The 57,671-nt window shown below is 61.5% G+C and carries 47 protein-coding genes, 2 tRNA genes, 2 rRNA genes and 3 pseudogenes (2 of these 54 cut by a window edge); 32 read left to right on the top strand and 22 right to left on the bottom strand.

Annotated features, from left to right (window positions below):
• The 4 genes from B6S01_RS09280 to B6S01_RS09295 all read left to right on the top strand — a co-directional run.
• Positions 1-909 (top strand): 23S ribosomal RNA (locus B6S01_RS09280) (it extends 1,885 nt beyond the left edge of the window).
• A 127-nt stretch (positions 910-1,036) separates the two neighbouring features.
• Positions 1,037-1,151, top strand: a 5S ribosomal RNA gene (gene rrf, locus B6S01_RS09285).
• Positions 1,152-1,280: 129 nt separating this feature from the next.
• Positions 1,281-1,357 (top strand) — tRNA-Met (locus B6S01_RS09290).
• Positions 1,358-1,852: 495 nt separating this feature from the next.
• Entirely contained in the window at positions 1,853-4,117 is a 2,265-nt protein-coding gene (locus B6S01_RS09295; protein ID WP_081570352.1) for a TonB-dependent receptor family protein, read from the top strand.
• A 96-nt stretch (positions 4,118-4,213) separates the two neighbouring features.
• On the opposite strand, the gene B6S01_RS09300 is transcribed toward B6S01_RS09295, so the two are convergent.
• Positions 4,214-4,876: a DedA family protein gene (locus tag B6S01_RS09300; RefSeq protein WP_037462983.1), complete on the bottom strand. Its 663-nt coding sequence runs from the start codon at positions 4,874-4,876 to the stop codon at positions 4,214-4,216.
• A gap of 422 nt (positions 4,877-5,298) precedes the next feature.
• Here B6S01_RS09300 and B6S01_RS09310 point away from each other — a divergent pair, with 422 nt between their 5' ends.
• From B6S01_RS09310 to B6S01_RS09325, 4 genes and pseudogenes are all read left to right on the top strand, one after another.
• Entirely contained in the window at positions 5,299-6,330 is a 1,032-nt protein-coding gene (locus B6S01_RS09310) for an AI-2E family transporter (protein ID WP_231567926.1), read from the top strand.
• A 107-nt stretch (positions 6,331-6,437) separates the two neighbouring features.
• Positions 6,438-7,231, top strand: a pseudogene (locus B6S01_RS09315) (undecaprenyl-diphosphate phosphatase).
• Positions 7,232-7,505: 274 nt separating this feature from the next.
• Positions 7,506-10,358 (top strand): TonB-dependent receptor, encoded by a 2,853-nt coding sequence (locus B6S01_RS09320; RefSeq protein ID WP_051908038.1) that lies wholly within the window; start codon positions 7,506-7,508, stop codon positions 10,356-10,358.
• A 10-nt stretch (positions 10,359-10,368) separates the two neighbouring features.
• Positions 10,369-11,778, top strand: coding sequence for a purple acid phosphatase family protein (locus B6S01_RS09325; RefSeq protein ID WP_051908036.1), 1,410 nt, complete (start codon positions 10,369-10,371; stop codon positions 11,776-11,778).
• 225 nt (positions 11,779-12,003) lie between these two features.
• Here the strand turns inward: B6S01_RS09325 and B6S01_RS09330 are convergent, their stop codons facing one another.
• The 3 genes from B6S01_RS09330 to B6S01_RS09340 all read right to left on the bottom strand — a co-directional run bounded on the left by B6S01_RS09330 (position 12,004) and on the right by B6S01_RS09340 (position 17,694).
• A complete protein-coding gene (locus tag B6S01_RS09330) occupies positions 12,004-13,269 on the bottom strand; it encodes a DUF445 domain-containing protein (RefSeq protein ID WP_037462979.1) in 1,266 nt (421 codons plus the stop codon).
• A gap of 72 nt (positions 13,270-13,341) precedes the next feature.
• Positions 13,342-16,500 (bottom strand): efflux RND transporter permease subunit, encoded by a 3,159-nt coding sequence (locus tag B6S01_RS09335; RefSeq protein ID WP_037462978.1) that lies wholly within the window; start codon positions 16,498-16,500, stop codon positions 13,342-13,344.
• 24 nt (positions 16,501-16,524) lie between these two features.
• Positions 16,525-17,694, bottom strand: a complete 1,170-nt coding sequence (locus tag B6S01_RS09340) for an efflux RND transporter periplasmic adaptor subunit (RefSeq protein ID WP_037462977.1) — start codon at positions 17,692-17,694, stop codon at positions 16,525-16,527.
• A gap of 176 nt (positions 17,695-17,870) precedes the next feature.
• Here B6S01_RS09340 and B6S01_RS09345 point away from each other — a divergent pair, with 176 nt between their 5' ends.
• Entirely contained in the window at positions 17,871-18,119 is a 249-nt protein-coding gene (locus B6S01_RS09345; protein ID WP_037462975.1) for a GlsB/YeaQ/YmgE family stress response membrane protein, read from the top strand.
• 69 nt (positions 18,120-18,188) lie between these two features.
• Here the strand turns inward: B6S01_RS09345 and B6S01_RS09350 are convergent, their stop codons facing one another.
• The 3 genes from B6S01_RS09350 to B6S01_RS09360 form a co-directional block, all read right to left on the bottom strand.
• Positions 18,189-18,443: a GlsB/YeaQ/YmgE family stress response membrane protein gene (locus B6S01_RS09350; protein WP_037462974.1), complete on the bottom strand. Its 255-nt coding sequence runs from the start codon at positions 18,441-18,443 to the stop codon at positions 18,189-18,191.
• A 198-nt stretch (positions 18,444-18,641) separates the two neighbouring features.
• On the bottom strand, positions 18,642-18,941 hold the full coding sequence (gene sciP, locus B6S01_RS09355; protein ID WP_037463004.1) for a CtrA inhibitor SciP: 300 nt from the start codon (positions 18,939-18,941) through the stop codon (positions 18,642-18,644).
• Between the two features lie 109 nt (positions 18,942-19,050).
• Positions 19,051-19,344: a hypothetical protein gene (locus B6S01_RS09360; protein ID WP_037462973.1), complete on the bottom strand. Its 294-nt coding sequence runs from the start codon at positions 19,342-19,344 to the stop codon at positions 19,051-19,053.
• 124 nt (positions 19,345-19,468) lie between these two features.
• Here B6S01_RS09360 and mnmA point away from each other — a divergent pair, with 124 nt between their 5' ends.
• From mnmA to B6S01_RS09440, 16 genes and pseudogenes are all read left to right on the top strand, one after another.
• Entirely contained in the window at positions 19,469-20,575 is a 1,107-nt protein-coding gene (mnmA, locus tag B6S01_RS09365) for a tRNA 2-thiouridine(34) synthase MnmA (RefSeq protein ID WP_037463003.1), read from the top strand.
• A 70-nt stretch (positions 20,576-20,645) separates the two neighbouring features.
• Positions 20,646-21,308, top strand: coding sequence for an ATP phosphoribosyltransferase (hisG, locus tag B6S01_RS09370; protein WP_037462972.1), 663 nt, complete (start codon positions 20,646-20,648; stop codon positions 21,306-21,308).
• A pseudogene (hisD, locus tag B6S01_RS09375) lies at positions 21,298-22,586 on the top strand (histidinol dehydrogenase). The gene hisG and the pseudogene hisD overlap by 11 nt, the downstream one beginning before the upstream one ends.
• Positions 22,587-22,671: 85 nt before the next feature.
• Positions 22,672-23,118 (top strand): transcription antitermination factor NusB, encoded by a 447-nt coding sequence (nusB, locus tag B6S01_RS09380; protein WP_037462969.1) that lies wholly within the window; start codon positions 22,672-22,674, stop codon positions 23,116-23,118.
• A 56-nt stretch (positions 23,119-23,174) separates the two neighbouring features.
• Positions 23,175-24,089 carry a thiamine-phosphate kinase gene (gene thiL / locus B6S01_RS09385; RefSeq protein WP_037462968.1) on the top strand — a complete coding sequence of 305 codons (915 nt, stop codon included), beginning with the start codon at positions 23,175-23,177 and terminating at the stop codon, positions 24,087-24,089.
• A 252-nt stretch (positions 24,090-24,341) separates the two neighbouring features.
• Complete coding sequence (locus B6S01_RS09390) at positions 24,342-26,465, top strand: sodium-translocating pyrophosphatase (RefSeq protein WP_037462967.1); 2,124 nt, start codon at positions 24,342-24,344, stop codon at positions 26,463-26,465.
• A gap of 137 nt (positions 26,466-26,602) precedes the next feature.
• On the top strand, positions 26,603-27,727 hold the full coding sequence (locus B6S01_RS09395) for an 8-amino-7-oxononanoate synthase (RefSeq protein ID WP_037462965.1): 1,125 nt from the start codon (positions 26,603-26,605) through the stop codon (positions 27,725-27,727).
• The gene (gene bioD / locus B6S01_RS09400) at positions 27,724-28,338 is read left to right on the top strand and encodes a dethiobiotin synthase (RefSeq protein WP_037462964.1); all 615 of its coding nucleotides are present in this window, start codon (positions 27,724-27,726) and stop codon (positions 28,336-28,338) included. Before B6S01_RS09395 ends, bioD begins: the two co-directional genes overlap by 4 nt.
• Before the next feature lie 52 nt (positions 28,339-28,390).
• The gene (locus B6S01_RS09405; protein WP_037462963.1) at positions 28,391-30,412 is read left to right on the top strand and encodes a M13 family metallopeptidase; all 2,022 of its coding nucleotides are present in this window, start codon (positions 28,391-28,393) and stop codon (positions 30,410-30,412) included.
• A 166-nt stretch (positions 30,413-30,578) separates the two neighbouring features.
• Complete coding sequence (locus B6S01_RS09410; RefSeq protein WP_094182610.1) at positions 30,579-31,007, top strand: DUF4168 domain-containing protein; 429 nt, start codon at positions 30,579-30,581, stop codon at positions 31,005-31,007.
• A 62-nt stretch (positions 31,008-31,069) separates the two neighbouring features.
• Positions 31,070-32,358 (top strand): annotated as a pseudogene (locus tag B6S01_RS09415) (adenosylmethionine--8-amino-7-oxononanoate transaminase).
• A 59-nt stretch (positions 32,359-32,417) separates the two neighbouring features.
• Positions 32,418-32,636, top strand: coding sequence for a translation initiation factor IF-1 (gene infA, locus B6S01_RS09420; protein ID WP_003049127.1), 219 nt, complete (start codon positions 32,418-32,420; stop codon positions 32,634-32,636).
• 14 nt (positions 32,637-32,650) lie between these two features.
• Complete coding sequence (locus B6S01_RS09425; RefSeq protein ID WP_037462960.1) at positions 32,651-33,223, top strand: Maf family protein; 573 nt, start codon at positions 32,651-32,653, stop codon at positions 33,221-33,223.
• A 2-nt stretch (positions 33,224-33,225) separates the two neighbouring features.
• Complete coding sequence (locus B6S01_RS09430) at positions 33,226-34,215, top strand: ribonuclease (protein ID WP_037462958.1); 990 nt, start codon at positions 33,226-33,228, stop codon at positions 34,213-34,215.
• Positions 34,205-34,399: a DNA gyrase inhibitor YacG gene (locus tag B6S01_RS09435; protein WP_081570353.1), complete on the top strand. Its 195-nt coding sequence runs from the start codon at positions 34,205-34,207 to the stop codon at positions 34,397-34,399. Before B6S01_RS09430 ends, B6S01_RS09435 begins: the two co-directional genes overlap by 11 nt.
• 51 nt (positions 34,400-34,450) lie before the next feature.
• Positions 34,451-34,526, top strand: a tRNA-Phe gene (locus B6S01_RS09440).
• A gap of 80 nt (positions 34,527-34,606) precedes the next feature.
• On the opposite strand, the gene B6S01_RS09445 is transcribed toward B6S01_RS09440, so the two are convergent.
• The 6 genes from B6S01_RS09445 to B6S01_RS09475 all read right to left on the bottom strand — a co-directional run bounded on the left by B6S01_RS09445 (position 34,607) and on the right by B6S01_RS09475 (position 42,279).
• On the bottom strand, positions 34,607-35,749 hold the full coding sequence (locus B6S01_RS09445; protein WP_037462957.1) for a tyrosine-type recombinase/integrase: 1,143 nt from the start codon (positions 35,747-35,749) through the stop codon (positions 34,607-34,609).
• Between the two features lie 964 nt (positions 35,750-36,713).
• A complete protein-coding gene (locus tag B6S01_RS09455) occupies positions 36,714-37,010 on the bottom strand; it encodes a hypothetical protein (RefSeq protein WP_037462954.1) in 297 nt (98 codons plus the stop codon).
• A gap of 71 nt (positions 37,011-37,081) precedes the next feature.
• Positions 37,082-37,984 carry an NAD(P)-binding domain-containing protein gene (locus B6S01_RS09460; protein ID WP_051908034.1) on the bottom strand — a complete coding sequence of 301 codons (903 nt, stop codon included), beginning with the start codon at positions 37,982-37,984 and terminating at the stop codon, positions 37,082-37,084.
• Positions 37,984-38,763: an SDR family NAD(P)-dependent oxidoreductase gene (locus tag B6S01_RS09465; RefSeq protein WP_037462952.1), complete on the bottom strand. Its 780-nt coding sequence runs from the start codon at positions 38,761-38,763 to the stop codon at positions 37,984-37,986. Before B6S01_RS09465 ends, B6S01_RS09460 begins: the two co-directional genes overlap by 1 nt.
• Before the next feature lie 217 nt (positions 38,764-38,980).
• On the bottom strand, positions 38,981-40,165 hold the full coding sequence (locus B6S01_RS09470; protein ID WP_037462951.1) for a PepSY-associated TM helix domain-containing protein: 1,185 nt from the start codon (positions 40,163-40,165) through the stop codon (positions 38,981-38,983).
• A gap of 2 nt (positions 40,166-40,167) precedes the next feature.
• On the bottom strand, positions 40,168-42,279 hold the full coding sequence (locus tag B6S01_RS09475; RefSeq protein ID WP_037462950.1) for a TonB-dependent siderophore receptor: 2,112 nt from the start codon (positions 42,277-42,279) through the stop codon (positions 40,168-40,170).
• Positions 42,280-42,576: 297 nt separating this feature from the next.
• On the opposite strand from B6S01_RS09475, the gene B6S01_RS09480 reads away from it, so the two are divergent.
• From B6S01_RS09480 to B6S01_RS09495, 4 genes are all read left to right on the top strand, one after another.
• Entirely contained in the window at positions 42,577-42,897 is a 321-nt protein-coding gene (locus B6S01_RS09480; RefSeq protein WP_037462949.1) for a DUF485 domain-containing protein, read from the top strand.
• A complete protein-coding gene (locus B6S01_RS09485; protein WP_037462947.1) occupies positions 42,894-44,597 on the top strand; it encodes a cation acetate symporter in 1,704 nt (567 codons plus the stop codon). Before B6S01_RS09480 ends, B6S01_RS09485 begins: the two co-directional genes overlap by 4 nt.
• Before the next feature lie 208 nt (positions 44,598-44,805).
• A complete protein-coding gene (locus B6S01_RS09490; RefSeq protein WP_407695228.1) occupies positions 44,806-46,071 on the top strand; it encodes a cation:proton antiporter in 1,266 nt (421 codons plus the stop codon).
• Positions 46,072-46,161: 90 nt separating this feature from the next.
• Positions 46,162-46,644 carry a pyridoxamine 5'-phosphate oxidase family protein gene (locus tag B6S01_RS09495; RefSeq protein ID WP_037462944.1) on the top strand — a complete coding sequence of 161 codons (483 nt, stop codon included), beginning with the start codon at positions 46,162-46,164 and terminating at the stop codon, positions 46,642-46,644.
• 192 nt (positions 46,645-46,836) lie between these two features.
• Here the strand turns inward: B6S01_RS09495 and B6S01_RS09500 are convergent, their stop codons facing one another.
• A complete protein-coding gene (locus B6S01_RS09500) occupies positions 46,837-47,337 on the bottom strand; it encodes a glycine cleavage system transcriptional repressor (RefSeq protein ID WP_231567925.1) in 501 nt (166 codons plus the stop codon).
• A 64-nt stretch (positions 47,338-47,401) separates the two neighbouring features.
• On the opposite strand from B6S01_RS09500, the gene B6S01_RS21335 reads away from it, so the two are divergent.
• The gene (locus tag B6S01_RS21335) at positions 47,402-47,626 is read left to right on the top strand and encodes a hypothetical protein (RefSeq protein WP_156103318.1); all 225 of its coding nucleotides are present in this window, start codon (positions 47,402-47,404) and stop codon (positions 47,624-47,626) included.
• Positions 47,627-47,637: 11 nt separating this feature from the next.
• Positions 47,638-48,408, top strand: coding sequence for a 3-keto-disaccharide hydrolase (locus B6S01_RS09505; protein WP_037462941.1), 771 nt, complete (start codon positions 47,638-47,640; stop codon positions 48,406-48,408).
• Between the two features lie 135 nt (positions 48,409-48,543).
• On the opposite strand, the gene B6S01_RS09510 is transcribed toward B6S01_RS09505, so the two are convergent.
• The 4 genes from B6S01_RS09510 to B6S01_RS09530 all read right to left on the bottom strand — a co-directional run bounded on the left by B6S01_RS09510 (position 48,544) and on the right by B6S01_RS09530 (position 50,254).
• Complete coding sequence (locus B6S01_RS09510; RefSeq protein WP_037462940.1) at positions 48,544-48,852, bottom strand: alkylphosphonate utilization protein; 309 nt, start codon at positions 48,850-48,852, stop codon at positions 48,544-48,546.
• A gap of 109 nt (positions 48,853-48,961) precedes the next feature.
• Complete coding sequence (locus tag B6S01_RS09515; protein WP_037462939.1) at positions 48,962-49,258, bottom strand: DUF1971 domain-containing protein; 297 nt, start codon at positions 49,256-49,258, stop codon at positions 48,962-48,964.
• Positions 49,259-49,563: 305 nt separating this feature from the next.
• Complete coding sequence (locus tag B6S01_RS09525; RefSeq protein WP_037462936.1) at positions 49,564-49,755, bottom strand: hypothetical protein; 192 nt, start codon at positions 49,753-49,755, stop codon at positions 49,564-49,566.
• 130 nt (positions 49,756-49,885) lie between these two features.
• Entirely contained in the window at positions 49,886-50,254 is a 369-nt protein-coding gene (locus B6S01_RS09530) for a DUF6481 family protein (protein ID WP_037462934.1), read from the bottom strand.
• A 311-nt stretch (positions 50,255-50,565) separates the two neighbouring features.
• On the opposite strand from B6S01_RS09530, the gene B6S01_RS09535 reads away from it, so the two are divergent.
• Complete coding sequence (locus B6S01_RS09535) at positions 50,566-51,609, top strand: LacI family DNA-binding transcriptional regulator (protein WP_051908032.1); 1,044 nt, start codon at positions 50,566-50,568, stop codon at positions 51,607-51,609.
• Between the two features lie 164 nt (positions 51,610-51,773).
• Here B6S01_RS09535 and B6S01_RS09540 read toward each other — a convergent pair whose 3' ends face one another.
• The 4 genes from B6S01_RS09540 to B6S01_RS09555 form a co-directional block, all read right to left on the bottom strand.
• Positions 51,774-54,140 (bottom strand): glycoside hydrolase family 3 N-terminal domain-containing protein, encoded by a 2,367-nt coding sequence (locus B6S01_RS09540; protein WP_037462933.1) that lies wholly within the window; start codon positions 54,138-54,140, stop codon positions 51,774-51,776.
• A gap of 388 nt (positions 54,141-54,528) precedes the next feature.
• Positions 54,529-55,440: a formylglycine-generating enzyme family protein gene (locus B6S01_RS09545; RefSeq protein WP_037462998.1), complete on the bottom strand. Its 912-nt coding sequence runs from the start codon at positions 55,438-55,440 to the stop codon at positions 54,529-54,531.
• Between the two features lie 168 nt (positions 55,441-55,608).
• Positions 55,609-57,393 carry a sulfatase family protein gene (locus tag B6S01_RS09550; RefSeq protein WP_081570358.1) on the bottom strand — a complete coding sequence of 595 codons (1,785 nt, stop codon included), beginning with the start codon at positions 57,391-57,393 and terminating at the stop codon, positions 55,609-55,611.
• Between the two features lie 267 nt (positions 57,394-57,660).
• On the bottom strand, positions 57,661-57,671 hold the 3' portion of the coding sequence (locus B6S01_RS09555; protein WP_051908030.1) for a GGDEF domain-containing protein. The gene runs 1,225 nt beyond the window's last position; 11 of the gene's 1,236 nt are visible here — the last part of the coding sequence; the start codon falls outside the window, past its right edge; it ends in the stop codon at positions 57,661-57,663.

Here is a 57,671-nt window from a genome sequence, read left to right on the forward strand (position 1 = left end):
GTAACGACTTCCCCACTGTCTCCAGGATATGCTCAGCGAAATTGAATTCTCCGTGAAGATGCGGAGTACCCGCGGTTAGACGGAAAGACCCCGTGCACCTTTACTGCAGCTTCAGAGTGGCATTAGGAAAGAACTGTGTAGCATAGGTGGGAGGCTTTGAAGCGATGACGCCAGTTGTCGTGGAGCCATAGGTGAAATACCACCCTGTTGTTTTCTGATGTCTAACCTCGCACCGTTATCCGGTGCAGGGACCCTCTGTGGCGGGTAGTTTGACTGGGGCGGTCGCCTCCTAAAGAGTAACGGAGGCGCGCGATGGTGGGCTCAGGACGGTTGGAAACCGTCTGTTAGAGTGCAATGGCATAAGCCCGCCTGACTGCGAGACTGACAAGTCGAGCAGAGACGAAAGTCGGTCATAGTGATCCGGTGGTCCCTCGTGGAAGGGCCATCGCTCAACGGATAAAAGGTACGCCGGGGATAACAGGCTGATGATTCCCAAGAGCTCATATCGACGGAATCGTTTGGCACCTCGATGTCGGCTCATCACATCCTGGGGCTGGAGCAGGTCCCAAGGGTTTGGCTGTTCGCCAATTAAAGTGGTACGTGAGCTGGGTTCAGAACGTCGCGAGACAGTTTGGTCCCTATCTGCCGTGGGCGTCGAAATTTGAGAGGAGTTGACCCTAGTACGAGAGGACCGGGTTGAACATACCTCTGGTGTACCTGTCGTCCTGCCAAGGGCGCAGCAGGGTAGCTATGTATGGACGGGATAACCGCTGAAAGCATCTAAGCGGGAAGCCTCCCTCAAGATAAGATTTCTTCGAGCGGTCGTAGACCACGACCTTGATAGGCCGGATGTAGAAGTGTGGTAACATATGGAGCTAACCGGTCCTAATTGCTCTGATCGCGCCTGAGAGTCCCACCATCAATGACAATGCTGGATACAGCGTCAGTCATCGAACGTGGTGATCACCTCAAGCCAGATACATAACAAACATGCGTGCACGGCATCGATTAACAACCCAAAGCGCAAGCTTCATTGCTTGGTGACCATAGCGTCTGTGACCCACCCGATCCCATCCCGAACTCGGCCGTGAAACCAGTCTGCGCCGATGGTACTGTGGCTCAAGCCCCGGAAGAGTAGGGCGTCGCCAGGCATTGAAGCTTGCGCTTTGAAACAACAAAACCCATCCACATCTCAAAAAAAGGGCGGCCCATAAAGCCGCCCTTTTGCGCTTCAAGGGAAAACCGGTCACAACCGATCCCTCAAAGCATAATATCGGTGACGCGGGATGGAGCAGCCCGGTAGCTCGTCAGGCTCATAACCTGAAGGTCGCAGGTTCAAATCCTGCTCCCGCAACCAATATCAAATGAAAATCACCCCCATCAAATCAACGATTTGATGGGGTTTTTGTTATCATGGCTTTCATGCCGAAATTACTCCCCAAAACATATTGGAAGCATTTAGGCCGGAAATAGCGCGTCGAATAGCGCATTTGCGGGGACGGACGCGCGCGTAAGCCCGCGTGGTCAATTGGCGCAGCCTGGCGCTCGGCAGCGGCCAACGTGGCTCTTTGGCCAATCATCATGGCTGCGCAGTTGGGTAGCTGGCGCGCTTTCAGGAAGATCTCGCTCGTGCAAGACGAGCGCAGGCTCGACGGATCGAACAGCTATTTATACGATGCCCGCCCTCTGGGCTATTCACCAGATGATTTTCAACATGTTCTTACCCCGAACCGGCGCTGGGCCTCGCCAGCGCGTGATGAGCCTGCGGCAGGATATGATGGCAGAATATCGCTATTGCAAATCGTTCTAATTTTCATTACTTGCGCGCAATCAATGTCGGAAGGGGGTTTCTGTGATTGTGAGGGGCATGGGTGCGAGTTGGCGTGCATTGGTGGTTGGCGCCACTCTTTGGGCCTATCCGGCCTTGGCTGAAACAGCGGAAGAAGCAGCACCCGATTCGGGTCGGGTCATCGACGGCATTGTCGTCACGGCGACCAAGGCCGACACCCTCGACATCGGCGGCTCGATCCAGCGCCTCGATACCGCTGACCTCGAACGCTTTTCATATAATGACGTCAACCGGATCCTCAGGCAGGTGCCGGGCGTCTACCTTCAGGAGGAGGACGGCTTTGGCCTCCGCCCCAATATCGGCATCCGCGGGTCCGGTACTGACCGGAACTCACGTATTGCCGTTATGGAAGACGGCATCCTGATCGCGCCCGCGCCCTATTCGGCGCCGGCCGCCTATTATTTCCCGCGTGTCGCGCGCATCGCTGGCGTCGAAGTTGCGAAAGGTCCGGCGGCGATCAAATATGGCCCGATGACCGTCGGGGGTGCGCTCAATCTCTTCTCTACGCCGATCCCGGATGTCGATGCTGGAACGCTCGCCGGCAAGGCCGAACTCCTTGCGGGTAATCATGACGGCCGGCGTGCGCATGGCTGGGCCGGGGGCTGGACGCCACTGGGCGGCGGGCTTGAAATCGGTGCGCTTGCCGAAGGGCTGTATGAACATTCGGGCGGTTTCAAGAAGCTCGACGTTGGCGGTGACACCGGCTTCGAGATTACGGACTGGACAGTGAAACTGGGGCTGCGCTCGACCGATGGCCGGCACGCGCTCGAATTCAAGTACCAAAATTATGACGAAACCAGCAACGAGACCTATCTTGGCCTGACGCTCGCCGATTTCGCGGCTTCGCCGAACCGGCGCTACAATGGTAGCCAGCTCGATGTGATGAATGCGAAGCACAAGACCTATCAGCTTAGCCATCGCTTCGACATATCGCCCAATGTGAACCTGACGACCGTCGCCTACCGCACCGATACCGCGCGCGCCTGGTACAAGCTCAACGATGTGCGCGACACCGCCAACACCGGCTGGACCCCCATCAACAGCGTGCTGGACAATCCGGCTGCCAACCCCCTGCAGATGGCCGACCTGGTCGGCGCGGACGGGTTCACCGGACGCGCGGGCGCGCTGCGCGTGCGTAACAACAACCGCGTCTATCTGGCGACGGGCGTGCAGAGCGTGCTGACCGCTGGCTTCAGAACCGGCGGGATCGGCCACACACTCGAACTTTCCGCACGCTATCATGAGGATGACGAAGACCGGTTCCAGCAGGACGACCGTTATCAGATGGTCGATGGCCGCATGGTCCTGACATCGGCGGGCGCGCCGGGCAGCCAGGACAATCGTATTGGCGATGCCAAGGCCTGGGCCTTCTTCATTCGCGACACGATCGAGGCCGGCAATCTCACGCTCGTGCCCGGCCTGCGCTACGAGACGATTGATCTGCGGCAAACGCGCTGGGCGACAACTGATCCCGACAGGTCGGGGCTAACCACCGTCGCGAAGTCAAACATCGACATATTCATTCCAGGCATTTCGGCGACCTGGCGCGTCGCCGACGCGGTTCGCATCGTGGCGGGCGTTCACCGGGGCTTCGCCAGCCCGGGCCCTGGGTCGACCGTCGATCCTGAAACCTCATGGAACTATGAAGCGGGATTGAAGCTCGGCAGCAATGGCTGGCGCGCCGAGATCATCGGCTTCTTCAACGATTATGCGAAGCTGGTCGGTACTTGCACGGCTTCCACCGGCGGCAACTGCAACATCGGCGATCAGTTCGAAGGCGGCAAGGTGGACATCAAGGGTGTCGAAATGTCGGCTGGCCGCACGCTCGGCAGCATCGCGAACGACGGCTTCGAGGTTCCGGTGTCGTTTGCCTACACCTTTACCGACGCCCGGTTCAAAACCAGCTTTGCCAGCGGCTATGAGCCCTGGGGCAACGTAGCGGTGGGTGATCGGCTGCCCTATCTGCCGCGCCATCAAATGACGGTGAATGCGGGGTTGGCGCTGAAATCCGCGCGACTGAACGCAACGCTCAATTGGGTCGACAAGGCGCGCGCCACGGCAGGTCAGGGGCCGATCATCCTCTCCGACCGGATCGATGATCGTGTGCTTGTCGACCTGTCGGCTGAAATTGATCTGCTTCCCAATGTGTCGCTGTTCGGGTCGGTGCAGAATCTCTTCGACGTCACCTACAATGCGGCCTTCTCTCCGGCGGGCGCGCGTCCCGGCGCACCGCGCCTTGCGCTTGGAGGCGTTCGCGCCCGGTTCTGATCGGGCTGAGCGGAAATCTGGGGTGGAACCGAGGCCCCCTTGCAAAAGGGGGCCAGGGAACGGAAGCGCATGGCAGTCCGGGGTTGCCAGTGATCGTCAGTCCAGGCTTGCAGGGCTGAGGCGCCCGGCGCCCCGCTTGCGATCGACCCGTCCCAGCAGTCGCGCAGCAATCGCCGTAGCTGCGATCGTGAGGACGGCGACGATGGCGCCGATGCCCAGCAGGTGCGCTTCGGTAATGTGTTCGACCGATCCCATGCTCTTCACCGCGAAATATCCCGGCGCGAATATCACCGGCACCCAGAGAAGCGCCGAAGTGACATTGGCCAGCTGGAAGCGACGCTGGTCCATTTCCATGACGCCCGCGACCAGCGGGATCGTGGCCCTGATCGGTCCGAGAAAACGGCCGAGGAAGATCGAGACGAAGCCATAGCGACGGAAGAATAGCCGCGCGCGGGCGACCATCGACCGATGGCGATTGAGCGGCCAGCGGCGGTATATGGACGGCCCGATCCTGCGCCCGATCCTGTACGAAACCCAGTCTCCCAATATCGCGCCGAATGCAGCGCAGGCGAGTACCGGCACGGGATCGATCGACCCCGCGCCGAGCAGCCCGCCCACCGCGATCATCAAGGCGGTCGCCGGAATGAAAAGGCCGATGACCGCGAGCGACTCACCGAACGCAAGGATGCCAACGATGGGACCTGCCCAGGCGCCGTGCTCCGAAATGATTTCGGTGGCGCGTGCGATCAGTTCTTCCATTGGTCCTCCCAAAGCGGTGCGTCATCGCCCGCCTAGATTACCGGGCGATGGCCAGGGACGCATCATGGCGCGTTGCGGATCATCCTGCCTTGGGCACGGCTCACGCCGCCGACCGTCGGCAGGTTCAGGCTATCAGTTCCTAAACCGGCGAAGAAGCCGCCGCCTTCGCTCCAGCTTTTCATATCGCTCTCCTCGGGCATGCCGGCAAACGTCAGCAGACACTTTCGCGGCGCGCTCCAGAAAGACTTTGCATCGCTGACCGCGCCGGCGGCGGCGTGCCCATGCAATGCATTTCACAAGCGAGCTGATACGCCGGCAGAGGTTGCGCGGCAGTCCATCCGCGATACAAGCGCTGTATGAGCGATAATAATTTTGGCGAAGCATCCGCAGCAGAACGACGGCGCGAGATAACTCCGCAGCCTATGCAATTTGATCAGGGACGGATAGCCATCGCCACCTTGATCGTCGTGGCTATCGTGGGCATGGCGTGGCTTGCGATCGAGCTGACCCGCTTCCTGATGCTCGTTTTTGCAGCAGTCGTGATCGCGGCAGTCTTCGACGCGATCGCCTCCTGGCTTTGCCGCATGACCAGGATGAAGCGTCCGGTTGCCCTTGCGCTATCGGTGATTGGCATGCTTGCGCTCTTCATCGGCGCATTCGCGCTGTTTGGCTCGCAGCTCGCACGCGAATTCGACACGATTCGCGAGACGGTTCCGCGCGCCGTTCAATCGGTCGAAGGCTTCCTCGACCGTTACGGAATGGGCGAACGGGTGCGGAAGTTGGCCGAAATCGGCGGTGACGACATCTCCCGTCTCGCGTCGCAGGCGGGTGGCTATGCAATGGCCGCCGGTAGTGGCCTGGCCGACTTCGTCCTTGTGCTTGTCGCTGCGATCTTCCTTGCAGGCGACCCTGCGACCTATCGCAGGGGACTGCTTCTCCTTATCCCTGCCAGAGCGGAAAAAATTGCCGCCCTGGCGCTCGATGATGCTTCGGTCGGGCTACGCGGGTGGATGGTTGGTCAGGCAGTCTCGTCACTGGTCGTCGCCGGGCTGACCTGGGCAGGGCTTGCGCTGCTCGGCGTGCCCGCGGCGGGCGGGCTTGGCGTTATCGCTGGCCTGCTGGATATCATTCCGATGGTCGGTCCGGTTATTGCGGGCGTTCCCGCCGTCCTCCTTGCCTTCACCGTATCGCCAATGACGGCGCTATGGACGCTGCTCCTGTTCCTCGTCATCCAGCAGCTGCAGGGTAATTTCCTGCAACCGATGATTCAGAAGCACGCGGTGGATGTCCCGCCAGCTGTGCTGCTGTTCGCGGTATTTGCCGCCGGCCTGCTGTTCGGTTTCATCGGAGTGCTGCTCGCGGCGCCGTTGACGATAGTCGTCTATGTCCTGATCCAGCGTGTGTACGTGCGATCCATCCTGGGGAAGCCGATCAAGGTAGCAGGAGAGGATTGAGCCAGCGCAGCGGGCCTCCGCGCGACTTTGGACAATGGCGCACACGCCCCGTCGCTTGATACAGCCAGACATTTTAAATTCGATACAACAGGGATCCTGATCGACCCATGACCTTCTTCCAGCAACTGCTCATCGCCATCGTTCAGGGCATCACCGAGTTTCTCCCGATCTCCTCATCCGGGCACCTGATCCTTATCCCGCATTTCACCGACTTCCCGGATCAGGGTCCATTGATCGACGTCGCGGTCCATGTCGGCTCGCTGCTTGCCATCATCATTTATTTCTTCCGCGATGTGCGAGGTCTGGCGCAAGGTGGGTTGGCCACCGTCGGAGTGGGGCGCGCCGACGAGCAAAGGCGCCTATTCATCTGGATTGTCATCGGCACGATCCCGGCGGTCCTGCTCGGCCTGTTTCTCAAGACCGGCGGCTTTCTCGACCAGTTCCGTTCGACCGATCTCGTGGCCTTCAACCTGATCTTCTACGGGCTTTTGCTCGGCGCAGCGGATCGGTGGGGGGGCAGGAACGCCGCTACGAGGACATGCGCCTGAAGGACGCCATCATCGTCGGGCTCGCCCAAGCGCTGGCTCTCATTCCGGGTACGAGCCGTTCCGGCGTGACCATGACGGCGGCGCGGGTGCTGGGCTTCCACCGCGCCGAAGCGGCGCGCTTCTCCTTTCTATTGTCGATCCCGGCGGTTGCGGGAGCAGGACTTCTCGCAGGTCTCGACCTCGCCGAGGCGACGCGCGAGATGCAATGGGATGCTTTCGTCGCTGGCGTAATGACCTTCGTCGCCGCCTTCATCACGATGGCCGGCCTGATGCGGTTTCTGCGGACAAAGTCGATGATCGTCTTCGTACTGTATCGGGTCGGACTGGGCGCCGTCCTGCTCGCCTTTTTCTAGGGCGTGAACTCATAAATGGCACGCCGGGTCTGTATGCCAGACCAATGGACATCACCCCTGGCGACGCAGAGGAATAGCTGACCATCGCCCTCAATTGCCTACAGAAAATGTCGATCAAGCGCGTAGCGTGAGATACAGAGTTCCGAACACTGCAACTGGACAGTCATTTTAATGTCGCGCCGTTGCAATGGAAACATCCTCAAAATGCAAAGCATTGCTGCCAGTGCCCCTGCCAACTCGCATTTAAGGCGAGAATCTCATCAGGGGGCTAATCATGCGTTTGAGACGGGGCATTCGTCATAATCTTTCAGTCGTTTCCGCTCTGCTGGCGGCGACAATGCTTTCGAGCCATGCTTTCGCGGGCACGGTGCGCGGCGTGGTGACCGACGGCACCGGCACGCGGGCGCTTGAAGGCGCCGAGGTCACCATTGTCGAACTTGGCCGCAAGGTCGAAGCCCAGGGCGACGGCAGCTATCGCTTCACCGACGTCCCGGCAGGCACCTACACATTGCGCGCGCATTATAGCGGGGTGCCCGACTATCGCGAGACGATCACGGTGTCCCAGACAGGAGACATCAACAAAGTCATCCTGCTCGGCAGCGACGGCGGCACCATCCTGGTGATCGGTCAACAGGCCAGTCTGGCCAGTTCGCTGTCGCGCCAGCGCGCTGCCGACGGCGTGGAAAATGTGCTCACCCGCGACGCGGTCGGCCAGTTTCCCGACCAGAATGTCGCCGAGGCGCTGCGCCGCGCACCGGGCGTCAACGTCCTCAACGACCAGGGCGAAGGCCGCTTCATCGCCGTGCGCGGCCTCGATCCCTCGCTCAACGCTGCTTCGCTCAACGGCGTGCGCGTCCCGGCTCCCGAAGCGGACACACGCTCGGTGGCGCTTGACGTAGTCGCTTCTGAATTGATCGAATCGATCGAGATCAAGAAATCGCTGACGCCCGACATGGACGGCGACACGATCGGCGCCTCGGTCGAAATCAACACGACCAGCGCCTTTGATCGGCGCAAGGATCTTCTCGCCGCGTCGATCGAAGGCTCGTACAACCATTATGCCGACGCGGTCACACCAAAGGGCAGCTTCGACTTCTCAACGCGCCTCACCGACAATTTCGGCATTGCCGGGGGCGCTTCCTACTACAAGCGTCGGTTCGAGACCGACAATATCGAAGCGGAAGACTATACCGACGAGGGCTATGCCGAGAGCCTCGAATATCGCGACTATGACGTGCGCCGCCTGCGCACCGGCGGCTCCTTGTCACTCGACTGGCGACCGGCCCCGTCGACCAAGCTCTATGCCAAGGGCATCTACAACCGTTTCTCTGACCAGGAAGACCGTCGCCGCCTGGTCTTCGACCTCGGCGATGCCAATCTTGCCTCGGCCAATGGCACGTCATTCAGCCTCAACAGCGGCGTGCCGGGCGACGACGAAGACGAATCGCGCATCCGCGTCGAACGCGACCTCAAGGACCGGTTCGAAGTGCAGAAGATCCAGTCGTACCAGATCGGTGGCGTAACCGAGAGCGGGCCCTGGACCTTCAAATATTCCGCCGCCTGGTCGCGCGCCGAGGAGATTGAGAACGGATCGATCGATCCCGTCGTGTTCCGTCGCGATTTTGAAGCGATCGAGGGCGACGACCTGACCGTCGATTTCGACTATTCCGATTACAAGATTCCGCTCTACGCCATTTCCGGGCCGAGCGCCGCGGACTTCAACGATCCGTCGCAATATGAATTCGACAAGCTTGAGCGCACCACGTTAAGCCGTTCGATCGATCGCGAGTGGAATTTCCGCGGCGACATCGCCTACGCCATTCCGCTGGACCAGGGCACATTCACCGTTCAGGGCGGAGGCAAGGCGCGGCTGCGTCAGAAGAACTACGATCTGACGCTGGACGTTTTCGACGGCTTCGGCGGCGATTTCACACTGAATGACGCGCTTGGCACACAGACCTATCGCCTCGCCGAACTGGGACCGGTTGTGAAGAAGCGCGGCGTGCGCGGTTTCTTCAGAGACAATTTCAATGACTTCGAGCTGAATGCCATCGACACGGCGATCGAATCGAGCATCGCGGATTATCGCGTAGGCGAGGATGTCTATTCGGGCTATCTGATGGGCCGCTACGACGCCGGACCGCTGCGGGTCATCGGCGGCGTCCGCGTCGAGCGGACCAGGAATGACCTGCAGGGCAATTTCGTCACGCTGCTGACCGAAGGCACTGAAGTCGATGGCGAAGAGCTTGACGAAGATACCGTCAGCGTCACGCCCAACCGGATCAAGCGCAGCTACACCGACTGGCTGCCAAGCGCGCTCGTCCGCTATGAGGCGACCGACAAGCTCATCTTGCGCCTCGGCGCGTTCAAGAGCCTTGTCCGACCGGGTATTGGCCAGCTCGCCCCGCGCGTTCAGGCCGAGCGCGACGGCGACGATTCTTCGGTGGATGTCGGCAATCCCAATCTCAAGCCTTATCGCGCATGGAATATCGACGCTGGCGCCGAATGGTATTTCGCACCGTCGAGCGTCCTTCAGGGCGGCTTCTTCTACAAGAAGCTGAAGGACTATATCGTCGAACAGGAAATCGAGGACTACGCGCTGAACGGCTTCACCTATGACGAAGCGACGATCCGCTTCAACTCTGGTGACGCTGAGATCAAGGGTCTGGAACTGGCCTATGCGCAAAGCTTCCGCATGCTCCCCGCGCCGTTCGACGGCCTGCTGGCCAACCTCAACTATACGTTCACCGATGCCGACGGTCAGGTGCCCACCGAGGACGGCTTCCGCGACATCCCGTTGCTCAACGCGGCACGGCACACGTTCAACGTCGTGCTCGGCTATGAGAAGGGGCCGCTCAGCATCCGCTTCGCTGGCACCTATCGCGATGAGTATCTCGACGAGCTGGCAGGCAGCGCGGAGGAAGACCGCTATGTCCGCAATCACTTCCAGCTCGACGCGAGCGCCAAGTTCCGCGTCCTGCCCAATGTCACGATCTTCGGCGAGTTCGTGAACATCAACAATGCGAAATATGTCGCGTTTCAGCGCGGCACCGGAAATGGACGCCAACTGCTCCAATATGAAAAATACGGCTACACCGCCAAATTCGGTGTTCGGGCAAACTTTTAAGGAAGTTGCGATGACAGGTTTCGCATCGCTTCGTACGACAGTCAGCGCCATCCTCATGGGTGGCGCTGTCTGCGCCGCCCCTCTTGCGGCGCAGCCCGTGCCGCATTCGCCCGGCCAGCCCTATGCGGCGCGCAATTTGCCCGACCGTATCGTGTTGACGCCGGGAGCCGATCCGGTCAGCGAGATGGCGGTCACCTGGCGGACCGACAGCGACCAGGCTGCGGCCGAAGCCCAGATCGCTCCCGCAATCGACGGGCCCAGCCTAGAAGCGCGAGCCAAACTCGTCACAGGCACAAGCTCGGCGATCATCACGCAGAATAGCCAGGCGCGTTATCATCAGGCCCGCTTCACCGGGCTCAAGCCAGACACTGCCTATGTCTACAGGGTGCGGGGAACGGCGGGCTGGAGCGAATGGCTTCAGTTCCGCACCGCCGCGGCGGGGTTCAAGCCCTTCACCTTCCTCTATTTCGGCGACACGCAGAACAACATCCTGTCAATCGCCTCCCGCGTCATCAGGCAGGCGTTCCACGCAACGGCTTCACCCGCTCTCGTCGTCCATGCCGGCGATCTGGTCGCCCAGCGCGACGACAAGGTGCATGACGACGAATGGGGCGAATGGACCCAGGCTGGCGGCTACAACTACAGCATCGTGCCGCAGGTGCCCGCGACGGGCAATCATGAATATATCGACAAGCCCGGCCCCGACGGACAGGAACATTATGAACTGGGCCCGCATTGGACGCGGCAGTTCGCGCTTCCCGGAAATGGTGCAGAGGGCGTCAAGGCCACGACCTATTATGTGGATTTCCAGGGCGTGCGCTTCATCGTGCTGGACGGTACGTCGGCGTTGGACCTTGGGACGATCGACAGCCAGACGCGCTGGCTCGATGCAACGCTGGCGGCAAGCAAGGCGAAATGGAACGTGGTCGCCTTTCACCAGCCCATTTTCACCTGCGCCCGTCCATCGGACACAGAAAAGCTGAAGGCGGCGTGGAAGCCCGTTTTTGAGGCGCACGGCGTCGATCTGGTGCTGCAGGGCCACGACCATTGCTACAGCAGGCTGACCGCCGAAGGTGGCAAAACCGTCTCGGCCAAAGCGCGCGCGGCGGGCGCGCCTCAAGGTCCGGTCTATCTGGTTTCGGTCACCGGTTCCAAAATGTACGCCCTAAACGATCGCGCAGCGACGCAGCCCGACCGTGTCGCGGAGGACACCGAGCTGTATCAGGCCGTTCGCGTCGAGGCCGATCGGCTGCTGTTTCGGACCTACACCGCCAGCGGCAGGCTCTACGATGGATTCGATCTCGTGCGCGAGGGCGACGCCAAGAAGCTTATCGAAATCCCCGAGGCGCAAGGCGCGGTTCGGCGATGCACCGGAACGCTCGGCCCTGACGACCTGCCATGCTCGGCTCGCGAAAAGTGAAGCGGTAGGAACGTCCTGCCCCCACGACGGAACGGGCAACCGGATGAGGCACAGCGCATCCTGATCGGCGCCATGTTCGATATGGAGGATCCGACGGCCGAGGAGCCTGACCTCGCGCTCGCGGATCCGGGCGATAGCGCTGAACCGTCGCTCGGTTATGCCTCAATTAAGTCAGAAAGACTCTGAGGGCCGCGCCGCCCTTTCAATTCCCCCGAACACAAGTCTTCAAAACAGCATGTCGATCGCATGAATTGCCAGTCCCACCAGTCCGCCGACCAGCGTTCCGTTGATGCGTATATATTGAAGATCGCGTCCCACGGCGTTTTCCAGGCGGCTGGTGACAGTTCCTGCATCCCATCCGCGCACGGTTTCGCTCACCAGCTTGACGATCGAATCGCCATAGCTTGCCGTCGCGCCCACCGCCGCGCGTCGCACGAACCGGTTGACCAGCAATCGCAGGCGGGGGCTTTCCTGCAACGTCCCGCCCAGTTGTTGCAGCGCTTCGCCCAGCCGTCCCGCCATCGCCTTGCCCGGATCGCGTACCGCGCGCAGCAGCCCGGATCGCGCCTGTTCCCATAGGCCATCGATCCATCGCTGCATGGCGGGATTATCGACGATCTCGTCCCGAATGCGCGCCACGCGCTCCTGCATGGCCGGATCGAATTGAAGATCGTTGGCCAGCTTCGCCATGCCCTCTTCCGCCTTCAGGCGCAGGCTGTGCCCCGGATCGGCGGCCATTTCCGCCAGCATCCGGCGCAGGCCGTCGATGATCGCGTTGGACAGATTTTCATCAAGGCCGGTCCAGCGCAGGATCTTGCCCGCCCTCTCGTGGACCATCTGGCGGATCAGATGGTCATTGGCCTCCAGCGTGCGATCCGCCCAATGGATGATGCCGTCCATCACCGGCGCATGCCGACCATCGCGCATCGCCGCCTCGATCGCCTGCCCCAGTAGCGGGGCGAGGTTCATGCCCCGCAGCCTTTGGGCAATCGCGCCTTTCACCATGCCGCCCAGCCGCTCTTGGTCCAGCGCCTCCAGCATGTCCGCCGCCAGCCGGGACGCGCCTTCCCGCAGGCGTCCGTCGCCGCCAGAGGGGCTCGCCAGGAAGCGCCCGGCGGCCGCCGCGACGTCCAGCTTTTGCATTCGCCGCGCGACCACCGCGGGGGTCAGGAAATTGTCGCGCAGGAACAGGGCCAGCGTGGCGCCGATCCGGTCCTTGTTCCGGGGAATGATCGCCGTGTGCGGGATGGGCAGGCCCAGGGGGTGGCGGAACAGCGCGGTGACGGCGAACCAGTCGGCCAGCCCGCCCACCATCGCCGCCTCGGCAAAGGCTTGGACGAATCCGATGGCGGGATGATGGTGGGCCGTCGCCCGCGCTATCAGAAAAAGCATCGCCATGGCGATCAGCATGCCCGTCGCCATCAGCCGCATGTCTCGGGGGGATCGGACCGGCGCGTCGGCGGCGGGAACAGGAACGGGAAGCATCTTCATCGTCCGACCAACGGTTACGCCGCCGTTTCGTTCAGACAAGCGCTTCCACCGCCCCTTCGCCGGTCCAACTCATTATTCCGCCGGTTGTGTGATTCCCTCATGCTTTGTGTCGTCCCCTGGCTTGTAGGTCAGCAACCGGCGTCTCAGGCGGGGCCCTGCCCATTCCTCGATCTCCAGCGCCAGGCTGAACGTGGCAGGCACGATCACCAGCGTCAGCAGGGTGGACAGCAGCAGGCCGCCGATCACCGTGATGCCCATCGGCGCGCGCCAGGCGCTGTCGCCGCCCAGCGACAATGCCGTCGGCACCATGCCCGCGACCATGGCGACGGTCGTCATCACGATGGGCTGCGCGCGCTTGTGCCCTGCATCGACGATCGCCTCCAAACGCGGCACGCCCTTCTGTACTTCCTCCAGGGCGAAATCGATCACCAGGATCGAATTTTTCGCAACGATCCCAAGCAACATCAACAGGCCGATCAGCACCGGCATGGAAATCGGATTGCCGGTAAGGTGCAGCGCGATCGCTCCGCCCAGCGGCGCCAGCAGCAACGATCCCAGATTGATGAAGGGCGGCATCAACCGCTTGTAGAGCAGCGTCAGCACCGCCAGCACCAGCATGATGCCTGAAATCACGGCGGTGAGGAAATTCCCCACCATCTCCGCCTGCCATTTGGACTCGCCGGTGTTGATTTTTTCAAGGCCGGGAATGCGGCCTTCGTTAATCGCCCTCATCGTTGGCAAGGCGTTGATTTTCCCCGTCGCCTGGCTGCTGACGATGCCGGGCGCGAAATCCGCATCGACGACGATGCGCCGGATCTGGTTATAGCGGCGGATTTGAGTGGGTCCGGCGCCGAATGTGACGTCGGCGACCACCTTCAGCGGCACGGAACCGCCGCTGACGGTGGGCACAGGCATATTCTCGATCGTCGCGATGTCGCGACGGCTGTTTTCGGCAACCGCCACGCGGATGGGTATCTGCCGGTCGGATAGCGAGAATTTGGCGGTATTCTGGTCTATGTCGCCGATCGTCGCGACCCGGATCGCCTGGCTGAGCGCCGCGGTGGTCACGCCCAGGCTGGCGGCCAGGTCGAAGCGCGGCTTGATGATGATTTCCGGCCGGTTCATGTCGCCCTGCACGCGGGGCGCTCGTATTTCCTTCACGCCAGACATTTCCGCGACAAGCTTGTTGGCGGTCTGGTCCAGCAGGTCCGCATCATCGCTGCCCAGCATGATGGTAACGTCGCGGCCAAAGCCGCCCCCTGCCTGCGACTGGAAGTTTACGCGCGCATCGGCAATCTGCTGGAATTTCGGCGCGACAGCGCGCTCCCATTCGACAGAAGAGGAAGGCCTGTCCTTTCTTAATGTCAGATAAATGTTGGCGCTGGTCGGCTCGATGTCGGCAAAGGCCGCATCGACATAGGCCTCGTCGGCTGCCAGCATGTCCGCAACACGCCTGGCGACGTCGGTGGTCTGCTCCAGCGTGCTGCCCGGCACGGTTTCAATTTTTACCTGGCTGAAGTCCGTGTCCATCGACGGCTGGAACGCCATCGGCAAGGTGGCGAAGGCGACCAGAGTCGTGGCGAAGGCAAGCCCGCCAATCCCGACGGTCCAGATACGGTGATCACGCAGCGAGGCGGTAAACCGCCGACCTGTGCGCGCCCGATGGGCGTTGGCGCGGCGTTCGTCCAGCGACCAGCGCAGGACACGCATATATATGTCCATCATCCAACCCTCGCCATGGCTTTCCGCGCCATGCGCCTTGAGGAAATAGGCGGCGACCATGGGCGTGATCAGTCGGGCGACGGCAAGGCTGAGCAGTACGGCTACGACCACCGTCATGCCGAACTGGATGAAGAATTGTCCGGAAATGCCCGGCATGAGAGCGACCGGCAGGAACACCGCGACGATCGCCATCGTCGTTGCCAGCACGGCAAGCCCGATTTCGTCGGCGGCGTCGATCGCCGCCTGATAGGCGGTCTTGCCCATGCGCATGTGACGGACGATATTTTCGATTTCCACGATGGCGTCATCTACCAGCACGCCCGCCACCAGGCTCAGCGCCAGTAGCGATGTGACGTTGAGCGTGAAGCCCATCATGTCCATGAACCAGAATGTCGGGATCGCGGACAGCGGGATGGCGAGCGCCGCGATGATCGTCGCGCGCCAATCGCGCAGGAACAGGAAAACGACGACGACGGCCAGCACCGCGCCTTCGATCATCGCCTGCATCGCCGTATGATATTGGCTCTTGGTATAATCGACGCTGGAGAAGAGCTGCTTGTAGCGGATCTTCGGATTTTCCTTCTTCAACTGCTCAAGCACCTTGAGCGCGTTGTCGAAGACGGTGACGTCCGATGATCCCTTTGCCTTTTCCAAGCTGAAGCTCGTCACCTGGGTGCCGTTCATCAGCGAAAGTGACCGCTGCTCCGCATACATGTCACGCACGTCCGCCAGGTCGGCCAGCTTCACCGTGCGCCCGCCGACGATGGCAATCTGGGTCTGGCCCAGCGCATAGGCGTCTTCAGCGTTGCCGAGTACGCGGATCGCCTGCTCTGCTCCGGCGATTTCAGTGCGGCCGCCTGCCGCGTTCAGGTTCACCTGCTGCAGTTGCTGATTGACCTGCGCAGCGGTTATGCCGTGCGACTGCAGCTTGGCTGGGTCCAGAATGACGCGTATTTCTCGGGTGACCCCGCCGCCGCGCTTGACCGCGGCCATGCCGGGCACCGCCAGCAGCCGCTTGGCGACCGTATTGTCCACATACCAGGACAATTGCTCCAGCGTCATGTCGGTCGCTTCGGCGCTGAAATAAGCGATAGGTCCGTCGGCGTCCATCCGCGTGACCTGCGGCTCCAATATGCCTTCGGGCAGATCGCTGCGGATCTGATCGACGGCATTCTTGACGTCATTGACCCCGCGGTCGATCGGCGTTCCGATCTGGAACTGCACGATCGTCATCGACTGGCCTTCCGAGACTGTCGAGGTAATCTCATCGACACCGCTGATCCCACGGACGGCGGCTTCGATCCGCTGTGTTACCTGGGTTTCAAGCTCGGGGGGCGCAGCGCCAGGCTGCGACACCATCACCTGCGCGATCGGGAAGCTGATGTCGGGCTGCTGATTGATGTCCATGCGGCCGAAGCTGACCATGCCAGCGATCAGCAGCGCGACGAACAGCACGAGCGGGGATACCGGATTACGGATCGCCCAGGCCGAAATATTGCGAAAACTCATGACGGCTTCCTCGCCCGCGCGGTTTTACCCGGCCTTTTTCAGTTGCGGCCGGACCTTCTGCCCGGCGCGCAGGAAGGCGCCCGCCGACGCCACTATGCGTTCATTGCCATTCAGGCCTCGCGTTACGGCCACGCCCTTGTCAGATACCTGGCCGACTTCGACGTCACGTCGTTCAGCCTCGTCACGCCCGTTGATGACGTAGACAAAATGGCCCTTGGCATCGGTCTGCACCGCCGATTCCGGCAGCATCGGCGCGGTCGCGGAGCCGCTGACGATCGTCGCGGACGCAAAACCGCCCGGACGGATCGCGGGGTCATAGGCGATCGCGATACGCGCCATTCCCTGCCGCGTTTGCGGATCGATCACCGGAGAAACCTGCCACACGCGCCCGCTAAACTGCGCTTGGCCACCCACTGGCGTTATTGTCGCGCTGTTGCCCGGCCGAAGGGTTGCAAGATCAGCTTCGCTCAGCTGCGCCAACAACTCCATTTCGCCGCCCTTGGCCATGCGGAACAGCACGCCGCTGCTTGACCCGACTATCTGGCCCGGCTCGACCTCGCGCGTCAGGACCAGTCCCGCCGCCGGTGCGCGGATATCCAGCCGTCCCGTTCTCGCGCGCTGTTCGGCAAGCTGCGCCACGGCGACATTCACGCGCGCATTCGCCGCATCACGGGTGGCCGTGCGCTGGTCTATATCCGCCTGGCTGATGAACCCCCGCTGCACGAGGGCGCGGGCGCGATCAAGCTGCGCCTGAGCCAGCTTGGCGTCAGCCCGATTGACTTCCACCTGAGCCGCCAGGGATTTTATCTGCTCTGCCTGGACGGACCGCTCGATCACCGCCAGCACCTGGCCCGCGCTGACCCAGTCGCCAGGCTGAACCAGCACCTGTCTGACTTCCCCGCCTTCACCAACGACGCCGACCGGCATTTCCACACGTGCAGCGAGTGAACCGTTGCCGCTGATCGTGCGCGGCACAACCGACTGACCGGGCACGATTACTGTGACTACGGGCGCCTCTTGAGCCGCTGCCGCCATTTCCGGGCTTTTGCCATTCATGGTGATCCACGCGGCGATGCCGATGAGAATGATGGCGATGATCGCACCGATGACCAGCAGGCGCCGCCGTGCGGGCTGCGCTTCTTCGCCAAAGATGCCCGCCGGGGCATCCCCGGCGACCTGAGTTTCGTAGTTCATTGCGGTTCCATCGCTCGGCGTCTTGCCACTGGAGCACTGTGTTATATAAACAATGCACCTGGCTCAACCCTCCATACACTTTGCACAACTGCGCAGCAACAATCGCGGTCGGGCTGTCCCTTGCCAAATCTTTGCGGCTATGGCGCTATGAAGGACGCAAAGGGCGGGAGGCTAGGATGGAATTGCTTGGTTGGATCATCGTCGGCCTGTTCGCGGGGGCAATCGCGCGGTTGGTGATGCCGGGCCGTGATCCGGGAGGCTGCGTGGTCACGATCCTTCTCGGGATCGCCGGCGCATTGCTCGCGGGCTATGTCGGACGCCTGCTTGGCGTCTATGATCCGGGGGAGCAGGCGAGCTTTCTGGCGGCTGTGCTGGGTTCCATCGGGGTTCTGGCCATATATCGCTGGTTTGCCAAGCGGCGCTGACCGGCGCAAAAAAAAGGGCCGCGTCGAAACGCAGCCCTTCATACCCGCCAGCTGAGCTTGCGGGTCGGTTTAACGGACCGATCCGCGACGGACCAGATTGACGATGGCAAGCAGCACGATTGCGCCGACCAGCGAAACGAGGAAGCTGTAAAGCGTCAGGCCATCATTGATTGAACCGCCGCTGAAAATCAGGCCGCCGATGAAGGCGCCTATAATGCCGACGACGATGTTCAAAAGGATGCCCTGCTGCGCATCGGTCCTCATGACCATGCTGGCAAGCCAGCCGATGATACCGCCCACAACAAGCCACAGAATGATACCCATTTCACACTCTCCTTGGACCAGCGCCCCCAGCGGGTTGGCTATTCTGTTCAACGGCGAAGTCGACTTAGCGTTCCGTCGAAAATGTTTCCGGGTTGACATTTAGGTGCGAATCGCGGTGCGCGCGGAAACGAAAAGGGCCGCCCGATGCACATCCGGCGGCCCTTTTTCACTCTTGCGGCGCGAAGCCGGAGGCGATGATCAGTATTTCTGCTGACGTTCGTAGAGCGACTTGTAATATTGTATCCGGGTGACCCGCAGGCCATGCATGCCCGAACGATCAACCGCGCGCTGCCAGCCCGCAAATTCCTCCAGCGTCAGCGAATAGCGCGCGCAGGCTTCGTCCACGGTCAACAGGCCGCCATTGACGGCAGAGACCACTTCGGCCTTCCGGCGTACGACCCAGCGGGTCGTATTCACTGGAGGAAGGCTCTCCAGCGTCAGGGGTTCTCCGAGCGGCCCGACGACCTGTGCAGGCCGTATTTTTTGATTTTCTATCATTCTCACCTCAAAAAGCGGCACTGGCTTTGCCGAATTCAGCAGCGGCAACCGTTATGCGCGTCAGCCCTGAAGATCGGCTAAAGCGCCACGGTAAACGCTGCCTTCATCATCATTGTCCCACTCCTAAATGCTGTGCGATCAACGGGTTGAAGCTGCCCGTCGGGCGCGCGGCTGCGATCATGCCGCTGGTCCGTGGCGCGAAGATTTCGGCCAGGTCCTGGATCCAGTCGCCCTCTTGGCCCTGCCCCCGCAGGACCCCCGCAACCGCCTGCGCGGTCGGGCTGGCCGCCTGCGCCGCCGCCGAAGCGGCCCGCAGCATCGGCCAGACCGGCGCATGCGGCCGGTTGACGGGTCTGGCATTGGCGGATCTGAGCCCGCCCGCCCGAAGAAAACTGAAGTCCATGAGGCGAGGGATAGCGAATAAAGGATAAAGTCCGGTAAACTCGCTGCGCCGGAATGATGCATGTCGCGACGGTATGGCGGGAATCCGCTGGAATGCGGGCGCCTGCCCGATTATATGCGCGATCATGCAGCCCCAGTTCCAGTTGCCCGAGCCGCTCAGCGCGCGCCGAATCGTCGTTGCCATGTCCGGCGGCGTGGATTCGAGTGTCGTCGCCGCGCTTGCCGCCCGCACCGGCGCGGAGACCATCGGCGTGACGCTCCAGCTTTACGATCATGGCGCGGCAGTGGGCCGCACCGGCAGCTGCTGCGCCGGCCAGGACATTCGCGACGCCCGCGCGGTCGCCGACCGTATCGGCATCGCGCATTATGTCTTCGACTATGAAAGCCGCTTCCGGGATTCGGTCATCGCCGACTTTGCTGATGAATATATGGCGGGACGCACGCCCATCCCCTGCGTGAAGTGCAATATGGGGGTGAAGTTCACCGACCTGTTCCAAATCGCGCGCGACCTGGGTGCGGACTGTCTGGCGACGGGCCATTATGTACGGCGGGTCGAAGGTCCGCAGGGCGCCGAACTGCACCGGGCCGCCGATCCCGCACGCGACCAGAGCTATTTTCTCTTCGCCACAACCCAGGCGCAGCTCGATTATCTGCGTTTCCCGCTTGGCGGCATGCCCAAGCCGCAGGTGCGCGAGATCGCGGGCGAACTCGGCCTCGGGGTCGCGCTAAAGCCTGACAGCCAGGACATCTGTTTCGTGCCGGACGGCGATTATGCCAAGATCGTGCGCAAACTGCGTCCCGATGCCGATGAAGGCGGTGAGATCGTCCATATCGACGGTCGTGTGCTTGGGCCGCACAAGGGACTGATCCATTACACGGTCGGCCAGCGCAAGGGGCTGGAGATCGGGGGGCAGGCCGAACCGCTTTACGTCGTGCGGCTGGATGCACAAGCGCGGCGGGTGATCGTTGGACCAAAGGCTGCCCTTGCCGTTTCTGCGGCGCAACTGTCCGACATCAACTGGCTCGGCCGTGATTTCAGCGGGCCATTGACGGCCAAGGTGCGGTCGATGGCAAAGCCGGTGCCCGCGCGGCTGGATGGCGGACGGCTGGTTTTCGATGCGCCCGAGTTCGGCGTCGCGCCGGGGCAGGCGGCAGTGCTCTACGCGGGCGATCATGTGCTGGGCGGTGGCTGGATCGCGGCGACCGAACCGGCGCTGGCCGAGGCGGCCTGATAAGCGCGCTTCCCGATCCGCCTTGCGCGACCTTGCCCTTTCAACCCCCGCCAAGTAAGGCCCGCCGGTCATGACTCGTCCGCTCACTCTCGCCATCCCCAAGGGCCGCATCCTTGATGAAGCGCTGCCGATGCTCGCGCGCGTCGGCATAGAGCCGGAGGCGGAATTTCATGACAAGAAGAGCCGGGCGCTCCGCTTCGCCACCAATCGGCCCGACATATCGATCATCCGCGTGCGCGCCTTTGACGTCGCAACCTTCGTCGCTCATGGCGCGGCGCAGATCGGCATCGTTGGTTCCGACGTGGTCGAGGAATTCGATTATTCCGAACTCTACGCGCCGGTGGACCTGGACATCGGTCATTGCCGCCTGTCCGTCGCGGAACCCGTCGACCTTGCCGATGAAGACGAAGCGGCTATGAGCCATGTCCGCGTGGCCACCAAATATCCCTATCTCACGCGCCGCTATTATGAAGCACGTGGCATCCAGGCCGAATGCGTGAAGCTGAACGGCGCGATGGAACTCGCGCCCTCGCTCGGCCTCTCGCGGCGGATCGTCGATCTGGTGTCGTCGGGCGCGACGCTCAAGGCCAACGGCCTTGTCGAAACCCATGTCATCATGCAGGTGTCGGCCCGTCTGGTAGTCAATCGCGCCGCCTACAAGATGCGGTCGGCCGACCTCGCACCTCTGGTGGAGGCCTTCCGCAAGGCCGTGGGGGTGAAGAATGCCGCTTAGGCTCGACAGCCGCGACGCAGACTTCGATGCTGCCTTCACGGCGTTGGTCGATGCCCGGCGCGAGGCGGACGAAGATGTGTCGCGCGATGTCAGCGCGATCCTGAAAAAAGTGCGCGCGGAAGGCGACGCGGCGATCGCCGACTATACCAGTCGCTTCGACCGGCACGATCTGGACGCAGGCGGCTGGGCGGTGGCGCCGGCTGAATGCCGCGCGGCGCTGGATGGCATTTCCTCTGAATTGCGCGATGCGCTGGAGCTGGCGGCGGCGCGCATCGCCACCTATCATGAAAAGCAGAAACCTTTGGACAGCGACAGCGTCGATGCGGCGGGTGTCCGCTTGGGCGCGCGCTGGACGCCCGTCGATGCGGCCGGGCTGTACGTGCCGGGGGGCGGGCGGCCTATCCCAGTTCGCTGCTGATGAACGTCATCCCGGCCAAGGTTGCCGGCGTCTCGCGCATCGCGATGGTGACGCCGACACCCAATGGCGAGATCAACCCGCTGGTCCTGGCCGCAGCCAGCATCGCGGGGATTGAGGAAATCTGGCGTATTGGCGGAGCGCAGGCCGTTGCGGCGCTCGCTTATGGCACTGACAGGATCAAGCCTGTCGATGTCATAACCGGCCCCGGCAATGCCTGGGTGGCGGAGGCCAAGCGGCAGTTGTATGGCGTGGTAGGCATCGACATGGTCGCAGGCCCGTCCGAGATCGTCGTCGTGGCCGACGCGCAGAATGACCCGGCCTGGATCGCTGCCGATCTGCTCAGTCAGTCCGAACATGATCCGACCAGCCAGTCGATCCTCTTCACCGATGACGCCGCCTTCGCCGATGCCGTCGCGGCGGCGGTGGAACAGCGCCTGCCGCTGCTTTCAACCCAAGCGGTAGCGACCACCAGCTGGGCGGCCAACGGTGCGATCATCCTCGTGCGCGACCTGCAAGAAGCGATGCCGCTGGTGAACCGCTTGGCTGCCGAGCATCTGGAGCTGGCCGTCGATGATCCCGACGCCCTGTTCGCGCAGGTGCGCCATGCCGGGTCGGTCTTCCTTGGCCGCATGACGCCAGAGGCGGTGGGCGATTATGTCGCTGGTCCCAACCACGTCCTGCCAACCGGCCGCCGGGCGCGCTTCTCATCGGGGCTTTCGGTGCTCGACTTCATGAAGCGCACCAGTTTCCTCAGCCTCGACAAGGCTGCGATCGAGGCCATCGGTCCGGCTGCGGTCGCCTTGGCGGAGGCAGAAGGACTGCCCGCCCACGCAGCATCGGTGGCTGTGCGGCTGCGGTGATGATGTTCCATTCGGTTCTGGCTTGTCGGGAACCGGATGCGCAGGGTTCTCGACAGGCCAGAACCAAACGGAATAAAAGACCTTTATGAACGAACGCTCCAAATCCCGCTCCGCCGCCCGCCTCGCCGCGGTTCAGGCGCTGTATCAGCTGGAGATGGAGGGCATCCCGCTTGCGACGCTGTTGCACGAGTTCCATCAGCACCGGTTAGGCGCGACAATCGAGGATGTGACCTATGCCCAGGCAGAGGAAAGCTTCTTCGACGACATTGTGACCGGCGTCGACAAGCGTCGCAGCGAGATCGACGGCATCGTCGCGTCGCGCCTGTCCAAGGGCTGGAGCCTGGAACGGCTCGACAAGCCGATGCGGCAGATTTTGCGGGCGGGCACATATGAACTGCTCGCGCGCAAGGACGTATCGACCGGAACGGTGATCAGCGAATATGTGGATGTCGCCCACGCCTTTTACGACAAGCGCGAGGCAGGCTTCGTGAACGGCCTGCTCGATGGCGTGGCAAAGGATGTGCGGAAGTAGCGCCATGCCGGAAACAGGCGGCCTGTCTGGTTTTGAGCAGAGGCTGATCTTCGGTCATGTCGGCTGAATCCCGCTTCCTGACCCTGCTCCGTCTGCTGGCGAACGATCCCGGTGCGCAGGGTTTGCAGGATGACGTGGCGGTGTTGCAGGTGGGAGGGGTCCGCCTGGTCCTGACCAGTGACACGATGGTGGAGGGGGTGCATTACCTTCCCACCGACCCGCCCGCCGATATCGGCTGGAAGCTTGCGGCTGTGAACCTGTCGGACCTTGCGGCGAAGGGCGCGCGGCCGGTCGGTTGCCTGCTCAACTACGCTTTGTCGGGCGATGACAGCTGGGACGCTGCTTTCCTTGAGGGCCTTGGAGAGGCGCTCAGCCGCTATGCAATGCCGCTGTTGGGCGGCGACACCGTGCAAATGCCTGCGGGCAGCCCGCGCAGCTACAGCTTGACAGCGATCGGTGAGGCCAGCGGCCCTGTGCCTGTTCGGGCGGGCGCGCAGGCGGGCGACAGGCTGTATCTTACGGGGCCGGTAGGAGACGCCGGCGCAGGGCTGGACCTGTTGCGGTCCAATCCGGGTGCGTCGGGGCCTCTGGTCGATGCCTATCGCCGACCGAAACCGCGCCTCGTCGAAGGCGCGCTGCTCTGCCCGGATGTTCATGCGATGATGGATGTGTCCGACGGATTATTGATCGACGCCGCACGCATGGCCGAGGCGAGCGGGCTCGCCGTCACCATCGACCATATACCGCTGTCCTCCGCGCTGGAATTGGCCCGCGGCGCCAGCACCGCGCTACAGATCGCCGCGGCGCAAGCGGGGGACGATTATGAACTGCTGTTCGCCCTTCCGCCCACGCTCAAGCCGCCGGTAAGGGCCATTCCCGTGGGGCGCTTCTCCACAGGATCGGGGCTCAGCCTCGTCATCGATGGGGCGGCGATGCCGCTTCCCCCCAGCCTTGGGTGGGAACATGGATGATCGCCATCCCCGCAACATGCTGATTCAGGTCAGTTCCGTAACGGCTTGACGCCGCCCGTACTGGCTGTAGCTTCCGTCCATCCTTTCTCAGCCCGGTTGGACGCCCATGATGTGCGTAATCCACGATGCTGATTGACGCGGTGCCCGATGCCGGATGCATGAATTCCGGCCGCCCCGTTTCACGCCTTTCGCCTGCCCGTTATTCCCTGCGGAGCGGCCGATGAAAGTAATAACAGGGGGAGAGGAACATCCATGCAAATTGTCTATATTGCCATAGGGTGCGGTCTTCTGGCCGTGCTCTACGGCCTGTTCACCAGTCGACAGGTGCTGGCGGCCTCCGCTGGCAACGAAACCATGCAATCCATCGCCGGCGCCATCCAGGAAGGCGCGAGGGCGTATCTCAGCCGCCAATATATGACCATCGGCGTGGTGGGCGTCGTCGTCGCGGCGATCGTCCTTTATTTCCTGGGCGCGGTTTCAGCGATCGGTTTCCTGATCGGCGCGATCCTGTCGGGGGCGGCGGGCTTCATCGGCATGAATATTTCGGTGCGCGCAAATGTTCGCACCGCCGAAGCTGCGCGGACCTCGCTGCAGAGTGGCCTGACCGTCGCCTTTCGGGCAGGTGCGATCACCGGCATGCTGGTGGCTGGGCTGGCGCTGCTCGCGATCAGCGTCTTCTTCTGGTATCTAACCGGCCCGGCCGGCCATGCTCCTGACGATCGCCTGGTGATCGACTCCCTTGTCGCGCTGGCCTTCGGGGCGAGCCTCATTTCCATTTTCGCGCGTCTGGGCGGTGGCATCTTTACAAAGGCGGCCGACGTCGGCGCTGACCTGGTGGGCAAGGTAGAGGCGGGCATCCCGGAGGATGATCCACGCAATCCCGCAGTCATTGCGGACAATGTCGGCGACAATGTTGGCGACTGCGCAGGAATGGCGGCTGACCTTTTCGAAACCTATGTCGTGACGGTGGGCGCGACGATGGTGCTGACCGCGCTGCTGGTGACTGGGGTCGATAATGCCTTCCTGCTGCAGCTCATGGCCCTGCCCCTGATCGTCGGCGGCGTGTGCATTATCACGTCGATCATCGGCACCTACATGGTACGGCTGGGGGCTAGTCAGTCGATCATGGGCGCGCTCTACAAGGGTTTCTGGACCACGGCCATCCTGTCGATCCCGGCGATCTATTTCGCGGCCCAGTTCACCCTGGGCGACCTCAACGCACGGTTCGGCGCCGACCTTGACGGCAATGGCGGCTATACCGGCATCGCGCTGTTCTGGTCGATGATGGTGGGTCTGGCGGTCACGGGCCTGATCGTCTGGATCACCGAATATTATACCGGCACCAACTACCGCCCGGTGCGCAGTATTGCCCGGGCATCCGAAACCGGCCATGGCACCAACGTAATTCAGGGTCTTGCGGTCAGTCTGGAAGCGACCGCGCTTCCGACGCTGGTAATCGTGGCGGGCATCATCGTCGCGCACCAGCTTGCCGGGCTGATCGGCATCGCCTTCGCGGCGACGGCCATGCTGGCTCTGGCAGGCATGGTGGTGGCGCTCGACGCTTATGGTCCGGTCACGGATAATGCGGGCGGCATCGCCGAAATGGCCCATCTCGACGACAGTGTGCGTTTGAAGACCGACGCGCTGGACGCCGTGGGCAATACGACCAAGGCGGTGACGAAGGGTTATGCCATCGGCTCAGCAGGGCTCGCCGCGCTGGTGCTGTTCGGCGCCTATACGGAAGACCTGAAATTCTACAATTCCGCGCTTGGATTGACTGAGCCGGTCGATTTCAGCTTGTCCAATCCGTACGTGATCGTCGGCCTGCTGCTGGGAGCGCTGCTGCCCTATCTGTTCGGCGCGATGGGCATGACGGCCGTGGGCCGTGCTGCGGGCGACGTCGTCAAGGACGTGCGCGATCAGTTCGCCACCAACAGAGGGATCATGGAAGGAACGTCGCGCCCCGATTATGCGCGAACCGTCGACCTTGTCACCCGCGCCGCGATCAAGGAGATGATCATCCCAAGCCTGCTGCCCGTGCTGGCCCCGATCGTCGTCTTTTTCGCGATTTCGGCCGTGGCGGGTACGCCCAATGGCTTCGCGTCCTTGGGTGCGCTGCTGCTGGGCGTCATCGTCTCCGGCTTGTTTGTCGCCCTGTCGATGACCTCGGGCGGCGGCGCTTGGGACAATGCCAAGAAATATATCGAAGACGGCAATCATGGCGGCAAGGGATCGGAAGCGCACAAGGCGGCCGTGACTGGCGATACCGTAGGCGACCCGTACAAGGATACGGCTGGCCCTGCCGTCAATCCGATGATCAAGATCACCAACATCGTTGCCCTGTTGTTGCTCGCTGCGCTGGCGCACGGCGCTTGACCTGAATGCCCTCTCCGGGAACGGGGAGGGCATTTCCCGCATTCGCGCTCAGCCTATCTTTCTGAAGCTGTTGCCCGGTCGATGACAGACCCTGAGCGGCTTGCCCCGCCGCTATGTGGCGGCCTATAGGCGCGTCCATGACCAGCGAACCCTTCCGCTCGCAGTTGGCGGCCCTTGACAAGCGAGGGCGGCTGCGTCGCCTGATCGCCCGCACCGGACGCGATTTTGCTTCGAACGACTATCTGGGCCTCGCATCCGATCCACTGATTGGGCAGGCCGTAGCCGACGCCGTCGCGCGCGGGGTGCCGGTTGGGTCTGGAGGGTCGCGCCTGCTGCGCGGCAATGCCCCTGAGCATGAGGGGTTGGAGGCGAAAGCCGCCGCCTTCTTCCGCACGCAGGGCGCGCTTTTCCTCGCCAACGGCTTTGCCGCCAATTGCGCGCTCTTTTCAACGCTGCCGCAGCGCGGCGACCTGATTGTCGCCGATGAGCTTATTCATGCCAGCGTCCATGACGGCATCCGCCTGTCGAAGGCGGCCACCGTCTTTGCCCGTCACAATGACGTGCAGAGTTTCGCCGACCTGATTGGCGCATGGCGTGACGAAGGGGGCAAGGGGCGCGTTTGGATCGCGGTCGAAACACTCTATTCCATGGATGGCGACACGGCTCCACTAAGCGATCTTGCGAAGCTTGCCGCCATTCACGACGCGATGCTGATCCTGGACGAAGCGCATGGCACCGGGGTTTTCGGACCGGGCGGGCGGGGCCTTTCAGCTGGGCTCGACGGGCTCCATAATGTCGTCACGCTTCACACCTGCGGGAAGGCGATGGGAGTGGAAGGGGCGCTGATCTGCGGGCCGCAGATCATTATCGACTATCTGATCAACCGCGCCCGCGCGTTTATCTTCTCGACCGCTCCGTCGCCGCTTATGGCCGTTGCCGTTTCCGCCGCGATCGATCGCATCGAGCAGGCCGACGACCTGCGCGCCCGGCTCAAGACGCTGTGCGTCGATGCTGGAGAGGTGATCTGCGCTCCGCTGGGCCTGCCGCAACCGCGGAGCCAGATCGTGCCGGTTCTTTTGGGCGATGATCGCCGCGCCATGGCCGCCGCCTCAGCCTTGCAGGAGGCCGGTTTCGACGTGCGCGGCATCCGCCCGCCAACCGTCCCGCCCGGCACCAGCCGCCTGCGCATCTCGCTGACGCTGAATGTCGGCCGCGCCGACATCGCGGCGCTGGGAGAACATTTGCGGGGGGTTCTGGCATGAGCCGCTTCATTGTTACCGGCACCGACACCGACATCGGCAAGACGGTCTTTGCCGCCGGCCTCGCGGGCGCGCTCGGCGCTCATTACTGGAAACCGGTCCAGGCCGGTGTCGCCCCAGAGGGCGACAAGGAGGCCGTGTCGCGGCTTGCGGGCTTGCCTGCCGCGCAAATCCTGCCGGAAGCCTATCGCCTCAAGACGCCAGCCTCGCCGCATCTGGCAGCCCGTCTCGACGGGGTAGAGATCAGCCTCGACCGGCTCGCCCTGCCACAGGTCGACGGACCGTTGGTGGTGGAGGGGGCGGGCGGCGTCCTGGTCCCGGTCAGCGAGACATTGTTGATGGCCGACCTCTTTGCGCATTGGGGCCTGCCGGTCATCCTGTGCGCACGCACCGCGCTGGGCACCATCAACCACAGCCTGCTCAGCATCGAGGCGCTGCGCAGCCGTGGCGTTACGCTGGCCGGAATCGCCTTCATCGGCGACGCGCATGCGGAGAATGAGCGGATCATCCCGGCTCTGGGGCGCATACCCAGCCTTGGCCGCCTGCCGCATCTCGATCCGCTCAATGCGCACAGCCTCCGGGCGGCCTTCGCGGCGAATATCCGCTTGCCCTGACGCGATGTTGCGGCTCAACTCCCCGCGATTGGGTCAAGCAAGGGATGCTTCGATGAAATTCCTCCTCCTCGGCGCCGCAGCCTCGGCGCTGGTTCTGGCCGCTTCCGTTGCGCAGGCCGACCAGGCATCCACGGCAAAGCCCACCTATGGCAGCTATGGTTTCGACACGCAGGGTATGGACCCTGCCGTTGCTCCCGGTGACGATTTCTACCTGCACGCCAACGGCCGCTGGGCGAGGGAGACGCCGATCCCGGCCGACAAGTCCAACTATGGCGCGTTCAACGTGCTCGACGATCTGTCGCGCGAACGGACGAAGGGCATTCTGGAAGCCGCACGGTCCGATCCCGCAAGCAAGATCGGCCTTGCCTATGCCAGCTACCTCGACGTCGCTTCGGTCGAGGCGAAGGGATTGTCTCCCATCCAGCCGTGGCTCGCGAAGATTCAAGCCGTCAGGGACAAGGGCGATTATGCCCGGCTTGCCGCCGAGGCTGCCCGGGCGGGGGTTTCCGGACCGTTCGCATTCTATGTGGGTCAGGATGACAAGGATCCCGAACATTATATCCTGAACCTTCGCCAGGCTGGCCTGGGACTTCCCGACCGGGACTATTATCTTCAGCCCGATGACAAGATGGCGACGATCCGATCGGCCTATGTCGCGCATCTTGAGCAGATGCTGACGCTTACCGGGCAGGCCGATGCAAAACGCCGGGCGGCCGCGCTGATGGCCTTTGAAACCGAAGTGGCGAAGATTCACTGGACACGGGTCGACAGCCGGGACGCTGACAAGACCTATAACAGGATGTCCCTCGCCGACTTGCAAAAAGCTGCGCCGGGCTTTGATTTCACCAGCTATTTTTCGGCTAGCGGTCTCAGGCCCGCAGCGTTGCTCGTTGCGCAGCCAAGCGCGATCACGGGCGAAGCGGCGCTTATCGCCCGAACGCCGGTCGAACAGTTGAAGGACGCGCTGCTACTGCGCAGCCTGCACGCCTATGCGACCTACCTGCCTGAGCGGGTCGCGGACGCCGACTTCGCTTTCTACGGCACTACCCTTTCCGGCACTCCGCAGCGGGAAGAACGGTGGAAGCGCGCTGTCGATTTCGTAAAGGGATCCATGGGCGAGGAAGTCGGCAAACTCTACGTAGCCAGATATTTCCCGCCCGAAACCAAGGCCGCGATGGACCATCTGGTCAAGAATGTCATTGCCGCAATGGGCCGCCGCATCGACGGGTTGGCTTGGATGAGCGACTCCGCCAAGGCGCGGGCGCACAAAAAGCTCGCCGCTTTCAAGCCCAAAATCGGCTACCCCGAAAAGTGGCGCGATTATAGCGGCCTGACGGTCAGCCCAGCGGACCTGTTCGGCAATGCGCTGCGGTCGAACCAATATGAATTCGACTATCAGATGGGGAAGCTCGGCAAGCCCATCTACCGCTGGGAATGGCAGATGACGCCTATGGAGATCAACGCCTATGCGGACTTTTCCATGGTGGAGATCGTGTTCCCCGCGGCGATACTGCAGCCGCCTTTCTTTGATCCCCATGCCGATCCGGCGGTCAACTATGGCGGCATCGGCGCAGTGATCGGTCATGAACTGAGCCACCATTTCGACGATCAGGGCGCCAAATATGACGAGACGGGGAAGCTCAACCAATGGTGGAGCGATGCCGACGTCGCTGCCTTCAAGGGGCTGACGGACAAGCTGGTGAAGCAATATGACGCCTATGAACCCTTCCCCGGCGCGCATGTGAAGGGGGCCTTTACGCTGGGCGAGAATATCGGGGATCTCGCCGGCGTGGCGGTTGCGCTCGACGCTTATCATGCTTCGCTCGGCGGGAAGCCGGCGCCGGTGATCGACGGCGCCACCGGCGACCAGCGTTTCTTCCTGGGCTGGGCGCAGGTGTGGCGTCGCAACTATCGCGAGCCGAACCTGCGCCAGCGGCTGGTGACCGACCCACATTCGCCATCGCAATATCGGGCGAACACCGTCCGCAATTTCGATCAATGGTATGGGGCGTTCAAGCCCAAGCCGGACAGCAAACTCTACCTCGCACCGCAGGACCGGGTAGAAATCTGGTAGTTATTCCGCGTAGGTAACGATTCACCATTGCGTTGGATGGTGGGGAGCGAGCGGCAAGTAGTTGCGACGGCTTGCCGTCATCCCTGAAATGTCACGCTTCGCCGAATCCTTCTTTAAGATGATGCGCCTCTTCCACATTTTTTACTCATTAATCATGAGGAGAAGCATGTTGACGGGTTTTCGTTCATCGACCTTTTTGAAAACTGGCCTGGCATCGGCCGCTCTGTTTGCCGCCGCGCCGCTTCTGGCGCAGGATGCAGCCGCTCCCGCATCGCCGGCGACGCCTGCCGCGCCAGCGACCCCTTCGGCCGGGGCTTCGCAGTTTAGCGAGGCCGACATCAAGCAGTTTGCTGCCGCAGCCGTGGAAGTGACCAAGATTCAGTCGGACGCTTCGATCGCGGCCGCAGAAAAGCAGCCGAAAATGCTCGCCGCTCTGCAGGCGTCTGGCATTGCACCTGAAAAGTTCAACGAAATCGGCCAGGCTGCTGCGGCCGATCCGGCGCTTCAGCAGCGTATTCAGGCTGCCGCTCCGGCTACGCCAGCGGCCCCGGCGTCGCCGGCGAGTCCGGCAGCGCCTGCTGCACCCGCCAACTAAGGGCAGACTTATGGCAGGGGAGGAGCTTGGCGTGACGCGTTTGCTCTTCTAAGCGTCATTCCATGACCTCTCCTGTCTGGCACCCATTCACGCAACACGGCCTTGGTGAAGCGATCCCGCAAGTGGTTCGGGCCGATGGCGCGATGCTGCACCTCGCTGGCGGCGGCACGCTGATCGATGGCATTTCCAGTTGGTGGGTGACGACGCATGGCCATTGCCATCCGCGTATCGCTGCGGCCATCGCGGCGCAGGCTGGGCTGCTCGACCAGCTTATTTTCGCGGGATACACGCATGAGCCTGCCGAACGGGTGGCGCGCGGTCTGATCGACATCGCGCCCCAAAAGTTGGGCCGCGATCCGCTAGCCCATGTTTTTTTCTCGGACAGCGGTTCCACGGCTGTCGAAGTCGCGCTCAAAATGGCGCTCGGCTACTGGCACAATCGGGCAAAGGACGGTTTATCGTCGCCGCGCCATCGCATCCTGGTGCTGGAACATGGCTATCACGGGGATACGATCGGGGCGATGTCGATCGGCGAGCGGGGCGTCTATAATGCCGCATGGACCCCCTCTTGTTCGACGTGGGCACCATCCCCTTTCCCGCTGCTGGCGCCGAACAAAAGACGCTGGACGCGCTGGAATCCGCCTGTGCCCAGCATCCCGCTGCATTCATTGTCGAACCGCTGATTTTAGGGGCGGGCGGCATGCTCCTCTATTCGCCTGCAATCCTGCGTGAAATGGCCGCGATCTGCGCGCGGCACGACGTTCTCTTCATTGCGGACGAGGTGATGACAGGCTGGGGGCGCACAGGCACTCTCTTTGCCTGCGAACAGGCGGGCGTGGTCCCGGATATCATGGCCGTGGCAAAAGGCATTACCGGCGGCGCGCTTCCGCTCGCGGCGACATTGGCGACATCACGGATCTTTGACGCGCATAGCTCGACCGACCGTTCCCGTCTTTTCTACCATTCGAGCAGTTACACCGCGAATGCGATCGCTTGCGCCGCCGCCGCCGCGAACCTCGCTATCTGGCGGGAAGAAGATGTGCTGGGCCGCATCGCCGCTCTGTCGCAAGGGATCGAGCAGCGACTCGGCTGTCTTGCGCAGCATCCTGCCTTTGCCAATCCGCGCCAGCTCGGCACGATCGCCGCGATCGATCTGATCGCGAAGGACGCAGGCTATCTTTCCGATCTCGCCCCGCGCCTGCGCGCCTTCTTTCTTGAAAATGGCCTATTGCTCCGGCCCTTGGGAAACACCATTTACCTTTTGCCGCCTTATTGCCTTGATGCAGATCAGCTCGATCGCATCTTCGCGCTCCTCTCAAAAGCCGGTGATATTTTCGGCATCGCGCCCTGACTTTCATTTTCCACAGTTTGGCGCTATGGCGGCGCGATTTTTTGGCTTCCCAGGATATTATGGCAAAAGAAGAACTGCTTGAAATGCGCGGACAGGTTGTGGAGCTTCTCCCCAACGCCATGTTTCGCGTCCGGCTTGAAAATGATCACGAGATCCTCGGCCACACCGCCGGCAAGATGCGCAAGAATCGCATTCGCGTGCTGGTGGGTGACGAAGTTCTGGTCGAACTTACTCCCTACGACCTGACCAAGGGTCGGATCACTTACCGCTTCAAATAAGCCGCATTTTTCTCATGCGGCTTATTCTTGCTTCGGCTTCTCCCAGACGGTGTGAACTTCTGGGTCAGATCGGCGTGTCTCCTGATGCGGTGGATCCCGCCGATATTGATGAAACACCATTGAAGGCCGAACTGCCTGCCGTTTACGCTGCCCGTGTCGCTGCCGACAAGGCGGCGCTGGTGGCGCAACGACATCCAGGCGCGCTCGTGCTTTCGGGCGACACCGTTGTGGCTGCGGGCCGCCGCATCCTTCCCAAGGCGGAGAGCGAGGCCGAAGCGCGCAAGTGCCTTGAACTTCTTTCCGGCCGTCGCCACCGGGTGCTGAGCGCGATCACGCTGATCGACGCAGACTGCAGGGCGCGGCACCGCCTCTCCACCAATATCGTCACCTTCAAGCGCCTCGACCGCGCCGAGATCGACGCCTATCTTGCCAGCGGGGAATGGCACGGCAAGGCGGGCGGTTATGCGATCCAGGGGCGAGCTGCTGGCCTCATTCGGGCCATCCAGGGCAGCCACAGCGCAATCATGGGCCTGCCCCTTTACGAAACCCGCGCGCTGCTCAGGGCAGCGGGCTATCCATTGGACTGAACATGGCCGAATGGCTTTACGAAGAAGGCATTGGCGAAGCCCGCGCCGCGAAAATTGAAAAGGGCCGTCTGGTCGAAGCGCAGATCGAACGCGAAAGCGACGCCGCTCGCACCGGATCGGTGATGCAGGGCAAGCTCGTCCGCACCATTATCCCTAAAAAGCGGGGCATCGCCCGCCTGATCTCCGGCGAAGAGGTGCTGGTCGAACCCATCCCCCCGAAGATCGCGGAGGGGGCGACCGTTCTCCTCGACATCCTGCGCGAAGCCATTCCAGAGGAAGGCCGCGCCAAGCTGGCCAAGGCCCGCATTGCGCAGCCCGGTTCAAAGGCTCATCCCGCCCCCAGCCTGCTCCAGCGCCTGCGGGCAACGGACCTGCCGGTGATACCATGCCCCGCACATGAAGAAGACCGGTTCGAAGCCCATGGGTGGAGCGAACTCATGGAAGAGGCGATCTCCGGCGAGATCGGTACGGAGGAAGCGGCGTTACGCATCTTTCCCACCCCTGCGATGATTCTGATCGACGTCGATGGCTCCCTTCCTCCCGCCAAACTCGGCCCCAAAGGCGCGAAGCTCGCGGCTCAGGCGATCCGCCGCATGGGGCTGGCCGGGTCCATCGGCATCGACCTGCCGACGATGAACAACAAGGATGAACGCACCGTAGCCGCATCGCAGATCGACAAATATCTGCCGCTCCCTTTCGAGCGCACGGCTGTCAACGGCTTTGGCTTCGTCCAGATCATTCGCCGTCGTGAGCGGATGAGTCTTATGGAGCTGCTCCGCGCCGACCCGGTCGAAACGGCGACGCTCGCGCTGTTGCGCCGCGCCGAACGCCACGGCAATGGCGGCCCCGCAACGATCACCGCCGCGCCGGCGATCATCGACCGCCTGCACAAGACCTCCGACTGGGTTGAGCAGCTTGCCCGCCGCCGTGGTGGTGCGATCAGCTTGAAGGCGGACGCCAGCCTCGCCATATCCGGCGGCCATGTCGCCTAAAACATCCCCCTGTCCGATTTGCGGCCAGCCATCCCAGGCTGGCTCGCGCCCCTTTTGCAGCAAGGCCTGCCGCGATCGAGACCTGCTACAATGGCTTGGTGACGGATATCGCGTTCCCGGCACACCGGCCGCCGACGAGATGAAAAAAAGCGACGATTATGGGGTGGACAGCCCCCCGGATTGATGCCTATAGGCACGCCTCTCGAAGCCGCCGGTGGTTCTCCCCGGCGCCAGTGCCCGGGTAGCTCAGTTGGTAGAGCATGCGACTGAAAATCGCAGTGTCGGCGGTTCGACTCCGTCCCCGGGCACCACTATCTCACTGAAAAATAACGGTTTTTCGTCTGTTAAGTGAGTTGCGCTTTCTTCCCTGTGTAATTCCTGTGTAATTGGATCAAATTGGCAGTGCGATGCGCTGTTCAAGGTTGTCCATGGCGGCATCAATATGTTCGCCGTTCGCGTGGGCATAGCGAGCAACCATAGCTAGGGTTTTATGCCCGCTCACCTTCTGGACGGTTGGAAGGTCCACGCCTGCCTGCACCAGATGCGTAATAGCTGTGTGACGGAACGTATGACGCAGAACCTCATCGGGGTTCAGGCCAGCCGCCTTGACGACCCGCCGGTGTGCCTTCCGTATGGTCATCACCCTACCTGATTTGCTGGCACTGTTCGGGAAAAGCCATTCGGCATCATCCGGCAAGCCGCCCAGATGAGCCTTCAAGAAGTCGGACAGGGCCTTGGTCATCGGTTGCTCCCGCTGGCCTGCCTTGGCGCTTGGAATGAAGATACGGCGCTTATCGAAGTCCAGATGCTCCGGTTTGATGCTCAGCACTTCGGACATTCGCATGGAGGTCGAGAGAGCAATGACGCAAAATGGATGGATATGCGGGCTGAGGTCGTTCCTAGCCGCTGAAATGATTCGGGCGCACTGCTCCGGCGTAAGATAGGCGATCCTTCCATCGCCTTCCTTGGCGCGAACTATCTTGGGCTTTGCCGTGACCCAACCCCAATCAACTGCCTTGCTGTATAGGTGGGACACCACAGCCATTTCGCGGTTAATCGTCGCATCTTTCGCACCTGCCTTTCTGCGTTGGGTGCGGTAAACAGCCAAGTCCGATGAAGTGATTTTGGAAAGCGGTTTTGGTCCCAGCGCGGGCGTCAAATAGAGTTCCAGCGTCCGCTCTTTGCGTTCGATTGTTTTCCCGCCCTCTTCCTTCAGGCGCTTGATGTAGCCGTCTGCCGCCTCCTTGAATGACATGGCAACCTTCCGGCCTTTGGGCAGGTCCAGCCGGTCTTCCCTAGCCCTAGTACGCAGCAACTCGATAGCTTCCTGCGCTTGCGTTAGCGTCACGCCTTCACTGCCCTTGCCGATGATCCGGTGTACGCGGCTTCCGTCCACCATCACGTTAATCGAGTAGCGCACATCGCCCTCAACCCCATCGGTCAGCTTTTCGGCGGTGATCCCCTTTTCTGTGATCTTATCGCCTTGGCGAAGGGTGCGGATGGATTTGCGGGTTAGAGGCAGCTTGATGCTCATGAAGACTCCTTGTGGCACGTAAATAGTATGCCCGATTGTCCGGAGTCAACGTGCCGATTACCTTCGGAGTTTTCCTATCCTATTCCATTCACACTTCAGATCATATCTAATATCATTAAGTATTAGCGGTGATCTACTGTCAACAATTATTAATTTGTTGTTGCGATCCCGCGAATCTCCTTTATATGGATCGCCCTCAACGACTTGAGGAGCGACAAGAATGCCAAGAATATCATACGAATCCGCCGCCGCTGGAGCGGAGGGCCGTTTAAGCCGTCGGGACGCTGCCCGATTCCTCGGGACTCAATCCAAAACGCTGGCCGAGTGGAAACGCACGGGCAAAGGCCCGCCCTCCCATAAGATCGGGGGTATGTGCTTCTATTACACCGATGATCTGCGGGCCTATGTCCGAAAGGCGGCGGGCCGTGACAACTAAAAGGCACCGTGGCCCGAAGGGCGCATCATGGGCAGCCCAAGCGTTCGAACGCAAGATTGCGAAAGATGGAGGGGTGATCCGCCGGAGCATCAGGGCCGCAAAAAAGGCGAACGGGCTTGTAGATCTGATAACGATGGCTTGGGCCAAGGGCTTCACCGTCTACGTTGGAGGCGGGCAGATCGTTATTTTCTGTAACCCTCATCCGGTGGTGGAGGTAACGTCCGGCACGCCTTTGTCATGGATATAGAACTGTTGAAATACAGCCCCGTAGAGGGCCCTCAAGGGCGCTCCGCTACCTGACCACCTAAAAATCAATTTCACCGGCTGGCGGTGGTTTAAAACAGCCCTGCGGGCATCATAGCAAGGTTATCTTGCCATGTCTGATGAATATCTCTCATCAGTTTAGGAATATCGCTCACAACCATAGGTATTTCCTGTCGGTTCATAATTCCAGTAGTTAATGGAGTTTGTAGTTATGAATAGTAGTTAAATTCATTTAATATCAGTAAACTGCCGTTTTCATTCATTTTATTGCTCCATTTCGGGTGATTGTTTGAAAACGTTACATATATAGTATATCGACCAGACTGTCGAGAAGGCCTGTAACCTGATCTTCCCCGGTTGGGGTGCCTGGACCGTCTCGGGCTCGAAGCAGGCGCGAATGATACGCGCGATGCGTTCGATCTCATTCTGTTTGCGCCGGATCAGATGATTGACGCGCGCCATCACCACTTCGCGCGCGTAAACGTCGGTAGGGGGTGTCATTTGCAGCTCGCACACCAGCGGTCCGCGCGTCTGGGCGCGGATGGTGCAAGCGGTGTCCACTGTGCGCCGCCATCGCGGCTTCCAGCAACTGCCCGACCGGAGTGGCCGGACCTACATGATGCCTGGCAGGGTTATCCCCGGGATGGCCGCCAGTTCTTCCATCCCGTGCCGCCGAATATGCCAGACATGGGGAATCCGGGTGTAAAGTCCTTGCCTCCCATTCCTCGCGCGCGGGCGAGATTTATCGCTTCACGGGTAGCAGCACCGACGGCGAGCGGAACCTTCAATTCATTGGCCGTGGCAATGGCGATCGAAATGTCCTTATGCGCCAGATCGATCTGAAAGCCTGGCTCGATGTCCCCTGCCAGCGTCTTTTCCGGAAAGCCGACCTTCAGGAAGCCGTTGGTGGCCAGGGTGCCGTTGAAAACCTCCAATTCGGCTTCGACATCGAGACCAAGGGCTGCGCCGAGCGCCAGCGCCTCGGCGTTCACCTGCACGGTGTTGATGACGATGAAATTGTTGACGATCTTGATACGAATGCCGTGTCCCGGCGGTCCGCAGTGGATGATCGTCGTCGCCATGGAGCGCAAGATAGGCTCCAGACGTTCAAGATGTTCCGCTTCTGCCCCAACCATCAGCAGCGATTCGCCTCGCTCGGCGAATGTGGTCGTGCGGCCCACAGGTGAATCGACGAATATCAGCCCTGCTTTGGCCGCCCGCTCGATCATCCGATCGGTAACGGAAGGCTCGATCGTGCTCATGTCCACGACGATCCCGCCGGGCTTCAAATTGGGGAAGACTTCGCCTTCCAGCACGGCCTGAACCTGCGCGGAGTTTTGCAGCATGGTGAAGACGATATCGCTCTGCGCCGCCACATCCGCGCTGCTGCTGGCCGCCGTCGCGCCCGCGGAAACGACTGCATCCAGCGCCTGCGGCTGGAGGTCGTAGGCAAGCACGTTGAAACCCTTCCGCGCCATGTTGGAAGCCATGGGCCGCCCCATCGCGCCCAATCCTATGAAGCCGATCCTGTCCATTATGCTGAATTCTCCTGCATCTGCTCGGGCAGCACCGGTACGGTGTAGTTCAGCCCCAATCGTCCCCCATCCGCATAGATCGTCTGACCGGTGATATAAGACGCCTGATCGCCGGCCAGAAAAACTGCAATACTGGCAATCTCCTCGACCAGGCCCAGCCTGCCCATCGGCGTGCGGCTGAGAATGCGCTGCTTCATTTCGTCGTCCGACATGATGCCAAGCGCCATTTCCGTCAGGATCGTGCCTGGCCCGATCGCATTCACCCTGATCCCGCGAGGAGCAAGCGCGAGCGCCGTTACGTTGGTCAATTGTTTGACCGCTCCTTTGGAGGTGGCATAGGCAATCTGGTTGGGGATTGCGAGTTCCGCATTGACCGACGACATGTTGATGATCGCCCCGCCGCGATCCATCAATCGCGCGGCTCGCTGAATACCGAGGAACGCAGCCTTCACGTTCACGGCCATCACACGGTCGAATGCTTCCTCGGTCAGGTCGTCCAACTCCGCCGCACAGGTCATGCCGGCATTGTTCACCAAGATGTCGAGACCGCCCAACTGCTGCTCGGCAAGATCGAACATGCGGTCGAGATCTTCCCGTAGGCCGACATCGACGCGGATTGCTTGCTGATCAAGTTCGCTGGCGAGCGCCGTCACGGCATCGCGGTCAAGATCGGCCAGGATGACGCGGACGCCTTCCTGCACGAAACGGCGTGCGATGGCCGCGCCGATGCCCTGCGCAGCCCCCGTAACGATCGCTCTCTTTCCCGCTATACCCGCCATCACATCCTCCTGCGCCGCGGCTGCCGCCGTCTTTTCAAAAATCAGCTATAATGGATATTCCGGCAGGTTCGGCAAGCGTCACTCCACCGTATCGATCTGTTTGGCCGGAAAGATTTGCTCTCACATTAGGATGTTTTGTCCAAACCGAACCACCAGCAAATGCAGCTTTGAGATGTATTATGAAGAGCTGCCCTTCCCAAACTAGGGGATCGGATATTCAGCTCGCTCCCCCAATCGCCCCCGGCGTCAAGATAAGGGTGAGGAGAATGAGGGCGACGCCAATATATCCCCAGGCGCCCATGCCCTGCCAGGCGATCTTCATGCTGCCGGTGTCGGATCGCGACGTTCGGGCCAGCCGCATCGCGTAGATCATCGTGCCGGTGACGGCCATTGCCGTCAGCAGCGCGCCGAACAGGAACCAGATGGCTTTGGTCCACAGGCCGCCGAACGTGCCGAAATGCAGCGGATCGGCCATTTCAGAAATGCGCTGATGCGCGCTCAACGCGCGTCCGTCCAGCCGCGCTAGGACCCGCGACGTAGCTGGATCGACGACCACCGCGTTGGCGCGATCCCGCACCAGCCAGGCGGAGGACTGGCCGAGGAAAATGACGCCATTGTCGGGCGTGAAACGGATTTCCCGAATGTCGAGCGCAGGATCGGCGCGGCGCGCGACGGCGACCAGCCGGTCCAGCGCGGTCCCGGTCGGCATGGCGCCAGCCGCCACTTCCGGCAATTTGGGCACCTGGGCGTTCCCGCCCAATGTCTCCACCAGATACCATAAGCCCGTCAGCGTGATCAGCGCCACGAACCACAGGCTCCACAAGCCCATCAGGCGATGCAGGTCGCCCGTCATCCGCCGCCCATCCCCGCCGCGCGGCGCTCGGAAAAAGCCGCGCCACCATTTCTTGTAGGTGACGATGCCGGAAACCAGCGATACCGCGAGCAGCAGGGCGAGCGAACAGACGATCGGTATGCCGATCTTCGTCGGCAGCATCAGGTGGCGATGGGCCTGCCGCAGGAAGCGGTGGACATTGGCCCAGCCATGCCTGCCGGTGACCTCCGCCGTCCAGGGATCGACATATACCCGCTCCGGGGCGCCCTCGCCGCGACTGACCCAGGCCTCGACCGTAAACCAGGGGTCTATGGGCGCATAGAGCGTCTGAAGCCGGGCATCCGGCGCGGCACGGGCCGCCGCCTGCGCCCATGCCCCCCAAGACGCGACGGGTTCCGACCGGGGCGATACCCGCATTGCGGGCGTCGCCAGCCAGTCGATTTCATGCGCGAACACGGCAAAGGTGCCCGTCGCCAGGATGAAGGTCATGAAGATCGACAGTTTCAGGCCGATCCAGCTATGCACCACCCACCAGAGCGACCGGCCCTTTTTTGCGCGCAGCTGATCCATGTTCAGAACTGAAAGCGGAGTTCGGCCAGAAATGTCCGCGGTTCGCCGGGAAAGTGCCCGCTCTGTGCCGAAAAGCCCGATGCGGCATAGACTTTGTCGAAAATATTATCGACGCGCAGCATCAGTTCGGCAAAGCCAAGCCCCTTGGTGATCGATGCGTCGAAGATCGTGTAAGGCTTCACTGTCTGCCCCGAGAGGCTGATGCGCTTCGACACATGTTCGCCGCCGACCGCAAAGGCGGCGTCGATCGTCGGCACCTGATAGCGGGTCCAGAAGCCGACCTTATGCTTGGGCGCATTGGCGAAGCGATTGCCGACGGCGTTGGTGATCGCCTGACCCGCGATCGTACCGGTGATCTTCGTATCATTATAGCCATAATTGACCAGCGCCACCCAGTTGGCGCTAATGTCGGTGGACAGGTCGATTTCGAACCCCTTGCTCGTCACCTCGCCGATCGGGCGCAACTGGTCCTGGCCATTCACGGGCGGCAGGCTGGTATCGGCCTGGAGGATATTCCTGCGCACGATGCGGTAGGCGGCCAGATTGGCCTGAAGCCTGCCGTCGAACAGGTCGGTCTTGATGCCGCCTTCGAACTGGTCGCCGGTGACGGGGGCGAAGGGACCGCCGACGTCGCCATTCTGGCTGGCGGCGGTCTGCGGTTCGAAGCTTTGCGACCAGCTCAGATAGATCGAAACATCCTTGCGCGGCTTGTAGATGGCGCCGGTGCGGAAGGTGATATCGTCATCTTCATAAGAGGCGGCGTTGACCACGCGATCCTCGAACTTGTCGTAGCGCACGCCTGCCACCAGCATGAAGGCATCGCTCAGGCTGATCTGGTCCTGCAGATAGGCGCCCTGGCGCTTGGTGCGCGTATCCGTGACGGTGAAGGGCAGCAAAGCGGCCCGCGCCACATCGGGCGCGCTGTTGGTATAGACGGGATTGCTGAGGCTAAGCGGCGTCACGCCTGCGCGCAGGATGCGCGAACTGAGCACGCTCGTCTCGTCATACCAGTCCGCGCCGGTCTGGAACTTATGCTCCATGCCGAGCAGATCGACCTGCGCCGTCAGATTGGCGGAAAAGGACAGGCCATCGACATCGCGGATCTGGTCGCGGAACTCGCGCGCGACCAGATCGTCGCTACCTGCGACCAACCCGCGCGGCTCATGATATTGTTGCGTTTCGGTCGCCTTGAAATAGCGCACGCCCGCATCGAATGTGACGCTGTCTCCGATCGCGGTCGCGTAACGCGCCTGATAGGCCTGCGACTTGAGATGGAGAAAATCGGTGGGCTCGTTGGCGTTCCAACGGATGTCAGTCAGAAAATTGCCGTCATCATCGGTCAATATGCCGCGCAGACGGTTGGCCTGAAGATCATTGTCATAGACCGTCGCCTGAAGCGTCAGCTTGCCGCCCTCGTTGGTCCTGATGGCAAGGCCGCCATCGCCGATCAGCGACACATTCTTCGTATTGCGCCGATAGGGGTTCATCGCCTCGTAAAAGCCGCCGAGGCGGTAGGTGACGATCCCGTCCTTATCCACCGGGCCGTTCGCTTCGGCGGATATGCCGCGACGACCATAATTGCCCGCCGTCGCCACCAAGCGCATGGCGCTGGTGTCTCCGGGCACCTTCGACACATAGTTGATGATGCCGCCGGGCGACCCTGGACCAAAGAAAAGCCCCGCCGGTCCCTTCAACACTTCCACCCGTTCGATATTGAAAAGCTGCGGCACGGAAAAGCCGATGAATGGATTTCCCCGCATCCCATCATAGAAGGACTGGTCCTGGCGAAATCCGCGGAACGTCACGCCCGCATAGCTGAAGAAGCTGACACCCGAAATATTGCGATAGATGTCGGTCGCGTCGCGCGCGCCCTGATCGGCGAAGAGATCCTTGTTGATCACCTGCAACGCCTGTGGAATGTCGAGCGGATCTTCGGCGCTTTTGCCGACGGTCGTGGTTTCGGTGCGGTAGAGGCGCTGTGCGCGTCCCGTCACGATGATCTGATCGCTATCGGCCCAGGCCGCATCTGGCGCCGATGCAGGGGCTTCCTGTGCGGAAGCCATCGACGCCCAGACGGGAACAGACGCAAACAGCGCCGCGCGGAATATAGACAAGACAACCCCCGTATCAGTTTCGCTAATGATAGTGATTCGCGATACGGCCTTTGAATGGTCAGGGCAAGTTGCCAATTCCATTCTCGCAGCAGCGCTCCTTGGTCGGCACATTTCTGCACGCGGTCGTGGCAGACCTGGAAGCGGACATTGACGCGGTCAGCTACCAATTGCGTATAGGTTGCTGGCTCCACGTTGTGGCGGAACTGCGGACCCTTGGCGTCGACGTCAGTGACCTGTCGGGCTTGCAATCACAGGCTTCAACTCTATCGTTACGCACCGAAACAGGGGGAAGCGGGAATGACCGATGGAGAGGGAACGGACCTCATTTCGGCGGTGGCGGCCGACACGCGCTACATGATGTTGGTAAAGCATCGCTCGCGGCTCGGCTGGTCGTTGTCAGCAATAATCTTCCTTACTTTCCTGGGATATCTGATGCTGATCGCATTCGACAAGGCGCTGCTGGGCCTGCCTCTCGCTGGAGGTGTTACGACCCTTGGTATTCCGGTCGGCCTTGGCATCATCCTGCTCGCCGTCGCCCTGACTGCCGCTTATGTCGCCTACGCCAATCGCCATTTTGACGCAGCTATGGCGGAAATCCTGAAGGATCATGGTGCATGAGGGCGACATTGATCGCGCTCGCTTTTCCGTTGATCCTTCTGCCGGCGCCGGGTTTCGCCGCGGCGTTTGAGGGGGAAGCGCAGCGTCAGCCGACCAACTGGGTAGCGATCGCCATGTTTGTGGCCTTTGTCGGGCTGACACTTTGGATTACCAAGGCGGCCGCCGCACGGACCCGCACCGCGTCGGATTTCTATACGGCAGGCGGTGGCATCACGGGCTTTCAGAACGGCCTGGCGATGGCCGGCGACTACATGTCGGCGGCTTCTTTCCTCGGCATTTCGGCACAGATCTTCAATGATGGCTATGACGGCCTTATCTACTCGACAGGCTTCCTGGTCGGTTGGCCGATCCTGCTCTTCCTGATGGCGGAACGGTTGCGGAACCTGGGACGATACACTTTTGCTGATGTGGCGTCCTATCGCTTCGCCCAACCGCCGGTTCGCAGTTTCGCCGCGATCAGCACGTTGCTGGTCGTCAGCTTCTACCTGATTGCGCAGATGGTCGGGGCGGGACAGCTCATCAAGCTCCTGTTCGGCCTCCCCTATGCCGTGGCCGTTTTGATCGTGGGCGCGCTCATGATGCTCTACGTACTGTTCGGAGGCATGCGCGCCACGACGTGGGTCCAGATCATAAAAGCGGTGCTACTGCTCGGCGGCGCCAGCTTCATGGCGTTAATGGTCATGGCGCATGTGGGTTTTTCATTTGAGAACCTCTTTACTCGCGCCGTAGAGGTGAAGGCCGACGCGGCGCTTGCAAAGGGGGTTAACGGAGCGGAAGCTGCGGAGCAGGGCCGATCGATTATGGCGCCGGGAAACTTCATCAAGGATCCCGTGTCCGCCATTTCGTTTGGCTTGGCGCTGATGCTGGGCACCGCGGGCCTTCCTCACATTCTCATGCGCTTCTTCACCGTTCCTGACGCCAAGGAAGCCCGCAAATCCGTGCTTTGGGCTACGGGCTGGATAGGTTATTTCTATATCCTCACCTTCATCATCGGCTTCGGTGCGATCGTGCTCGTCGGCACGCAGCCTGATTATCTTGATGCTGAAGGAGCGCTGCGGGGCGGCGGCAATATGGCCGCGATCCATCTCGCGCACGCAATCGGCGGCAACGCCTTTCTTGGCTTCATTTCAGCGGTCGCCTTTGCGACTATCCTGGCTGTCGTGGCCGGGTTGACGCTATCGGGGGCCTCGGCTGTGAGCCATGATCTTTATGCCACCGTATTTAGACACGGGAACGCTACGTCCGCAGACGAACTCCGCATGTCGCGTCTGACCACGCTGGCGCTTGGCGCACTGGCGGTGCTGTTGGGCCTTGTGTTCGAAAAGCAGAATGTAGCTTTCATGGTCAGCCTGGCCTTCGCGCTGGCAGCTTCAGGGAATTTTCCGGTGCTTATTCTCTCGCTGCTTTGGAGCGGATGCACCACCCGCGGCGCTGCATGGGGCGGTGCGATTGGATTGTTGACCGCTTTTGTTCTTACTCTGCTCTCACCAGCCGTTTGGACCAACAGCTTCAATCTCGGAACTGCGCCATTTCCCTATAGTTCAGCGGCGATCTTTTCGGTTCCGGCGGGCTTCATCGCAATCTGGCTGATCTCGCTTTTCGATCGTTCCCGGCGTGCGGAGGTCGACAAGGCGGGCTATCCAGCGCAACGGGTGCGGGCGGAGACAGGCATAGGCGCTTTTGCCGCGAGCGATCACTGATAATCCTGCGAGGTTGGCCGTGCCGAATGCCCCGATCAACGGCTGATTTCAGGAGCCTGACTTTTGCTCGTGAACCGCCGTTTTGGGTCATGGCCATGGCCGGGATGATTCACGGCATAACTGAACTCAATCACAGTTTGATCGTTGAGAATCGGTGCTCGGCTTCTCGTCGCCTGAACCCTATATTCTGTGGCTAACAGGCGTCGGCTTGCTGATCGCGCTCGTCGCGTGGCTGCCCCTGGCGCTGAAACGCCTGCCGCTTTCGCTGCCAATCATCTGCATTGCGATTGGCGCGGGCCTATTCCTGCTCCCGGCTATCAGCCTGGTTCCCCTGCCGTGGTCGTTCCCCGACATCACTGAACGGTTCACCGAACTGGTCGTCATCATCGCCCTCATGGGCGCCGGTCTGAAGCTTGACCGCGTCTTCAGCTGGCGGCGCTGGAATGTCACATGGCGGCTGCTGGCAATCACGATGCCGCTGTCGATCCTCGCCACTACGGCCATTGGCGGTTGGGGGTTGGGTCTATCCTGGACCGCAGCATTGTTGCTCGGGGCCAGCCTCGCGCCGACCGACCCGGTTCTCGCGGCCGACGTACAGGTCGGACCACCCAAAACGGGCGAGGAAGACGAAGTGCGCTTTGGCCTCACCTCTGAAGCGGGCCTGAATGACGGGCTGGCTTTCCCATTTGTCAATCTGGCGATCGCGCTCAGCCTGTCAGCCGCTACAGGCGAACCATGGGCCCGCGACTGGGTGTTGCACGCTGTGCTATGGGAGATTGGCATGGGCGTTGCCGGCGGATGGGCAATTGGCTGGCTGTTTGGCTGGCTTACCTTCCACCTTCCTGCCGAAACAAAGCTGGCGCAAACGGGCGACGGGTTGATCGCCGTTGCCGCCACCTTCGTGTCCTACGGCCTGACCGAGATGGTGGACTGTTACGGGTTTCTCGCGGTGTTCGTCACGGCGATCACCCTGCGGCGCTCTCATCGCAACCACGACTTCCACCATGAAATGCACGCAATCACCGAGCAGGTGGAGCGGCTGGCGATGATGGTATTGCTGATCCTTTTCGGCGGCGCGCTGGTGAGCGGCATGCTGCGAACCTTGCAGTGGCAGGATGCCGTTGCCGCCCTCGCAATTATCCTGGTCGTGCGGCCAATCGCAGGGCTGGTTGGGCTCACGCGCTTCCCGGCTGACCGCTCAGAGAAGCTGACGCTTGCCTTCTTCGGCATCCGCGGCGTCGGCTCATTCTATTACCTGGCCTACGGGCTTAACCATGCGCCCTTTGCCGAAACCGAGCGTCTATGGGCGATCGTTGGCCTGACCACCCTTCTGTCAATCCTGCTCCATGGCCTCACGGTCACACCGATCATGCGAACATTGGATCGTCAGCACGGCCGCGATCCGGACCAGAATGCAACGCCGCCTCCGGATCTTGAGGGGCCAACGGCACAGCAGGGTATCACGCCAAGCTGATTTACGACCGCCTCAAGCACCTGTCCCGCGTGCTGGCGAAACTCCGCCCGTCCCTCAGCGTTGTCGATCACGCAACCTGAGGAGAGTGAAATGGCGGTAGATACGCACAAGCTGAAGCAACATATGTGGGATAAGCTTGAGGAGGGGCCCTTCATCATGATCGGCCTTGCAGACGGCAGCAGCCATTCAGAGCCGTTGACCGCACAGCTCGACAAGGATCAGGTCGATACGATCTGGTTTTTCATCGGCAAGGACAATCGCCTCGCAAAAGGCGGTTCAGTCATGGCACAGTTCGTTTCCAAGGGGCAGGACTTCTTCGCATGTCTGTCGGGCAGCGTCACAGTGGATAATGACCCGGCTATGATCGACAAGCTTTGGTCAAAGCCCGCGGAAGCGTGGTTTCCCGGCGGCAAGACCGATCCCAACCTTGCTCTTCTGCGCTTCGACATCGACGAAGCTGAGCTTTGGGAGTCCGACATGTCATTGACCGGGAAACTCAAGATGCTTTTCGGAGGCAAGATCAACGCAAGCGAAGAGGGCAGCCACGCTGTCGTGTCGAATACCATCGTGTAGCAGCTGATTTCCGGGGCGGCGCGGCACTTGGCTGCGCCGACCTGCGAATGCAGGGGGTTCCCCGTTGCGAACGAACGGCAGGAATCCGGCACGCGGTTTCCCACGCTGAGTGTCCATTTGAGCAGCGATGGCGAGTCTTGATGTCGAACTTCGGACTGACATACCGGCGAAGGTGAGGCCCGATGCTCCCCTTCAGTGGGAGGCGGACTCAAAATCAACCATGACTTCGCTCGATATGGCTTCGAGCGCCTCGCGCACTTCGTCGGTGGAATGATCGGCGGGAAGCATCATCTGCACTTTTGCGCGAAACAGCGGCGCGCCGGACCAGGCGCTACCTTCGATTTTTGTGACGAAGTCTTCAATATTGATGTTGAGCCTGGCGAGCACGGAGGTCACCTCGCGAACGATCCCGGGACGATCCTGCCCAACGATTTCGATCGCCAGCGACTGCCCGCTGCGCTCTTCCGTTTCGGCAGCCGCGATGATGTCGATCTTGATCCCGGTCGCATCGATGCCGCGAACCGCTTGCTCGAGTTCATCAAAACGGTCCTCGGGCAGTTCGACCAACACGGAACCGACATATTTTCCCCCGAGCCGTGAGAGATGGCTTTCTAACCAGTTGCCGCCTGCAGCATAAACCGCCTCGGCAACCGATCGAGTGAGACCGGGCCTGTCACTGCCGACTACCGTCAAGATTACCGCTCGATCCATAATTCACCTCTATGCTGGCCGCTCTCCAGCAACCCAGATAGTGCAATTGGATTATCTTGAAGAGGGAATTTTGAATAGCAGTCCGTCCGCACCAATGCGCCGCATATTCGGGGCTGAGCGACCGCCAAGGGTCGAACTCGCTGGTCAGGGCAATGCTGATGAACGAGCAAAAGCATCGCGAAATCTGCAAGAGCGCGCAGGCGCTCTGCTTGTGCTTAGCAGGACTTTCGGCAACGATGTGGTGAGCAAAAAAGCAGGCACATCGGCATGAGGGAGAGGGTCATGGATCACGAGACGAGGCGCACATTTATTGCGGGCGTGGGCGCTTTGGCGGTTTTTCCGCGCCTGGCCGCAGCGGCGCAGCCGCGGGAGGGCCATGCACGGCACGCCATACCGCCGATGCCCCAGCGGGTCGATGGCGACGGCCCCGGGTTCAAGCCGTTGTTTGATGGCAGAACCCTCTCCGGCTGGCGTGGGGATCCCCAATACTGGCGTGTGGAGGATGGCGCCATAGTTGGCCAAGTTACGCCGGACACTCTGCTCCGCAGCAATACATTTCTGATATGGAGCGGCGGTAAACCCGAAGATTTCGAATTGAAGCTGGATTATAGAATAACACTCGGCGGCAACAGCGGGATCAATTATCGCAGCGTGGTTGTTAAAGATGAGATCACACCGGCCAACCGCTTTGCGCTATCAGGGCTGCAGTTCGACATTGATGGCCGAAATCTCTTTACGGCTATGGTTTACGAAGAGCGGGGGCGCAGCTTTATCGCCCGCCGCGGTCAATTCACGCGAACGACCACACCGCCTTCACAAGTTATTGGAACGATTGGGGAGCCAGGATCTCTGAAGACAATCAGACCTGACTGGAATGAAGCTCATATTATTGCAAAAGGCCCGGCGCTTTATCACCTGTTGAATGGCCAGTTGATGGCGGCGGCGATTGATGAGGCAAAGGGCCGCCGGCGCAATGGCGAATTAGGCATGCAGGTGCATGTAGGTCCGCCGATGAAGGTTGAATATCGAAATATTCGGTTGAAGCTGCTGTAGTGCGATCTCTAGGGGAGAATTGATTGCCGGCGGCAGCATCTGTCCGAGCGGCACATATTCTTCCATTGCTTCCGGGCAAAGGCTCGTCTGCTGCAGGCAAAGTCTCACGCGCGGCTGTGCAGCTGCCCGCATCGATCAGTGTTTGCGAACGAACTCGGCCCTGAGCACCAACCCCTTGATGCCTTCGTAGCGGCAATCAATTTCCTGGGGGTCGCCAGTGAGCCGGATCGACTTGATCACGGTTCCCTTGCGCAGCGTCTGCCCGGCGCCCTTGACCTTCAGATCTTTGATCGTGATGACGCTGTCGCCGTCAGTCAGGAGGTTGCCCGCGGAGTCCCGCACTTGGACGCGGCTGGCTTCAGACGCCTTCGCGGTAGCTTCCGATGTGGAGATCCACTCTCCCGAAGCTTCGTCATAGACATAATCATCATTCATATCGTTCATGTGAAAATCCATCTATTGCTGATCAGTTGAGCCGCTCGGCAGCCGTCGCGGGTGAGGCCGCCCCGGTGCGCATGGTTCAGCAGGGTTCAGTGGCGCCCATGGGCGCTTTTCACGGCTCCGTTCGCAGAAATTCGACATGGAAACGGACCTCGCCAAGCGGCTCGACGCGATGGAGGATTGTGGGTTCCACGACGCCTGGCGGTGTCTCTGTGGTGAGGGTTGCCGTTGATGGCGGTCTGCGCGGGTCGGTAACGATATAGCGCAGCTGGCCTTCCTCAACGTGGATCAATCCCCAGGTGCCATCCTTGGTGTGATGATCGTTCAGCAAACCTGCCGGTATGGTTTTCTCGGTGAAGGTCGGCGTGCGCTTATAGGGCGTGACCCCGTCAGGAAGGTGATCGATCATGCCTCATTCCTTTCGCGGTAGAATTGCACGCCAAGTTGCAGGCTTTCCGTAATCCGATCCGCCTTCTGCGGGAAAGCCGGTGCGGCGGCCCCTCCATCTATGCCGACGGACCCGGAGGGGAAATTTGGATGTTCTCCGCGATCCGCAAGGCGCTTGTCAGGCAGGCGGGTGACGACCAAGCCCAAGCTGAGCGGCAGTCAGTGCCCGATCGGATCGCCAGCCTGTGCCCGCGCGAGCTGGAAGTAATGGATGGACATATTTTGCGGTATCTTCATCATTGGGAGTCTCGAAGTCGGCATACCCATTCATGGAATGTTCGCTTCAGGGCCAGACGGAGCAGATCCGCTGTTTTTCTTGGCTTTATGCTTTGCAAGCAATTCGTCCAGTTCTGCTATACGGATACGCTCCGGGGTATCCTTTGCGAGGCCCTTCAGCCTGCATTCGGCCCACAGGCTGCGGCGTTCCGACTCCAACGCTTTCAGATACAAGTCGGCCATATTTTCTCCGAAAATTCGGGGGATGCTCAGTGTTGGTGCGCTGTCCTAAGCAACAGGTCCAAAGCGGTGGGCGGACTTCCCCGCAAGCCTGCCGGACGCGTGCTGGCACCCCAGCGCCAGCATCAACTAGCTATTTTCGGGCTTTGCGCGCAGCGTAACGCGCATCGCGCGCAGCCTTCATTTCCGCGGCGCTGGCGGGCGTCAGCCTGGCGGCCTTGAGTGCGGCTGCGGCCTCTGCGGCCGCCTGCTTTTCAGCTTCTGCCGCCAGCTCGGCCGCTTTGCGTTCTGCCTTTTGAGCTTTCGCCAAAGCAGCAGACTTAGCCTTGGCGGCCCGCTCGATTGCAATTGCTTGATCTTTCGCTTCGCTCGCCCGGCGTCGCTCCGCCATAATTGCCTCATCTACGGGCGGTTTGGCTCTCAATGCATTCAGAGCCTTCTGTTTGGCCGATTCTGCTGCGGCGATGCGGTCCTGGAACGAAGGAGCTTTATAAGAAGGCAATTTTTATCCTTGGAAATTTACTATCGATGGCGCGCGCTGCGCCGCAAAGGCAGGATCGCCTAGCGTTGTAGCGAAAGCTATTAACAGAAAACCTCCCTGATCTCAAGATCGCCAAATTGCATGGCGCTTCATGGTCACTGGTCTCCTGTAGTTTGGACCCGCAAACTTGCATAAGTATCGGGCGCTCTACCTATTCGGCAGTCGGCCAATTGCGCCACCGTGCTTCTCCTCCGCCGATCTGCAACATTTGCCTATGTCAGCGCTGACAACTGCAATGGACAGGATGTCGCTGTCGCTGTTATGCATGAGCTATGGACACTGACACATCTCACCGCCGGAGAGGCGGCGGCGTCACGCAGGAGGATGTAGGCCGCCTCGCCGGCGTGTCGGGAAAGACGGTAGCGCGGGTGATCGCCCGCGACCTGCACGTCAGCAAGGCGACGCGGGAGAAGGTGGAGGCGGCGATCCGCCAAACCGGCTTTCGCCCCAATTTCGCTGCCCGCTCGCTCGCGGCGGCCAGATCCTACCTCATCGCGATCTTCCTGCCCGACCACAGCTCGCTCTATCATGCCGACCTGTTCCGCGGCGCCGCGGCCGCGTGCGCCGCCACCGGCTATCATCTGCTGCTGGAGCAATATGATGCCGCGCAGGGCGGCTCGGCGCTCGACCGCTACGAACTCAGCCTGCGCCGGATGCGCTGCGACGGGGTCATCCTGCCGCCGCCCTTGTCGAACGACGGGCCGCTGATCGACCGGTTGACCGCCGACGCCATGCCGCATGTCCTGATCGCGCCCGCCACCGACGAAGGCCGCTCGCCCGCCGTCGTCGTGGACGAAGCCAGGGGCGTCGTCGCCCTGTTCGACCATCTCTGGTCGCTGGGGCTCCGGACATTCGGCCTGTGCGCGCCGCCGCCCAACCGCCCCTATCTGCAGGGCCGCAACGACATCTTCCTGCGCTGCCTCGCGGCCAAGGGCGCGGGCGACGCCATGGTAGCGCCGTTCGATTGGCAGGGGTCAGGCATGCTGTCCGGTCGCGCGGCGGCCGGGGCGCTGCTGCGGCAGCCGCGCACGCCCGATGCGATCTTCGCCTTCAACGACGAATATGCGCAAGGCGTCATGATCGGCGCCCAGGAACTGGGCTTCGTGGTGCCTGATGCGCTGTCCGTAGCCGGCTTCGACGACGGCGCTGCCGCGCAATTCGCCTGGCCGCCGCTGACCACGATCCGCCAGCCGCTCGACATGATGGCGGACAGGGCCGTACAACTGCTGATCGGCGGCGAGGAGCCCGGCCTCTGCCCGGTCGAACTGGTCGTCCGGCAGAGTACGGGACCAAAATCGCCCGGCTGTCTTCGATGATGGTAAATCAATGAGACCTGTCCCATCCCGCACGGCCGCCCACCGCGAGGGCATGACGCGCATCGCCGGCGGCAGCTTGGCCATGGGATCGGAGGCCTTCTGTCCCGAGGAGGCGCCCCTACGGCGGGTGCAGGCCATGGCTGACTTGCCGAATCCCAACAGTGTCAGGTCAGGGTCAGCGTCGTCTCCTTGAGATTGGTGGAGCTGTTGCCCGCGAGAATCTTGAACTCTCCAGGTTCGATGCGCCATTCCATGTTTCTGTCCCAAAAGCTGAACGCATCCGGCGCCAGATCGAACACGACCGTACGACGCTCTCCCTTGCCAAGGGTGATACGCCGGAATGCCTTCAGTTCCAGCGTCGCTCTTGGCGCCGATGCGATCATGTCACGGATATAGATCTGGACCACCTCATCGCCCTCGCGAGATCCCGTATTCGTTACATCGACCTCGACCCGGACAGTCTCCCCAGCCTTCAAGTTAGCGGCTGGCAGGCGCGGTTCCGACACTTCGAAGCTGGTGTAGCTGAGGCCGAAACCAAAGGGAAAAAGCGGAGCGCGCTTTCCTTCGACATAGGGCACTTTGTCCGCCGAGGGATGCCGATTATACCAGGCAGGCAATTCCCCGACGGACGCGGGAAAGGTAACCGGCAGCTTTCCGCCCGGATTGACCTTGCCAAACAGGACGTCAGCGACAGCATGACCACCCTGCTCGCCGGGATACCATGCCTCGATCAGCGCCGATGCGCCGTTCGCCAGCTTGCCGATGGTGAGCGGCCGACCATTGATGAGCACTGCGACGACGGGTTTGTCGCAACCCAGCACCGCTTCCACCAATGCGTCCTGATCGCCATATAGTCCCAGACTGTTGCGATCACCGGGCAGCGAACCTGTAACAGCTTCCCGCGTGACCGCCTCATTATCGCCCACGCAGAGTATAACCAGGTCGGCGCGTTTTGCGACGGCTACGGCGTCTGCAATGCGTCGTTCGTTATCAGCCGGCGGCACGGTGCGGATCATGACTGTTTCGGGGGCGCCTTCGCCGGGCTGCGTGATCCACACACCATCTGACTGCTCGATGACCACGCTCTTACCAACTGCTGCGCGGATTCCCTCCAGAACGCCAACCTCCTGGGCCGGCTCACCGGAATAGCCACCCCGCATAGCTTTCGTTGAGTTAGGCCCGATGATGGCGATCCGCCTGGGCTGCTTGGCGTCAAGGGGCAGCAGGCCGTCATTCTTAAGCAAAACCATGCTGCGTTGCGCGAGCCGGCGCGCCAGAGTGGGACCGGCAGGGTCCTTCAGTACGCGCGCGGCGCGGACCGGGTCGGCATATGGCCGCTCGAACAGGCCGGCTTCGAACTTCAGCGCCAGGACGCGGGAAACAGCGGCATCGATAACCGCTTCGCTGACCTTACCCTCGCGGACCAGTGGGGGAAGGTGGGCGTAACTTGCGCCTTCGGGCATGTCCACATCGACGCCGGCAGTGATCGCGAGAACGGCGGCATCGGCCGCCCCGGCGGCGATCCTGTGTACCGAAGCGAGTTCGCGAACGCCGTTATAGTCGCTGAAATAGGGACCGCCAAAGCTCATGAGCCCGCGCCCTGTCTGTTGCAGCAGTTCCGTGCTGGCGTGCGCCGGAACGCCCGCCACTTCATTGTACGCAGGCATGACAGCCGCCGCATGCGCAGCCTTGATCGCGTGCTGGAACGGCGGAAGGTAAATTTCGCGCAGCATCCTCTCCGACATGTCGGCAGGCCCAACGTTGAGGCCGTTCTGCGGCGTGCCGTGGACATAATGCTTGAGGACGGAGAAAATCCGATCGGATGCGATTGGCCGGGTGCGGCCCTGTAATCCGCGGACGGCAGCTGCGCCCATTTCGCCTACATGAAAGGGATCCTCGCCGAAAAATTCCTCGCTCCGGCCCCAACGGGGATCGCGCAGCAGATCGATCACAGGGCTCAATCCCAACGTGATCCCGCGAAGCCGCGCCTGCCGGCCCACCAGTGCAAACCCCTGTTCCACCAGTTCCGGATCCCAAGTCGCGCCGAGCCCGGTAGGCGTCGGCAACATGGTGGCATCCTTGACCGCCAGCCCGTGCGCCGTTTCTTCATGGAACAAGGCCGGAATGCCGAGCCGCGTCTGCTCGACCAGGAAACGCTGCACGGCGTTCAGGAAGGTGACGGCATCTTCGGAAGTGCGGAACCGGTTTTTGCCGAATTCTTTCAATCCAGCGTTATCGGAAGGACGGGCCAACTGGCCAATGCCATTCGGAAATGCTGCCTTTGCCTTTTCGGGGTCGAACGCTCCGGTCGCCGCATTGACCATCTTGCCCTTGCCGAACCAGATACACTGAAGCTGCGCGACCTTCTCCTCAAGTGTCATGCGCGACAAAAGATCGCGAATGCGATCCGCGACCGGCGCATTGGGGTCGCGGTAGGTCGCGCCAGCCACTGCGGCTGCCGCCGGTGCTGCCATGATGAGGAAGGTGGATCCGAGCAATGTGCGCCGGGTGAGCTGAATCTTGTGGTTCATGAATTTTCTTTTCTGTCCCAATGGATCAAATAGCGGGAGCGATCATTCTGCCGCTGGTGACACGCGCCAATATTGCTTGAGCCACTTTCGGGTATCTTGCCGTATCACGGCCTCTTCGGGCGCCGGACTGCCAAAGCCTGTTGCTTCAACGGACTGAGCTGCGATCCGGTTTTGGATCAGCCTGCTGAACCTCATTTCACTCGCCCGATATTGTGGGAAGGCCTTGTTAACAGAGGGTTGCGGCCGTCATCCATCCCACCCTCTACCCGTCTCTCTGTCTATTATTCGAACGCTTCGGTACTATTTGAGGGTGGTTGGGGCAATATTTTTCTATTGAGTGCGGGGACCGCCAGGTCACCTCTGCAAAACCTATGAATCCGCAGCCACCTCAAGCCTTGTTCCGCACCACACAGCGAAATCCGATATGGCTGGTGGAGGATTCTATCGCCTGCGCATGCCGCGCTGCTGGTCGGTAGCGCTGGCAATAGCTGGGCGCGCACAGATGAGATCCGCCCTTCAGCACCTTTCGCGGGATGGCGCTCATCGGGTCCAGACTTTCGTGCCGGGTCGGGCCGCGCGGGTTGGCGGGCACGCAGCAGCTGCCGCGCGCCTTCGCCTCCACCCGCGGCTGGGCGTACCAATCGGACGTCCACTCCCACACATTGCCGATCATGTCGTACAGGCCAAAGCCGTTCGCCGGATAGCTGCGCACGGGCGATGTTCTTTCCCACCCATCGTCCAGCGTGTTCGCGAAGGGAAAGGCGCCCTGCCAATAATTGGCCAACATCTCTCCTTCGGGCGCCAGCTCGCCGCCCCAGGCATAATCCTGCCCGTCCAGGCCGCCGCGCGCGGCATATTCCCACTCCGCCTCGGTCGGCAGCGATTTGCCCGCCCATTTGGCATAGGCCCGCGCATCTTCGAACGTGACATGGACCACCGGATGATCCTCCAGCCCATCGAGGCTGCTGCCCGGCCCATGCGGATGCCGCCAGTCCACGCCCAGGGCAAAGGTCCACCATTGGCTGTGGTCCTGAAGGTCCACCGGCCCCACCGTGCGCTGGAACAGCAGCGATCCCGGCTGCGCCAGTTCGATCGGCATGCCGGGATAATCCTTGGGATCGGGCGCAATCTCCGCGACCGTCCTGTGGCCGGTCGCCTCCACGAAGCGGGCGAATGCGCGATTGGTGACGGGCGTCTCGTCGATCCAGAAGCCGTCGACGCGCACCCGCCGCACCGGCGCTTCCTCGGGATAGAAATTTTCCGATCCCATCGCAAAAGCGCCGCCCTCCACCCAGCGCATGCCGCTGGTGTCCGGCTGCACGGTCCGCGATGCTCGCATCGACTTGTGCCTGGAAGAATGACGCATCGATGCTCCACATATTTTCCGCAACCGCCAGAGATAAGCAGCCCGCCCGCCACTTAAAGGCGGGGGACCCGCTCCTGTCCAGAAAACTGCGGCTTGGCGGTCCTACTGCTCCGGCTTCTCGGTGGACTGCTCGCCGGGCTTATTTTCCTGCAGCTTCCGCATCTCCGCCGCCAGCACGTCGACCCGGCTACGGCCCTGACCCAGGATCGGCATGTCCAGGAAGGCTTTGCCCTGCGCATGCAGCTTCTGCTTGAAGCTGCTGTCCGGTACAATATCGTCGAACCGATCGGCTCGGTTGGGCTCGACGAACCATTGCCGCGGGAAGGGTGCTGCGTCGGTCCCGCCGATCCTGCGCCGCACGCTGCCGATGGACATGCGACCGGTATAGGGAATGACATGCCGCCCGTCCCGGTCCGCCAGCTGCTTGTAAAGGGCCGAACGCAACTCGACCTTGGCGTTCACATAAGCCGGATCGTCGATCAGATTGTGCATCTCGTCCGGGTCCTTCGCCACATCATATAGCTCGTCCGTGTCGTAGATGCCGTAATATTGGATATATTTCAGGTCGCCGCGCTGGATGGCGAAGGTCCCAGGCGTCATCGAGAAAGACCATTCCCAATAATATTCATAGACGAAGTCGGGCGCCTTCCAATCCTTGGCCGTGACCTTGCCGGTGATCAGCGGCCAGGCACTTTGCCCTTCGAATTGCGGCGGGCGCTCGGCTCCCGCCAGGTCCAGGAAGGTCGGCGCATAGTCAAGGTTGCGCAGCCGGCCCGGATTGACAACGCCCGCCGGCACCGTGCCCGGTGCGACCATGATCATCGGCACCTTGACGGACGGCTCATAGGCGGTCCGCTTGTCGATCAGGCCATGCTCGCCGATCTGATAACCATTGTCGGACGTAAAAACGACCAGCGTGTCCTTCTCCAGCCCCTGCTTCTTCAGATAGGCCATGATCCGCCCCACACTGTCATCGACCGCCGACAGGGTGGCGTAATAATAGCGGAGGTAATCCTCCATCTTCATGTCGCTATTGTAGAAGAAGTCCACCCCGTGCCAGCTGTTGCGCTGGTTATAGACCCACATCGGCTTGCCCTTGTAATTTTCGGGCGTGTTCGCCGCGCTCGCGGGCAGCTTGAACTTCACCTTGTCATATTGATGCGCATAGCGGGGCGGGGGCAGCGGGTCGGAATGGACCGCCTTGTGGCTGAGATAGAGGAAGAAGGGCTTGTTGGCATCCCGCTCCTTCTGCAACCAGCTCATCGCATAGTCGGTCAACTCGTCGGTGATATAGCCCCGTTGCGGGACCCGCTTCCCATCGACGTTCAGCATGTTGACGCGGCCCTTGGCCACCTGGTCTGCCGGAATGGCCTCGGTCGGGTAATAATGGCCCTGACCGCTGAAGCTGATCCACTTGTCGAAGCCCGGCCGGGGCGCGTCGCTGTCCTGCCCCATATGCCATTTGCCGATGAACGCGGTCTGATAACCCACCTTCTGCAGATAGCTGGGGAAGTAGGTCAGGCCCTTTTCCGACGAGTTATTATTATCGACAACACCATGATTGCGGGCGGTCTGGCCCGTCAGGATGGTCGCGCGGCTGGGGCTGCAAAGCGATGATGTGACCACCGTGTTGGGGAAATAGGTCCCGCTCTTCGCCAGCTTGTCGATATTGGGCGTGCGGATCTGCGGCTGCAGAAAGCCCATGCCGTCATAGCGCAGGTCATCCAATATGATGAAGATGATGTTGCGGGGCCGCGTCTGGGACGCGTTCGTATCCTTGGCGATATGATCGGGGGAACTGTACCTGGCGCCCGCATCCGCGATCGGCAGGCAGAGCGCCCCAATCAGAGCAGCCGAGCCGATGATTTGCCGCCGTATCGAGCTCATCAAATCCTCCCTTGGATGATCATTACACCCGCCCGTACATCCATATGTCAGCGCTGACAATAGCGATGGACATTATTGATGTGGCATTTTTATGTATCGATCATGACCTAAGGCGCCCCTCTGTACCGTGCGCCGCTGGGCAGCTTGCGCGCCTCGAACCGAAGGGTCGCCAATGGCGTGGCCCATGCGCTAATTGGGACCGCTTAACGCTGAAGGGGGGTGGGTGACGGCAACTCCACTTTCAGGAATGGAGACGGCGGTAACCGGTCATCTTGGCG

This window comes from Sphingobium herbicidovorans (genome assembly GCF_002080435.1).
In the GTDB taxonomy this organism is placed as follows: Bacteria; Pseudomonadota; Alphaproteobacteria; order Sphingomonadales; family Sphingomonadaceae; genus Sphingobium; species Sphingobium herbicidovorans.

Coding starts and splice junctions, on each gene's coding strand:
- B6S01_RS09445 (WP_037462957.1), bottom strand. CDS start 35,749: ATGAGCATCAAGCTGCCTCTAACCCGCAAATCCATCCGCACCCTTCGC.
- B6S01_RS09430 (WP_037462958.1), top strand. CDS start 33,226: ATGGCCGAATGGCTTTACGAAGAAGGCATTGGCGAAGCCCGCGCCGCG.
- B6S01_RS09505 (WP_037462941.1), top strand. CDS start 47,638: ATGGATCACGAGACGAGGCGCACATTTATTGCGGGCGTGGGCGCTTTG.
- B6S01_RS09405 (WP_037462963.1), top strand. CDS start 28,391: ATGAAATTCCTCCTCCTCGGCGCCGCAGCCTCGGCGCTGGTTCTGGCC.
- B6S01_RS09320 (WP_051908038.1), top strand. CDS start 7,506: ATGCGTTTGAGACGGGGCATTCGTCATAATCTTTCAGTCGTTTCCGCT.
- mnmA (WP_037463003.1), top strand. CDS start 19,469: ATGCAGCCCCAGTTCCAGTTGCCCGAGCCGCTCAGCGCGCGCCGAATC.
- infA (WP_003049127.1), top strand. CDS start 32,418: ATGGCAAAAGAAGAACTGCTTGAAATGCGCGGACAGGTTGTGGAGCTT.
- B6S01_RS09390 (WP_037462967.1), top strand. CDS start 24,342: ATGCAAATTGTCTATATTGCCATAGGGTGCGGTCTTCTGGCCGTGCTC.
- B6S01_RS09350 (WP_037462974.1), bottom strand. CDS start 18,443: ATGGGTATCATTCTGTGGCTTGTTGTGGGCGGTATCATCGGCTGGCTT.
- thiL (WP_037462968.1), top strand. CDS start 23,175: ATGTCGGCTGAATCCCGCTTCCTGACCCTGCTCCGTCTGCTGGCGAAC.
- B6S01_RS09310 (WP_231567926.1), top strand. CDS start 5,299: ATGCAATTTGATCAGGGACGGATAGCCATCGCCACCTTGATCGTCGTG.
- B6S01_RS09435 (WP_081570353.1), top strand. CDS start 34,205: ATGTCGCCTAAAACATCCCCCTGTCCGATTTGCGGCCAGCCATCCCAG.
- B6S01_RS09340 (WP_037462977.1), bottom strand. CDS start 17,694: ATGAACTACGAAACTCAGGTCGCCGGGGATGCCCCGGCGGGCATCTTT.
- B6S01_RS09510 (WP_037462940.1), bottom strand. CDS start 48,852: ATGAACGATATGAATGATGATTATGTCTATGACGAAGCTTCGGGAGAG.
- B6S01_RS09495 (WP_037462944.1), top strand. CDS start 46,162: ATGGCGGTAGATACGCACAAGCTGAAGCAACATATGTGGGATAAGCTT.
- B6S01_RS09330 (WP_037462979.1), bottom strand. CDS start 13,269: ATGAAGATGCTTCCCGTTCCTGTTCCCGCCGCCGACGCGCCGGTCCGA.
- B6S01_RS09515 (WP_037462939.1), bottom strand. CDS start 49,258: ATGATCGATCACCTTCCTGACGGGGTCACGCCCTATAAGCGCACGCCG.
- bioD (WP_037462964.1), top strand. CDS start 27,724: ATGAGCCGCTTCATTGTTACCGGCACCGACACCGACATCGGCAAGACG.
- B6S01_RS09480 (WP_037462949.1), top strand. CDS start 42,577: ATGACCGATGGAGAGGGAACGGACCTCATTTCGGCGGTGGCGGCCGAC.
- B6S01_RS09425 (WP_037462960.1), top strand. CDS start 32,651: ATGCGGCTTATTCTTGCTTCGGCTTCTCCCAGACGGTGTGAACTTCTG.
- B6S01_RS09470 (WP_037462951.1), bottom strand. CDS start 40,165: ATGGATCAGCTGCGCGCAAAAAAGGGCCGGTCGCTCTGGTGGGTGGTG.
- B6S01_RS09360 (WP_037462973.1), bottom strand. CDS start 19,344: ATGGACTTCAGTTTTCTTCGGGCGGGCGGGCTCAGATCCGCCAATGCC.
- sciP (WP_037463004.1), bottom strand. CDS start 18,941: ATGATAGAAAATCAAAAAATACGGCCTGCACAGGTCGTCGGGCCGCTC.
- B6S01_RS09300 (WP_037462983.1), bottom strand. CDS start 4,876: ATGGAAGAACTGATCGCACGCGCCACCGAAATCATTTCGGAGCACGGC.
- B6S01_RS09535 (WP_051908032.1), top strand. CDS start 50,566: ATGGACACTGACACATCTCACCGCCGGAGAGGCGGCGGCGTCACGCAG.
- B6S01_RS09550 (WP_081570358.1), bottom strand. CDS start 57,393: ATGAGCTCGATACGGCGGCAAATCATCGGCTCGGCTGCTCTGATTGGG.
- B6S01_RS09345 (WP_037462975.1), top strand. CDS start 17,871: ATGGAATTGCTTGGTTGGATCATCGTCGGCCTGTTCGCGGGGGCAATC.
- B6S01_RS09545 (WP_037462998.1), bottom strand. CDS start 55,440: ATGCGCTGGGTGGAGGGCGGCGCTTTTGCGATGGGATCGGAAAATTTC.
- B6S01_RS09525 (WP_037462936.1), bottom strand. CDS start 49,755: ATGGCCGACTTGTATCTGAAAGCGTTGGAGTCGGAACGCCGCAGCCTG.
- B6S01_RS09465 (WP_037462952.1), bottom strand. CDS start 38,763: ATGGCGGGTATAGCGGGAAAGAGAGCGATCGTTACGGGGGCTGCGCAG.
- B6S01_RS09395 (WP_037462965.1), top strand. CDS start 26,603: ATGACCAGCGAACCCTTCCGCTCGCAGTTGGCGGCCCTTGACAAGCGA.
- nusB (WP_037462969.1), top strand. CDS start 22,672: ATGAACGAACGCTCCAAATCCCGCTCCGCCGCCCGCCTCGCCGCGGTT.
- B6S01_RS09335 (WP_037462978.1), bottom strand. CDS start 16,500: ATGAGTTTTCGCAATATTTCGGCCTGGGCGATCCGTAATCCGGTATCC.
- hisG (WP_037462972.1), top strand. CDS start 20,646: ATGACTCGTCCGCTCACTCTCGCCATCCCCAAGGGCCGCATCCTTGAT.
- B6S01_RS09460 (WP_051908034.1), bottom strand. CDS start 37,984: ATGGACAGGATCGGCTTCATAGGATTGGGCGCGATGGGGCGGCCCATG.
- B6S01_RS09325 (WP_051908036.1), top strand. CDS start 10,369: ATGACAGGTTTCGCATCGCTTCGTACGACAGTCAGCGCCATCCTCATG.
- B6S01_RS09540 (WP_037462933.1), bottom strand. CDS start 54,140: ATGAACCACAAGATTCAGCTCACCCGGCGCACATTGCTCGGATCCACC.
- B6S01_RS09410 (WP_094182610.1), top strand. CDS start 30,579: ATGTTGACGGGTTTTCGTTCATCGACCTTTTTGAAAACTGGCCTGGCA.
- B6S01_RS09485 (WP_037462947.1), top strand. CDS start 42,894: ATGAGGGCGACATTGATCGCGCTCGCTTTTCCGTTGATCCTTCTGCCG.